Raw genomic sequence first — 57671 nt, forward strand, 5'->3', positions numbered from 1 at the left:
TACGAAAAAATAAATTGGGGCGAGGCAAAATATCTAAAAGATGGTACGAAAGTTGCTGTGCTATCGGCCGGAACAATTGGAAATAATGTTATAGAAGCACTAAAAGAATCAACCAATTCTGAAGAGATTGCGCACTATAACTTTAGCTTTATTAAACCACTAGACTACAGCATATTAAATGCTGTTTTTTCAACTTTTGAAAAGATTATTACTATCGAAGACGGAGTTAAAAACGGCGGTTTTGGAAGCGCAGTTTTAGAGTTTGCAGCATCAAATAATTTCAAGAATTCTATTGAAATATTAGGTGTTCCAGATGAATTTATCGAGCATGGAACAGTTAATCAACTGCAACAATTGTGTAAAATTGACGTTAAAAGTTTAATAAATCTTTTTTCTAACGGTTCAAAATAATTATTTTGCGACACCAAAAAAAAAAATTACCTAATGAAATTATTGCGTTCTACCCTTTTGCTATTATTGCTTTTGTGTACTTCTAATAACTTTGCCCAGATTATACAAACAACTTTAAGCCCGAATCAAGCACTTAAACCGCCTTCTAACTGGTCAGAAAAAAACCAACTTGGTTTTGACCTTTCACAAATTGCTTTTGTCAACTGGAGTGCAGGGGGAACAAGTTCTATCTCAGGATTGTTTAAAGGAGAATTTTCTAGAACTTATATGAAAGGGAATCATAAATGGTTTAATGAACTTATTATGAAATATGGTCTAAATAAACAAGAAGATATTGAAACGAGAAAAACTGATGATGCGATTCAGTTCAACTCTACTTATGGTTTTAGAAAAGACACCGCTTCAAATTGGTACTATTCAGCAAAGTTTAACTTCAATACGCAGTTTACCAACGGTTACAATTATCCTAATCGCGACGTTCCTATTTCTAGACCATTTGCACCTGCATATGTATTTTTAGGAGCTGGAGCCGAGAATTCAAATAAGGAAAAGAACAGAACATTTTATTTCTCACCAATTACATTAAAAACCACATTAGTATTAGATCAAAATTTAGCAAATCAAGGTTCTTTTGGTGTTAAAAAAGCCGTTTATGCGCCAGATCCACTAGATCCTACACAACAGATATTAATTGAAGAAGGTCAAAAGGTAAAAACCGAATTTGGTATACTTTTAACGGCTTACTCGAAAAACGAAATTTATAAAAATGTTTTTTATGAAAACAGACTAAGCTTATACACAGATTATTTAAATCGATTTGGAAATGTGGACATTGATTATGACACACGTTTAGACTTGGTTGTAAATGCTTATGTTAAAGCGAATGTTGGTGTTCATCTAATTTACGATGATGATATTAAAAATAAAGTAGATGTTATAGATCCGACCACAGGAGCAAAAAGCCAAGTTACAGAAGGACCAAAAATGCAACTAAGACAAGTTCTTGGAGTTGGTCTGGTTTACGCTTTCAAATAAAATACAGCAATAAAAAATGCCTCTTTCAATTTGATAAGAGGCATTTTTTTATGTCTTTTATTTCAAACAAAAACTGTTTATCGCTTTTTCTGTCCCTGAATTGTTTCATACAATTCAAGAGCGTTTCCGTCTGTCAAAAGCGAAACGTAGTGGCAGATATGCAATAAACGTTCGTATAAATTAGTTTTGTCTAAATGATGTTTTTCTGGCAACATTTTTAAAATCAATTTATCATAGTTTGAAGCTGTTCCTTCATATTTATTATTGAATGCTGTAATAAACTTATCCAGTAATGTTTGAATGATTTGATAGCCTACAATTTCTTTTTCTATGACTTCTCGGCTTTGGTAGATTTTATCAACACTTAATTTGATAATATCATTCATTTGTGCTTTGTATTTGCTTTTGTCTGTTAAAGCATATGGAAAGTTACCTGCCAAAATTGCTTCTTCATTTTCAACAAAAACATTTACAGCATCATTAATTAATGTGCCAATTGCTAATGCCCTCAAATAACTGATACGATCTTCTTTTGTAGTTAACGACTTGTATTTAGAAACTCCAATATTGTCTTTTACCAGATTAATCAAGTATTCTAAAGCAAAATCTTCAGAAACCAAACCTAAATTGATTCCGTCTTCAAAGTCGATAATTGTGTAGCAAATATCATCTGCAGCTTCAACTAAATACGCTAAAGGGTGTCTTTCGAAACCAATATCATCTCCAGATTTATTGGCAATCATGCCCATATCTTTGGCTACTTCTTCAAAAAATAATTTATCAGATTGAAAGAATCCATATTTTTTATCGGCGATATTATTTGTTGGTTTCTTAGGAAGGCTTTCTTTTGGATATTTCATAAACGCTCCCAAAGTTGCATACGAAATACGAAGCCCGCCTTCAATTCCTGGACGGCTTGCCGTAAGAACTGAAAATCCGTTAGCATTTCCTTCAAAATCAATTAAATCTTGCCATTGTTTATCTGTAAGCTGGTTTCTGTATTTCTGCCCGTTTCCGATAGAAAAATATTCTCCAATTGCTTTTTCACCAGAATGCCCAAAAGGCGGATTTCCGATATCATGAGCTAAAGAAGCGGCAGCTACAATTGCACCGAAATCATTCATATGGTAACCGTGTATTTCTTTCAGATAAGGATATTTCTCTATAATTTTTTTTCCAACCAAACGCCCAAGCGAACGCCCGACAACTGAAACTTCCAAACTATGCGTTAAACGCGTATGTACGAAATCGGTTTTAGAAAGCGGAATAACCTGTGTTTTATCTTGTAAACTTCTAAAAGCAGATGAGAATATAATTCGGTCATAATCTACCTCAAATCCTAAACGAGTATCATCTTGTTCTACACGTAATCTTTTGCTTGTATCTCCCTGACGTTTTAATGATAAAAGTTGCTCCCAGTTCATTGTTGAATTTTAGATTTTAGATTGATGATTTTAGATTAATCATCTGGACTCCAAAAATACGTTTTATTTAGGATTTCATTCAACAAAATATACTATTTAAAAGACAAGACCCAAGGCGTTCAGATTAAGCACAATTTTCTACTTCAGTATTACATTTTTGAAGTATTTTTTGAAAATAGCCAATGCTTCCTGCTTGCTTTCTGGAGTTGGTGGTGCAGTATCTTTTAGCGAATACGGCATTTTCAAGAGTTCCCATTTTTGGGACCCCAGCTGATGAAACGGTATAATTTCTACTCGTTCAACTGTTTTATAATTGGCAAAATACTGTCCCCATTCTTCCAAATACTGTGACTGGTCTGTCCATCCCGGAACTAGCACATATCGCAACCACATAGGTTTTCCTGTAGATTCTCTGTAAGCAGCCACTTCTAGTGTATTCTTATTGGTCAAACCTGTCAGCTGATGATGTATCGAATCATTGATATGCTTTACATCCAGCAATAAAATATCGGTGGCATCAAAAAGTTCATGGGCTTCTCGATTATTCAACCTTCCATTTGTATCGAGACAAGTCGTAATTCCTTCTTCGTGCAAACGTTTAAAAAAATGAAGCAACTTGGTTCGCTGCAATAATGGTTCGCCTCCTGATACAGTGACACCACCTGTTTTTCCGAAATAACTTTTTTGACGAATTGCCCTTTTTACCAACTCTTCTATTTCGACCAAAGAACCTCCCTTGACATCTAACGTATCTGGATTCTGGCAATACAAACATCTAAACTGGCATCCTTGCACAAAAACTACCATTCTGATTCCTGGTCCATCATGAGTACCAAAAGTCTCAAGAGAATGTATTCTTAAATGGTTCGGATCGTCTATGTTTAATTTAACCGCCTCAATATCTTGCAATGGAAAATACATCATATCTGAATAAAATTTGAAAGGCTGGCCTAACTAAAGCCAGCCTTTATTGCTCTTAAAAAATTTAAAATCACATAGCTTCATGGAAGGTACGAGCAATAACTTCCAGTTGATGGGCTCTTGATAATCTTGTAAAGTTTACTGCATATCCTGAGACTCTAATTGTAAGCTGAGGATGTTTTTCTGGATGATTGTATGCATCTTTCAGTGTCTCACGATTCAATACATTTACATTTAAGTGATGCGCCATCTGTGCAAAATATCCATCTAACACATTTACTAAATTGGAAGCCTGTTCTTCTTTATTATCTCCTAATGATTTCGGAATCATAGAAAATGTATTCGAAATTCCGTCTTGAGCATCTTTATATTCCAGTTTTGCAACAGAATTTAAAGAAGCAATTGCCCCACTATTATCACGTCCGTGCATTGGATTTGCACCTGGAGCAAAAGATTCGCCATCTTTACGCCCATCTGGAGTTGCTCCAGTATTTGTTCCATACATTACGTTTGATGTAATTGTTAATAACGAAAGTGTTGGAGTTGCATTTTTATATGCGTTATGTTTTCTAAGTTCTGTAATAAAGAAAGAAGTCACTTCTTTAGCAATTGTGTCTACTCTGTCATCATCGTTTCCAAATTTAGGATAATCACCTTCTATATTAAAATCTACAGTCAGTCCGTTTTCATCTCTTACAGGTTTTACTTTTGCATATTTTATTGCTGATAATGAATCGGCAATAATAGAAATTCCAGCAGCTCCGTAAGCTATATCAACATGAGGATCTGAATCGATTAGTGCCATTTGAGCTCTCTCATAATAATACTTATCATGCATGTAGTGAATAATATACATTGATTTCGCATAAACTCTTGCCAACTCTTTCATTGTATTTTTAAAAGCATCATATACAATATCATAGTCTAATACTTCATCATTAATAAACGGAATATCTTTCATGATTAAGGTACCTCCTTTTTCTTCTCTTCCTCCGTTTAAAGCAATTAATAATGCTTTAGGCAAGTTGGCACGCGCACCAAAATGCTGAATTGATTTACCAATTTCCTGATGAGAAACGCAACAGGCAATTCCGTAATCATCAGAACCGCGGTTTGTTCTCATTAAATCATCATTTTCATATTGAATTGATGATGTGTCAATTGAAACTTCGGCACAGAAATTTTTAAACCCCTCTGGAAGATCTTCTGACCAAAATACTGTCAAATTAGGTTCTGGTGATGCTCCCAAATTATATAATGTCTGAAGAAATCTGAAGGATGTTTTTGTAACTTTTGTTCTTCCATCATTAAACATTCCCCCTATACATTCTGTTACCCAAGTCGGATCTCCTCCAAAGATTTCATCATACGCTCCAGGTCTTAAATGACGAACCATTCGTAGTTTCATTACAAATTGATCTACTAGTTCTTGCGCTTCATCTTCTGTAATCAATCCCAGTTCTAGGTCTCTTTGTATATAAATATCTAGGAACGAAGATACATTACCCAATGACATTGCTGCTCCGTCCTGCTCTTTAACAGCTGCTAAATAGGCAAAATAAACCCATTGCACCGCTTCTTTTGCATTTTGTGCAGGATGAGAAATATCAAAACCATAATCTTCTGCCATTACAAGCATATCTTTTAAAGCACTAATTTGAGCCGAAATTTCTTCACGAAGACGGACTTTGTGCTCTGTCATTTCACCATCAATCTTAGCGTAGTCTTCTCTCTTAAAAGCAATAAGCTGATTTACACCATACAAAGCCATACGACGGAAATCTCCAATGATACGACCACGGGCATAATTATCAGGAAGACCGGTTAAAATATGTTTAGAACGATAATCTCTAATTTCTTTATCGTATGCGTCAAAAACTTTTTCGTTATGGTTTTTAGCATAATTAAAGATATCCAATACACGATCTGACACTTGCAATCCCCTTTCTTTTACCGCAGACTCTACAAGTTTAATACCGCCAAAAGGTTTCATGGCACGTTTTAGCAATTGATCGGTTTGTAACCCTACAATTACTTCATCTTCTTTATTGATATAACCTGGTTGAAATGCATTAATGCTTGAAATGGTTTCTACATCTATTGCCAAACATCCGTTATTAGCTCTTTCTTGCAATAATGTTTTTTTACAGATATCCCATAAATTGGCTGTTTTTGATGAAGGTCCACATAAAAAAGAGGAATCTCCGTCATAAGGAGTAATATTTCTAATTACAAAATCCTGAACATTTACTGATGTTTCCCATTTGCCAGGTACAAATTCAATTTTTTCGACACTTGCTTTCATAACTCAATTGATATTAATAGATTTATCATATCAAATTTCGATATTACTGCAATCAAAAAACATGATAATAATCAACATAACACGTTAATTTACTGAAAATTACGAAAACGTTATCGATAAATAAGCCTGTCTTTTGTCAATAAATAAAAAAAAGATGCTTCAGAAAAATACAAAAGCATTTTATACAAAAATTAAAACTCTAAAGCTGTACTATGTTTGATTTCTCCCATTACAAAAATGCTATTGGTATTTCCGATGTTTTCTATCGTTGATAATTTATTCATTACAAAATCTTGATAACTAGCCATATCCTGCACCAAAATCTTCAGCATAAAATCATAATCTCCTGCTATATTATAACATTCTATAATTTCAGGAAGCGCCACAATATCTTTCACAAAATTGCTTCCGACATTTTTTGCGTGTTCTTTTAAACGGACATTACAAAAAACAGTCATGCCGCGGTTCATTTTTTGTTTGTCTAAAAGCGCTACATATTTGGTAATATAGCCATCTCTCTCTAATCTTTTAATTCTTTCATAAACGGGAGTAACCGTCAAGAATAATTTACTAGCAAGGTCTTTTGTGTTGATATTGCAATCTTCTTGAAGGTATTTCAAGATCAATAAATCGGTTTTATCTAAATTTTCCATAGTTTTTTTTACGGCTAGAAGCTCATTTTAAACAATTTCAAAGTAATTAAATCTTTAAAAATCTATTTTAAAAATACATTTTACTAAAATAAACCTCAAATATAAGTTATAAAAACCAAGAACGTAAATTTGCTCAGTAAAAAATACTGAATCAAAAATGAAAACAAACAACTTAGGTTACCCAAGAATTGGCAGCAACAGAGAACTGAAAAAAGCCAGCGAATTGTATTGGGCGGGAAAAATTTCGGCAGACGAACTTTTAGATGCTGGAAAAGAAATCCGTCTTAAAAACTGGAAATTACAAGCCGAAGCAGGAGTTGATTTAATTCCTTCTAATGATTTTTCTTTTTATGATCAAGTTTTAGATTTGACTTTAACTCTTGGAGCAATTCCAGCACGATATCACGAATTGGCAAAAAGCAATTCGTCTCTAGACCTGTATTTTGCAATGGCAAGAGGGTCTCAAAAAGACGGACAAGATGTTGTGGCAATGGAAATGACAAAGTGGTTCGACACCAATTATCATTACATTGTTCCTGAATTCACAAAGAATCAAAAGTTTGAATTGTTTTCTGAAAAAATAATCAATGAATTTAAAGAAGCAAACGCTGCAGGAATCAAAACAAAACCTGTTTTAATTGGACCTGTTTCTTATCTTTTATTAGGAAAAGAAAAAGAGGAAGGTTTTAACCGAATTGATCTTCTTGATAACTTACTTCCTGTTTATTTCGAAATTCTTGAAAAACTGCAAGCCGAAAATGCCGAATACATTCAACTAGATGAACCTTTCTTGGCTTTAAATTTAACTGATAAAGAAAGAAACGCTTTTACGAAAGTGTACAATGAAATCAACAATCGTTTTCCTAAGCTTAAAATCGTTTTAGCGAATTATTTCGATTGTTTTGGAGAGAATTTAGAAACTGCTTTGGCTTTGCCTGTTGATACTTTCCATTTAGATTTAGTTCGTTGTCCACTTCAATTGAATGATATTTTAGATTCAGGAAAATTAGCCCAAAATGCAAATCTTTCTCTTGGAGTTGTTGACGGAAGAAACATCTGGAAAAATGACTTTAAAAAGTCTTTAGAATTAATCAAAAAAGCTACAGATGCTTTAGGCGAAAATAGAGTTTTAATAGCTCCTTCTTGTTCACTAATTCACAGTCCTTGCGATTTGGATTTAGAAACAAATGATCAAACTTTAACACCAGAAATCAAACAATGGCTGGCTTTTGCTAAACAGAAAATCAGCGAAATTGTTCTTTTAAAACAATTTGCTTCTAATGAAGTGAACACTAAAAACTCTTCCGATTACAAAGAAAATGTTTTGGCAAATGAGAACCGAAAAACTTCAAAATTAATACATAATAACGAAGTTAAAGAGCGTGTAGCTGGAATTACAGTTTCAGACGATAAACGCAAAAGTGTTTTTCCATCAAGAAGAAAAAGCCAGATTGAAGCTTTAAAACTGCCATTATTTCCAACTACAACAATTGGATCTTTTCCTCAAACAGCAGAAGTGAGAAGCTGGAGAGCAAAATTTAAAAAAGGTGAATTAACGGCTCAGGAATACAATGATTTAATCGAAAAAGAAACCGAGGCAACCATTCGTTTTCAGGAAGAAACAGGAATCGATGTTTTAGTTCATGGCGAGTTTGAACGTAACGATATGGTGGAGTATTTTGGAGAACAATTATCAGGATTTACTTTTACAAAAAATGGCTGGGTTCAGAGTTACGGAAGCCGCTGCGTAAAACCTCCAGTTATTTATGGCGATGTTTCTCGCCCAAACCCGATGACTGTAAAATGGTCACAATACGCACAATCTTTAACTCTAAAATGGGTAAAAGGAATGCTTACTGGACCTGTAACAATTCTACAATGGTCTTTTGTACGAAACGATCAGCCTCGTTCTGAAACTTGTACACAAATCGCTTTGGCTATTCGCGATGAAGTGGTTGATTTAGAAAAAGCTGGAATCAAAATCATCCAGATCGATGAGCCGGCCATTCGCGAAGGTCTTCCGTTAAGAAAAGAAGAATGGGCAAAATATTTAGATTGGGCAGTTCGCGCTTTCAGAATTTCTGCAAGCGGCGTAAACGACGATACGCAAATTCATACACACATGTGTTATAGCGAGTTCAACGATATCATTCAGAATATTGCCGATATGGACGCAGACGTTATTACAATTGAATGTTCGCGCTCGCAAATGGAACTTTTAGATGCTTTTGCCAACTTTAAATATCCAAACGAAATTGGACCTGGAGTTTACGATATTCACTCTCCGCGAGTGCCTTCAAGAACAGAAATGGTTCGTTTACTAGAAAAAGCTTCAAATGTAATTCCGGTAGACCAGCTTTGGGTAAATCCAGATTGCGGTTTAAAAACCCGTCATTGGGACGAAACCAAAAAAGCACTGATTGAAATGGTTGCCGCAGCTCAAGAAATGAGAACAGCTGTAGAAAATCCTGTGACTTAATACCTTTAAATAGTTTTTGTTTTTTTATGCCAGCAAATGAGGCCGAATATTAGTTATGATTCGGTTTGGCTTCATTTTGCTGGTATTTATTTTTTTAGGAGCAGATAAATCTTCGCATTCAAAATAACGTTCGGTCCCGCTATCCACTATATCTTTTGTGTTGAACCCCAACACAAAAGGATATCGTTCCTATCGGGGCTAAGCCACAAATTTTAGTTTTCAGAAGAACTTTTACAAACAAAAAAGCGCTCCGATTGGAGCGCTTTCCTATTTTCATAAAGATCTAAAACTAGAAGTTTTTAGAAATTCCGATATTTACTGTTTTTCCAAAATTGACGAAAAATTTGCTATAATCATCATCATTGTAACTTAACGTTTGATATCCTAATCCACCAATACTAAAGTTTAAACCAAAACCTTTTTTCATATTAATAAAAAGCGCTGGAGTTATACCTGTATAAAAACCATCAGCTTTATTATCTGACACAAGCGATCCATTTTCGTAATTTTTGATTTTTTGATTTTGAAATCCTGCCCCTAAATCAGCAAAAACTGAAAAAGTTTCGTTTAATGGCATTGTATAACGTACAAAAGCTCCTGTTTTAAAATTATTAGCTTTACCTTCATCTTCTCCAAGAGTGCTTTTTGAAGAAACTACCGAAAATTCGACTCCAGCTGTCCAGTTATCATGAAATTGATATCCGATCTTTGGAGAAAACTCAAAAGCATTATTTTTTGATAATGCAATTTCTCTGTCGATTTTTTCAGAAGTATAACCAATATTACCTCCAACCAAAATTGTTCCCTTTTGGGCATTTGCAAAACTAATCATAGCCAATGCAAGAATAAGTAGCATTTTTTTCATAAGTGATATTTATTAAGATTTCACATACAACAAACAATTAAAATACCAATATAGAAACCTAATTATTTCCTTAACGATTAATTAAAAACAACTCATTTTAAATAGGTTAAAAATTAAAATAACAATAAGAAAAGGTTATAAAAAAAGCGCTCCTAATTGGAGCGCTTTCTGAAATTGAATATAAAAACTAAAGATTAGAAGTTTTTAGAGATTCCAATGTTAAATGTTTGACCAAAGTTGAAGTAGAATTTACTGTAATCAGCTCCATTGTTGTCAAAGCTTAATGTTTCGTATCCTAAACCACCAATGCTGAAGTTAAGACCAAAACCTTTTTTCATGTTGATGAAAAGAGCTGGAGTTACTCCAACATACATACCGTCTGCTTTGTATTTTGAGAAAGCATTTCCAGGACCGTATACTTTGTCTTTTTGAGTTTGGAAACCTGCACCCATATCAGCAAAAACTGCAAAAGTTTGGCTTAATGGCACAGAATAACGAACAAATGCTCCTAATTTGAAGTTGTTGTTTTTTTCTTCGATTCCAGCAGTTGTTTCGTTGTTAGATGAACTTACTGCAAATTCTCCTCCTACTGTCCAGTTGTCGTTAAATTGGTAACCTACTTTTGGAGAAAAAGTAAATGTACTTGTTTTGTCTTCGCTAAATCTGTATTCTGATTTTTCAGAAGTGTAACCGATGTTTCCACCAACTAAGATTGTACCTTTTTGTGCGTTTGCAAAACTGCAGATAGCTAAAGCAGCCATCACTAGAATTTTTTTCATGATTTGGGTTTTATTTTAATTTTAGCATTCCCTTAACAATAACGATGCCGTGAATACTGGGCTGTTCATTTTTTTTATAATTACTTTAAGAGATAAATTTTTAGCAATCGAAACTATTTCTAGTTACTTTTGTAACAAATAAAAAGTCATGTCGATAGAAGTAAACAGTATATCAAAAAGTTACGGAGAGCAAAAAGCTTTAAATGAAATTTCTTTTAAAATTGAGAAAGGAGAAATCGTAGGATTTCTTGGTCCAAACGGAGCTGGAAAATCTACTTTGATGAAAATTTTGACCACTTATTTACTTGCCGATAGTGGCTCAGCCCTTGTAAATGGTCACGATGTCATGACAAACGCAAAAGAGGTACAACGCTCGATCGGGTACTTACCAGAACATAATCCGTTATATTTAGATTTGTATGTTCGTGAGTATTTGGCTTTTAATGCCGATGTTTACAATGTGCCAAAATCAAGAATTGAAGAGGTAATTCAACTGACAGGACTGACACCAGAAAGCCATAAAAAGATCGGTCAGCTTTCAAAAGGATACCGCCAACGCGTTGGATTGGCAAATGCTTTGCTTCATGATCCAGAGGTTTTAATTTTAGACGAACCAACTACTGGACTGGATCCGAATCAGTTAATGGAAATTCGTAATGTGATTAAAAATGCAGGAAAAAATAAAACAGTTTTTTTATCCACACACATTATGCAAGAAGTCGAAGCAATCTGCGATCGTGTCATAATTATTGACAAAGGTCAAATTGTTGCAGACAATAAATTAGACCATTTGGTTACCACCGATAAAGAACAAGTTATTGAAGTTGAGTTTGATTACAAAGTTGAAGAACAGCTTTTGGCTAGACTAGAAAATATTGCTTCGTACGTAAATACTCATGACATGACATGGGAGCTTACTTTTGTTACCGATAAAGATATGCGTCCTGCAATTTTTGACTTCGCCAACGAAAATGGATTAAAAACTTTACAATTGAATCAGAAAAATAAAAATCTCGAAGCTGTTTTTAGAGAAATCACGAAATAAGTTCTTCAGTTTTTCCATAAAAAAGCGGTTTGTTTTATATAAAACAGACCGCTTTTTTATTTCGCATCATAGTCCTTTTCTCTACAAACCAGCAAATTAAGGCTTTTTTGTAAAAAATAATTACTATTTTTATTTAGACTTGTTATAAATAGTATTATATTTGGCAAATCAAATTTTAAATGCCACGGTATGTTACGTATACTCCTAACCCTCAAAAAACTTATTTCTGCTGTTTCAAATAAAGCAATGCATTATCAAAAAAAGTTTTTAGAACAATTAGAACAAATTGCACTGCAATAAATTCTGATTTTAAAAATTATAAAGATTATGTTCTAAATCTCGGTTTAGAATCTGCCAAATTGAAACAACATGAAAAAAATTATAACCTCTCTTATGCTTGCTTTTTCGGTATATGATGGATATTCTCAAACAGAAAAAGAAACCGATAGTATTGTTGAAACCACTATAAATGCTTTAGATGAAATCGTGATTGCTAGAAAAAAAGTACTATATACTCAAAAATCTGATCGTCTTGTTTTTAATGTAGAAAACAGCATCGTATCTGAAGGCGGGACCGCGCTTGACGTATTATCACGTGCGCCAGGCGTTGTTGTGTCTCAGGACGGCGATTTGTCTATTCGTGGACAGCAGGGCGTTGCGGTAATGATAAACGGTAAATTGACGCAACTTTCGCAAAAAGAATTGGCAAATTATTTAAAAGCAACAACCTCATCCAACATCAAACAAATTGAAGTAATCACAAATCCTTCTTCTAAATACGATGCAGCAGGAAAAGCCGGTATTATCAATATTATCCTCAAAAAACCAAATGCTTCTGGCTTAAAAGGAACTGCTTTTGCCAGTTATGGAAGAGGCAGAAAAAACAGAACCAATTCTGGCTTCAATTTAAATTATAACAAAGATAAATGGGGCGTTTTCGGAAATTATAGTTATACTTTCCGTGGTGAAGAAGAACATAAAAAGTTCAATCAGATTCAGTATACAGACTTTACTCGCAAAGAAATTGCTTCTACAAATCATCAAACCTCTATTACAGATGAGCCTTTAACTTCTAATAATTTTAAAATCGGAACTCAATACGAAGTGTCTCCTAAAACGAATTTAGAGTTTTATGTAGATGCAAAAATCGGACGTTATGAAAACATGGCCGATGGAACAAATACAGTTTTTAATACTTCAAATCAGCCTATTTTTGATGCTTTAACTTACAATGACAGTAAAGAAAAATGGTTTGATTATACGTATGCTTTTTCTGGAGTACATAAGTTTAATACAGAAGGCAAAAACATGTCTTTTGATTTTGAATACGAAACTTCTAAATTTAGATCTAATCAATTTCAGAGTGCAGATAATACCGCAAACGCAACCATTGTAAATGATCGTCGCGGATATATTCCTTCTCAATTAAAAGTTTTTACAGGAAAAGTCGATTTTGTTAATCCATTAAAAGAAAAACAATCTATTGAATGGGGCTTTAAAACAAGCATTAAAAACAATGATAATCCATCTGTTTATGAATATTACGAAAATAACGAATGGAAAATTGATTTTAATTCAACGAACCATTTTGAATATAACGAACAGATTTATGCTGCTTACGCGAATTATAAATATCAGCTAGAAAAATTAAACATTCAGGCTGGTTTAAGAACTGAATATACTGCAATAAATATTGATCAGAAAACGCTCAGCGAACAGCATAAAGATGATTATTTAAAATGGTTTCCGAGCCTTTCCTTAAAGTATGAATTTACCAATAACCATTCTGCTCATGCTTCTTACAGCAAACGAATTAATAGACCTAGTCAGTTTGATTTGAATCCGTTTCGTTTTTATGATGATTCATTTAATTATTCGCAAGGAAATCCAAACTTAATTCCTGAGATTACAAATGCTATGGAAATTGGCTACGCCTGGAAAAGTAATTTTATGGCTTCTGTTTATTTCAACAGTACCAAAGATGTTTTCACGGAAGTGTACAATTATAATCCTGACACGAATACAACCGTGACAACTCAAATAAATGTTGACAAATCATACAATTACGGAATTAACATTACCAATACCGCTGAGCTAAACAAATGGTGGTCTGTAAATACTTTATTTAATGTTTTTGAAAATAAATTTATGGCAGATATTTTAAACAGCAATACGATCGATCCGATTATGACTTTGAATGTTAGTGTGCAAAATTCATTTGCTATAACTGAAACCTTAAAAGCAGAAGGAAATGCTCAATATCAGTCAAAATCCAATCTTGGAATTTACCAGAGAGATGGTTTCTTTGATTTCAGCATTGGGATTTCAAAACAAGTTTTAGCTAAAAAAGGAAACATTAAACTCAATTTTACTGATGTTTTCAACACCAACAATTTTACTATTAAATCTGCAGTTGCACAAACTACTATTGATAAAAGATATGAGTTAGACAATCGTATTGCGACAATTGCATTTACATACCGTATATAAAAGTTTCGTTCTTTAAATACCTTGTTTTTTGTTTTTTTTTTGTGTTAGTCAAGAGCCTGTTCCTTCAAACGGGCTCTTCTACTTTTTTTAAGTTTATAATTCTGAAAGCACTTCTCGCATTTCCTCAATTACAAGTTTGACATCATCTTCTCTAGTTCTCCAATTCACAAAAGAAGCTCTAATTCCTTTTTTACCTTGATAAACCGTTGGTGTCATAAATACTTTTCCAGTATCATTCAAAGCAGATAAAAACTCATTCACCTTTTCCTGATTTTGCTCACCTTTCAGCGTAAAGCAAACATTATTTAAACGAATTGGTGCCAACAACTCAAAATCATTTTCTATTAATGCATTTCCAAAATGCAAAGCCAGTGCTGTGCTATTTTCAATAATATCTCTAAAACCTTCTTTTCCATATGCTTTAAGCGAAAACCAAGCAGGCAGAGCACGCAAACGACGAGAATTTTCAGGAAGTACATTCAAATAATTAAAATTTTCTAGAGGATTACCTAAATAAGGAGCATTAGAATTCTGAAACGTCTCAATCTGGAGATTTATATGCTCTTTTTTAATTAAAACAAAAGCGCTCTCATAAGGTACATTCAGCCATTTATGACAGTCAATGGTAATACTTTCTGCACCTTCCCAGCCTTTTACAAATTGTTTGTATTTCTCTGAAACCGCAGCAAATCCGCCAAATGCGGCATCAATGTGCCACCAGAAATTATATTTTTCTTTTAATGCCTCAATCGCTTCAAAATCATCAAAATCGGCAGTATTGACCGTTCCTGCACTTGAAATCAGAATAAAAGGTTTTCCATTTAATGTTTTGATTTTTTCTTCTAAATCGGCAATATCCAAAGCTTCACGATTTCCTTCAATTGTTTTTACAACCGTGTAATTCTGACTTCCAATTCCTAAAAGTGACAAACATTTTACAGAAGAAGAATGCGGTGTTGCTGTTAAGATATTAATTGGTTCTGAAATTCCGTTTTTAGCAAAATCTTTTCCAAACTGTTTACCAAACCATTGTCTGGCAACACCAAGCGCAGTAAAGTTTGACATCGTAGCACCTGTAACAAATCCGCCTAAAAATGAATCTGGGAGTTCTAACAGTTGCAATAACAAATTAATGGTTTCAAATTCTATTAATGCCGATACTCCACCTTGTGCTTTTACAGCCTGAGTATTTTGATCATACACAGAAGCCAGCCAATCGCCCACAATAGATGCTGGTGTTGAGCCTCCTGTAACAAATCCCCAGTATCTTGGTCCCGGAGAAGAAACCATCAAAGGAGCCAGTCTCTCATTAAATTCCTTTAAAGCTTCGATAGATCCTAAACCTAATTCATTTAAAACGGTTTTAGGATCAATTGAATAGCTATTGGACGTTGGAACGTTATCAATATTATTCAAAAAATCAACGCCTTGCTGTTTTGTTTTTTCTAAGATATTCTCAAAATTATTGAGATCGTGCTGCAGTATTGAATTCATAAGTTTGTTGTATTGGTTATGTCGCGCAGATTGCGCGGATGAGAAAGATTAATAAAAAATTGTATTTTTTTAAAGAAGAGCTACCACTTCGTCTTTTCAGAGAATCTCGAAACCATCATCGAACAGATTACATCTCCGTTGGCATTTAACAAAGTCGCAATTGGATCAACCAAAGTGCCAAGAATCATTGCAACTGGCAATGCCTGCTCCATCGGAAAGCCATAAACTGTTATAGCGAGAATTTCTCCAATATAACCGCCGTTTGGAATTCCTCCCTCTACAATCGAGACGACTACCGTAATTCCGAGAGCCAAAAGAATCGTCATCGGATCTGAAAAATTTTTACCAAACATGGCAAACAAAAAAGTTATTTTTAAGATGGATGACATACTCGACCCATCCTTATGCAAAGGCGCTCCAAGCGGAATTACCAAATTACGCACATGAGCCGGAATTCCCATTTTTTCTGCTGCTGCTAAATTGGCTGGAATAGTCGCAATACTGCTGCAGGTTCCAACCGCTGTTAAAGAAGGCATTATATTATTGCTCCAAAAAACCTTAAAAGCTCTTTTTCCGCCAGCAACAAGCGCATATAAACTAAAGAACACAAAGAAATAAAACACGCAAGCAGCATAATAAACTGCCATTGGTTTTGCATAAACTCCAAGTAATTGTGGTCCAAAAACTCCAACTTGATAAGCAAAATAAGCTCCTAAACCAATTGGGGCAAATTTCATGATGATGTTTAAAAGCTGTTTCATCACCTCGTTTCCTGAATCTAGAAAACTCTTGAAAGCATTTCCTTTTTCTCCTGATTGCAGTGTTGCAAAACCGACTAAAAAAGAAAAAATAATTAACGCCAGCATGCTTTTTCTGGACAATAATTCGAAAAAATCATTGGCTGTAAGCAGTTTTGCAATCTGATCTCCTGCTGATCCTGAGGCTACTTCTTCAAACGGAACTTTGGCAATTGCAATATCTTCATGAATTGGAAAAAGATAAACGGCAAAAATCATTACAATGGCCGAAATCAAAATGGTAGCTAGAAAAACAAGAACCATGATAACAAACAGTTTTCCTAGTTTTTCTGTCCGTTCCAAATTCGCAACCGAAGAGCCGATTGTGAAAAATATAAGCGGAATAATGGCTGTAAAAAGTAAATTCAGGAATATATCGCCGAGTGGTTTTATAATCAAAACATCTTCTCCAAACACCAATCCGAAAATACTTCCGATTATAATTCCGCCAAGAAGCCATAAAATACTGCTGTAACTCTGCAAAAAATTGATTTTCTTCACTTCCATAATGTAGAGAATTATAATTCAGAAGGGTTAATAATAAAGAATGAAAGTACTCAAAAAACTGTGGAAATTTTGTTTGCCACAGATTAAAAAGATTGCAAAGGATTTTTAATCTTTTTAATCCGTATAATCTGTGGCAAAAAACTATTTTTCCAGAACAATAGTAGTAAAAGCTCTGTCAACCAATTCGCCTGTTTTACTTTTTACTTTTTCGGTCTGTGTTTCTGTATAAACAATTTTAAAATCTGTTTTTTTGATTAACACCTGCGCTTTTTGAGTGCTGTACAATTCAAATTCGAATTGAGTAAAAGGCAGAGTTTTCATGAAATCTTCTTCGGCAAATGTCAAACAGAAAGTACCGTTTGGCTTTAAAACTCTGTAGATTTCTGAAAGTAATTCTTCAGGCTTCTGCCAAAAATAAATCGTGTTTACAGTAAATATTTTATCGAATAATCCATCTTCAAACGGAATTGTATTTCCGTCATAAAGCGAAAAGAAAGCCTGTTTTTGAGAAACAAAATTTCGATTGATCTGGCGCGCTTCCTGAAACATCAGTTCCGACATTTCCAGTCCGTAATATTTTAGCTTTTCAACTTGTTCAAACAGAAATTCAACATGTCCAGCGTTACCGTGACCTAATTCCAGAATTCTGTTTTCGTTTGAAATATTTAGATTCTGAATCGAATGTTTGGTCATATTGATGTTCGTTTCGTTCATCATATTGGCCATTTCAATTCCTTTTTCTCCCGATGGACGTTTTAATTGAGAGGCTATGGCTTGTAGTTCTTCTTGTTTCATGGTACTAAAGTTAAATTCCAAAATTTAAATTCCAAATTCCAAACCCTCTTGGTCATTGTGAGGAACGAAGCAATCATACTAACAAAAGTACAAAAGATTAGCAACGTGAGATTGCTTCGTTCCTCGCAATGACATTAAAAAACCTGACTCGCGATCTGGCGGATATTCTCAGATTTACCCATTGAATAATAGTGTAAAAATGGAACTCCTGCGGCTTTTAATTCTAATGACTGCTGAATCGCCCATTCGATTCCGACTTGTTTGATTTCAGCATTATTTTTGCATTTGTCTACAGCATCGATTAAATCTTCTGGTAAATCGATTCTGAAAATCTGAGGTAAAACTTGCAAATGTCTTTGAACAGCAATTGGTTTAATTCCAGGAATAATCGGAATTGTGATTCCCATTTCCCTTGCTTTTTCTACGAAAGCAAAATATTTAGCATTGTCAAAAAACATTTGTGTTACTACATAATCAGCTCCAGCGTCAACTTTCTCTTTTAATCTTTTTAAATCTGATTGTAAAGATGGTGATTCCAAATGTTTTTCAGGATAACCCGCAACTCCAATACAGAAGTCAGCTTTGTTATCAGCATCCATTACTTCATGAAGATATTTTCCGCAGTTCAAATCATTAATTTGTTTCACCAAATCAATTGCATAATGATTACCTCCTGCTTTTGGCACAAAAGATTGTTCGTCTTTCATTGCATCGCCTCGAAGTGCCATTACATTGTTAATTCCTAAATAATGACAGTCAACCAACATGTACTCGGTTTCTTCTTTGGTGAACCCCCCGCAAAGCAAATGCGGAACCGTATCTACATTGTATTTGTGTTTTATAGAAGCGCAAATTCCAAGTGTTCCTGGACGCATACGAGTCAGTTTTTTATCCAAAAGTCCGTTACCTCGATCAATGTAAATGTACTCCTCGCGAGAAGTCGTTACATCAATAAATGGCGGATTAAACTCCATTAACGGATCAATATTATCGTATAATTCCTGAATACTTTTCCCCTTTTGAGGCGGAATAATTTCAAACGAGAATAATGTTTTTCCTTTAGCGTTTTCTATATGTTCTGTTACTTTCATTATTTGAATTATGAGTTATGAGTTATGAATTTTGAGTTTGAATTGTGTAAAAAATCTGAATCAAAAAACGTAAATCAATCTTTTTTATTTGTTTCAAGTTTCAGGTTTAAAGTTTCAAGTTACCCTAAGCAACTTGAAACTTTAAACCTGAAACTTGAAACTATTTCTAGTCTGCTATATTAGGGTTTAACCATTTCATTGCGTAATCAAGCGGTACATTTCGGCGTTTGGCATAATCTGTCACCTGATCTTCTTTTATTTTTCCAAGTCCGAAATAGCGGCTTTTTGGGTTTCCGAAATAATATCCTGAAACCGAAGAGGCTGGCCACATTGCCATGCTTTCTGTCAGCTTTACTCCTATTTGTTTTTCAACATCTAAAAGTTTCCAAATTGTTGGTTTCTCTAAGTGATCTGGACAAGCAGGATAACCTGGAGCCGGACGAATTCCTTTATAATTCTCCTTAATCAATTCTTCGTTGGTTAAAGATTCTTCGCTGTCATAACCCCAGAAATCTTTACGAATTCTCTCGTGAAGATATTCGGCGAAAGCCTCAGCAAAACGATCTGCAAGGGCTTTAACCATAATCGAATTATAATCGTCTAGATTCTTTTCATATTCTGCAGCCCATTCGTCAACACCAAAACCTGTTGTTACACAGAAAGCTCCCATATAATCTTCTATTCCGCTTTCTTTTGGCAGAATAAAATCGGCTAAAGCAATGTTTGGTGCACCTTTCGTTTTTTGTGACTGCTGACGAAGCGTTAAGAATTTCTCTAAAACTTTTCCGTTTTCATCACGCAATTCGATATCGTCGTCATCCACTTGATTCGCTGGGAAGATTCCGTAAATACCTTTTGCTTTTAATTTTTTCTCCTCTAAAATTACTTTTAGCATTGCCTGAGCATCATTAAAAACAGAAGTAGCTTCTTTACCCACAACCTCATCCGTTAAAATTGCTGGATATTTTCCGTACAATTCCCAAGTCTGGAAAAACGGCGTCCAGTCGATATATGGAACCAAAACATCCAATTCAACTTCGATCGTTTGTGCACCAATTACTTTTGGTTTAACTGGAGTATATTCAGACCAATCCAATGGTAATTTGTTTTTACGAGCATCTTCAATTGTCAAGAAATTTTTATCTCTTGAACGATTTAAGAATGTTTCTCTAAACGAGTCGTATTCTGCACGAATATCTGCCGCATATATTTTTCTATTATGATCTAAAAGATTTCCTGCAACGGTAACAGCTCTCGAAGCATCGTTAACGTGAATTACCGTTTCTCTATATTGAGGTGCAATTTTCACGGCCGTATGCGCGCGCGAAGTCGTTGCTCCTCCAATCATAATCGGGATTTTAATATCTTGTTTGTCTAGTTCTTTGGCCAAATATACCATTTCGTCAAGCGAAGGTGTGATCAGTCCACTTAATCCAATAATATCCACTTCATGTTCAATTGCAGCCGAAATAATTTTCTCCGGAGGAACCATTACTCCTAAATCTACAATCTCATAATTATTACATGCCAAAACAACCGAAACGATGTTTTTACCAATATCGTGAACGTCACCTTTTACAGTTGCCATTAGGATTTTTCCGTTTCCTTGTTTGTCTCCAGCTTGTTTACTTGCTTCAATAAATGGCAATAAATAAGCCACGGCTTTTTTCATTACACGAGCCGATTTTACTACCTGTGGCAAGAACATTTTTCCGCTTCCGAATAAATCTCCAACCACATTCATTCCAGCCATTAAGTTGATCTCAATAACTTCGATTGGTTTTGTTGCTGCCAAACGCGCTTCTTCAACATCTTCTTCAATAAAAGCATCGATTCCTTTTACCAACGAATGTGTAATACGTTCCTGAACAGTTCCAAAACGCCATTCCTGAACCGTTTTTTCATCACTTTTTGCTTCACCTTTTACACTGTCAGCAAAATCTAACAATCTTTCGGTTGCGTCGTCACGTCTATCTAGAATTACGTCTTCAACATATTCTAATAAGTCTTTCGGAATATCATCGTAAATCGTCAACATCTCTGGGTTTACGATTCCCATCGTCATTCCGTTTTTAATTGCGTGATATAAAAACACCGAGTGCATCGCTTCACGAACGGTGTCGTTTCCTCTAAAAGAGAATGAAACGTTACTTACTCCACCGCTGATGTGCGCATGAGGAAGATTTTCACGAACCCATTTTGTTCCTCTAAAGAAATCCAATGCGTTCAATCTATGCTCTTCCATTCCCGTTGCAACTGGGAAAATATTTAAATCGAAAATAATATCCTGCGGAGGAAAACCAACTTTGTTCACCAAAATATCATACGAACGCGCACAAATTTCCACACGACGATCGTAATTATCGGCCTGACCAACTTCGTCAAAAGCCATTACAATAGCAGCTGCTCCGTAACGTTTGATTAATTTGGCGTGGTGAATAAAAGCTTCTTCTCCTTCTTTTAACGAAATCGAGTTTACAACGCTTTTTCCTTGTACTACTTTAAGACCTGCTTCGATGATTTCCCATTTCGAACTGTCGATCATAATCGGTACTCTCGAAATGTCTGGTTCTGCAGCAATTAAATTCAAAAATTTAGTCATTGCAGTAACACCATCAAGCATTCCTTCATCCATATTAATATCGATGATTTGTGCTCCACCTTCTACTTGTTGTCTTGCAATATCAAGCGCCTCGTCATATTTCTCTTCCTTGATTAATCTCAAGAATTTTCTTGAACCTGTTACATTAGTACGCTCACCAACATTCACAAAAACACTTTCCGGCGTAATAATCAACGGTTCTAATCCTGATAATACAAGGTCTCTTCTTTTTTCTGTCATTTCTTTCTAAGTTACTAAGATCCTGAGATTCTAAGGTTCTAAGTTTTTTATTCTATATTTTTTAGGTGTTTAAACCTGTAATCTTTTATTATTTTGGGCGTGATTCGCCGCGGCGAACCGGGCTATCCGTTACAAGTCCTCGCTCTTCCTTCGTCAGGCTGTGGGCTTTTCACTTTTATCCCTCATGCGAGTAAGGTTGCATTTTTATAATGTTAAACCGCAATATTTTTATCTCAATTTTTACTATTACTTTCTATAGAGAAATTTCGTTTAATGATCGAAGTAACTCATTTATATTATTTTTTGCCGACACTTCATTCGCTAATCGCAACCTTTTTACTCCTAAAATGGCATCTGACAGAGTAGCACTTCCGGATTGTTTAATATTCTTTCTAAACCTCAATTTATTTTGATAATACAATTTATATTCTATTGTAGTTTTGACCGTAAAGGTCATACCAAAAAAAGGTTGATCAACAGAAATCAAATTAATTTCAAGAACCCAATTCTCATCATTTGCAATCGAATCTATTTTCGAAAATACTTCAGATTCGATAACAGACTTTTTGAATGCTTCTTCAAAATTTTCATTAGAAATCTTAGATGTCCATAGTGGATTTGTCTTTTTTCCACCTGTAACAGATTTAATAAAAATTTTATCTCCAACTTTTTTTTCGGTTTTGTAATCTTTAACCGTCATTCCTTCAATAGTTGCTGACGATGCACATCTCGCAAGTAAAGCTGAAAGAAAGACTAATAAAACTAGATGTTTAATTTTCATTAATTATTTCAAAAAAAATTACGCAATAATCGGTGCCACCCTAGGCTTATAATCTTTCGCAACCTCAGCCATTAATCTAATATGATCTGGAGTTGTTCCGCAACAGCCTCCAATGATATTAATTAAATTATCATCTAAATATTCTTTAATGAAGGCTTGTGTTTGTTCTGGCGTTTCATCATATTGTCCGAATGCATTTGGCAATCCTGCGTTTGGATGTGCCGAAACATTAAAACTTGTATTATGTGCTAATGTTTTTAAATACGGTTTCAACAAATCGGCTCCAAGAGCGCAATTGAATCCTACGCTTAATAACGGAATATGTGAAACTGAAATCAAAAACGCTTCAACTGTTTGTCCTGAAAGTGTTCTTCCTGAAGCATCGGTAATCGTTCCTGAAACCATTATTGGAATATCTAAATTACGTTCTTCTTTTACTTCTTCGATGGCGAAAAGCGCTGCTTTTGCATTTAAAGTATCAAAAATTGTTTCTACTAAAAGCAAATCACACCCACCATCCATTAAAGCTTCTGCTTGCTGTTTGTAAGCGATTCTTAAATCGTCGAACGTTACGGCTCTGTAACCCGGATCGTTTACATCTGGCGACATACTTGCTGTACGGTTTGTCGGTCCGATTGAACCGGCTACGAAACGTGGTTTTTCTGGATTTTTTGCGGTAAACTCATCGGCAACCTCGCGTGCAAGTTTTGCCGATTCGTAGTTTAACTCATAAACCAAATCTTCCATGTGATAATCGGCCATACCGATTGTCGTTCCTGAGAAGGTATTGGTTTCTACAATGTCAGCACCTGCTTCGTAATAAGCGGCATGTACATCGCGGATCGCTTGTGGTTGTGTTAGGGATAGTAAATCGTTGTTTCCTTTTAACGGATGTGGAAAATCTTTGAAACGCTCTCCTCTGAAATCTTCTTCTGAGAAATTATAGCGTTGCAACATTGTTCCCATTGCTCCGTCAAGGATTAGGATATTTTTTTTTATTGCTTCTTGAATTGTAATTGCCATATTCTTTTGCCGCTAAGGCGCTAAGGCACAAAGCTTTTTTAATTATAATTTTTGAAGGTTCTATTTAAACCCGACAGGTTTTGAAAACCTGTCGGGTTTAACCTTCTATATTTTTTTCACATTAATTCCAAAAGTGCACTATTGCCGGCTCATTAGCCCCGATTGAAGTGGAAATCCTTTTGCTTTTTTCTTTAGAAAAGCAAAAGATTGCAACGAAAAGCGGGAACTATTGACTGCAAAAATGCGCCAATGATTCGCTCCTTCTACTGAATTGCTTCGGTAAATATTGTATGTTGTCTGGAAAAGTTTTGAGAAATACTGTATGTATTTGTGTTATCTATCTTTAATACTGGAAAATGTCGTATAAAGTAGAATTTAGCACCTTCTTTATGATAAAGGGTTGCTAAGGTTTCATCGGGTCTATCCCTCCGCCTTTCGTGATAACGAACAATAATTTTAAGAACAGTGCAAAGGTATGAAATAGGCTTTCTATTTGCAAATGTTTTTTTTGAAGTTGCTGAGAGGCTAAGATACTGAGATTCTAAGTTTAGAAATCTAATTATGTTTTATTTGGTTTAAGAATATATTGCTAAATCCTTGAAACTATCATTGTTTCTTTTTACTTGCTTTTGCAATAGGATTAAAATCTAAACAAAGTTGAAGCCAATACTCCATATCCTGATTTCTTGTCCAACCAATTTCGGTAATAAAAGCATAGTTTTTCATTGGCTTTTCTGCATTAGGCATTGGTAACACATCATCTCTTTCTATTGCCTTTAAATAAGCGGAATCATTTATTCTGCATAACAAAAGATTTTCTCCAACTTTTTTATCTAAACGAGTTCCACAGCATAATTTGTTATCTACCATAAAAACAATACCACCAAACATTTTCTTTTCGAAAAAATCGGCGCCTTTATACTGGAGAAAAGTTCTAATTCTCTTCGCATTATCTTCGTCGAAAGCCATATATTTAGATTCTAAGATTCTGAGTTACTAAGATACTGAGTTTAAAATTCTGTTCAATAAAAAAGCCCAAACTAAAAGTTTGAGCTTTGTATATAAAAACCTTAGCGTCTTAGTCCCTTAGAACCTCAGCACCTCCAGATTAAACAATCGCTTTCACAACTGCTTTTGGAGCTTCTTTACGAGTTCCGTCGAAACCATCTACTCCAGAAACCGTTGTATATTTCAATACGTATTTTTTACCTGGGTTGATGATTGAATAAGCAGCTTGGCACATTAAAGTTGCTTCGTGGAATCCGCAAAGGATTAACTTTAATTTTCCTGGGTATGTATTTACGTCTCCAATAGCGAAGATTCCTGGAATATTTGTCTGGTAATCTAATGCATTGTTTACTTTAATGGCATTTTTCTCGATTTCTAATCCCCAGTCGCCAATTGGACCTAATTTTGGTGTTAATCCGAAAAGCGGAATGAAATAGTCACATTCGATTTTACGGTGTGCTCCGTTTTCTTCGATATCTAATGATTCTACGTGTTCAGCACCGTTGATTCCAACTACTTCTGCTGGAGTGATTAATTTGATTTTTCCAGCTGATTTTAGTTCCTGTACTTTTTCAACAGAATCTAAAGCTCCTCTAAATTCGTTTCTTCTGTGAATTAAAGTTACTTCTGAAGCTACGTTTGCTAAGAAAATCGACCAGTCTAATGCTGAATCTCCTCCTCCTGCAATAACAACTCTTTTATCTCTAAATTTCTCAGGATTTTTGATGAAGTATTTTACTCCTTTATCTTCATAAAACTCGATATCTTCGATAAGTGGTTTACGAGGCTCGAAACTTCCTAATCCTCCAGCGATTGCAATAACCGGCGCGTGGAATTTAGTTCCTTTGTTTGATGTTACAATGAATGTTCCGTCTTCTTGCTTTTCAACTGTTTCAGCACGTTCTCCTAAAGTAAATCCTGGCTCAAATTGTTTAATTTGCTCCATTAATCCGTCAACTAAATCTCCGGCTAATACTTCTGGGAATCCAGGAATATCATAAATTGGTTTTTTTGGATATAACTCTGATAGTTGTCCTCCTGGTTGTGGAAGCGCATCTAAAATGTGGCATTTTAATTTTAACAATCCTGCCTCAAATACGGCAAATAAACCTGTTGGGCCTGCTCCAATTATAAGTATATCTGTTTTAATCATTATGTTGTTGTTTATAATCATTCTTAATAACGCAAAGAAACGAATAAATCCTTGTACTTTCAATGATTTTTATCATTAATTTCTTTCCGAAACTTTTTTACTCTCTATTTTTTAATGAAGAGGTAATCTCATTCATTCTTTTTACCTTTTCTTCAAAATTGCCTTTAAGTGTTTTTCGGTATTCATTCAAGTTCTCAACCATTTGATTGATATCTTCCGGAATTACTTCCTCAAAAAACTCCCTTAGTCTTTTTGCTGTTGTTGGCGATTTCCCATTTGTTGAAATGGCAATTTTCACATTCCCTTTTGTTACGATTCCGCCCAAATAATAATCGCATAAATCTGGTGTATCGGCGATATTACAAATCAGATAACGTTTTCTTGCTAAATCGTAAACCTTTTTATTTACTTTCAAATCGTCTGTACAGGCAATTACCATGTGACGTTTTTTAAGCATTTTCTTTTTAAACTTTTTTTCCGTCAATTTAATTGAAGGATGTTTTTCTGCTAAAACCTTAATTTCTAAATGAAAATCCGGTGCAACTACCTCAACATTTGCATTCGGACTTGACTTAAGCAAGAAAGAAAGCTTTTCCAGACCTACATTTCCTCCGCCTACAATCAGAACATTTAGATTGTGAAGCTTTAGAAATATTGGATATAATTCGTTTTGTTCCATTTTAATTTAATTTCATCTAAACAAAATTAGATGATTTTATTGAACATTAGGAAAATCTAATATTTCAATGTTAATCGTTGTCCCCGGATTAAAATCGGGCGCTACAATATGGATCGTTCCTTCGGAACTTTATTGCCGGATGATACCCTTTGACAACATCGAGTTGAAACCCGACGCTACAATATGAATTGTTCCTTCGGAACGCTATCATCGGAACTTTATCTTGCGATTTCTTTTGATAGAAATTCTTCGTAAAATCCTTTTAGTTTGTTGCTTTCGCGGACAACTTCGCCTAGAACAATGATTGCCGGTGAAACTAATTCTTTTTGTTTTACAACTTCTAAAATCGAATCAACTGTTCCAACTCCAACTTTTTCTTCCGAAGTTGTTCCGTTTTGGATGATTGCAACAGGTAAATTTCCTTTATCTTCTTTTTGAAACAAATCGATGATTTGAGGCAATTTGTGCATTCCCATCAAGATTACAACTGTTGCTGATGATTGTGCTGCCAAAGCTACATCTGAAGATAATTTTCTATCTGATGTTGTTCCAGTAATCGCCCAAAAGCTTTCTGAAACTCCACGTTTTGTAATCGAAATTCCCTGACTTGCCGGAACCGCAACTACTGATGAAATTCCTGGAACTACGATCGTTTCAATTCCGAAACTTTCTGCAAAATCAATTTCTTCTCCACCTCTTCCGAAAATGAATGGATCTCCGCCTTTTAATCTTACAACGTTTCCGTACGTCAGTGCATTATCCACAATCAACTGATTGATTTGATCCTGCGTGTAAGCATGATTTCCGATTCTTTTTCCAACAAAAATTCGGATGGCATTTTTAGGCGCATAATCCAGAATTTCTTCACTGGCTAAAGCGTCGTATAAAACCACATTTGCTTCAGCCAATGCTTTTACAGCTTTCAGCGTCAGTAAATCGGGATCGCCCGGACCTGCACCGACTAAAGTTATTTTGGGTTTTATATTATGCATTTGCTAATTCCTGTGCTCTGAAAGTTTCGATTTTATCAAAGAAAACAGTTGCTTGTGCAATGTAATCTTTAGCGAAAGCTTCAGATGGTTCATTTTTATTAATCTGGTAAACCAAATCTTTAAAAGTTGAATTCAATTCAATTTTACTAGTTTCGATGAAAACAGTATCGAACAAATCTACAATTCCTGCGTGGTGATTTGTTTTTTGGTTTTCTGACAATAACAATGCTTTTGCTCCATTTACAAATCCGGCGTAAGCGTGGTAAATAGCATCTGACCATTTTTTCTCGTCAAAAGATTCCTGAGCCAAAATCAATTTCTCTTTAGCTTCAAACAACAATGTCGCTACTAAATCGATCACTACTCCAGCACATTCTCCAACTCCAACTGCTTTTACGTAATTGTCTGCATTACCCCAATCTACAAAATCAGCTTCTGTTAAATTGGTTACATCTGCGTAAGGTTTTAAGATTTCGTAGAAATATTTTTCTCCTTTTGTATCATAATAATCAAGGAATTTTTGTCCGCTTCCGTTAGCATCAAAATCATTTAAAATGGTACGCAACGCATCAGGACCTCTACGACTAGGTACTTTAATTACTTTATCAGCAAAACGTCCTGCTCCATTTCCTAATCTTCCTCCACCCAATAAAACCTGTAAAGCCGGAGCCACCAGTTTTCCTGAGTTGATAGACATTCCCTGGAATCCAATTGCAGACATATTGTGTTGTCCGCACGCATTCATACAGCCTGAAATTTTAATTTCGATTTCGCGGTTGTTTAAATACTGAGGATATTCTGCACTTAAAACTCTTTCTAATTCTTCTGCAATACCGGTACTACTTGCAATCCCCAAGTTGCAAGTATCAGTACCCGGACATGCCGTAATATCTCCAACTGAATTATATCCTAACTGAACAAAATCCAATTTGGCTAATTCTTGGTAAAAGAATGGTAAATTCTCTTCTTTTACGTGACGTATTACAATATTTTGACGCAATGAAAAACGTAATTCATTTGCTGCGTAATTTTTAATTAAAGCGGCTAATAATCGTGCTTTATCAGTGTAAAAATCTCCTAATAAAACTTTGATTCCAATTGCATAATAACCGTCTTGTTTCTGCTTTATTACATTCGATTTTTTCCAAGCTTCATACGCTTTTGTATCTTCGATTGTAACTTGCGGAACTTCTAATACTGGTTCTGGAATTGGACCATCAAAAGCGGTTGTATCAATTTCGTATGTTTCAAAAGCGATGGCTTTTTTCTCTTTTTCAACCAAATCAAGGAAAGCGTCTTTCCCCATTTCTTTGATTAAGAATTTCATACGTGCTTTCATTCTTTTAGCACGTTCACCGTATCTATCAAAAATACGGATGATTCCTTCTGCAGTTGGAATAATTTCGTTAACTGGAACGAATTCTGAAAGCAATTCCGCATGTGCTGGCTGAGATCCTAAACCTCCTCCAAACATGATTTTGAAACCTTTTTGCCCGTCTTTAATTTTCGGAATAAATCCTAAATCGTGTAAATAACTCAAAGCGGTATCTTCATCAGAAGATGAGAACGAAATTTTGAATTTACGTCCCATTTCCTGACAAATTGGGTTTCTTAACAAATATTGAAAAAGTCCGTGTGCATAAGGCGAAACATCGAATGGTTCGTTTACGTCAACTCCAGCCAATTCGCTTCCTGTAATATTTCTAACGGTGTTTCCACAAGCTTCACGAAGTGTGATATCGTCTTTAGCTAAATCTGCCCAAAGCTCAGGAGTTCTGTCTAAACTCACGTAGTGAATTTGGATATCCTGACGCGTTGTAATGTGCAAACGTCCTGTAGAATATTTGTCTGAAACTTGTGTGATACGCACCAATTGCTCGCTGGTCACTTTTCCATATGGCAATTTGATACGAATCATCTGAACGCCTTCCTGACGCTGCCCGTAGATTCCACGCGCTAAACGAAGGCTACGAAAACGCTCATCATCAATTTTTCCTCCACGGAATAAGTGAATCTTTTTTTCTAATTCGATAATCTCCTTCTGAACTACCGGATTTTCTATTTCTGTTCTAAAACTTTCCATTTTGTTTTTTGGCTTTAGGCTTTAAGCTTTAGGCTCTAAGCTTTTTAAACTTTGTGTCTTTCCTTATTTAAGCTTAAGGCTTATTGCTTAAAGCTTATAGCAGGTTTACCTAATAAATCCTACTCCTGCTGTTGTGTTTGTTGCTGTATCAATTAAGATAAAAGCTCCGTTTGATTTGTTTTCGTTGTATGAATCAAAATATAACGGTTTGCTTAATTTGATCGTAACTTCTCCAATTTCGTTGATTGCCAATTGTGAAGCTTCTGTCGTTCCTGAGTAATCTGTAGCAATAGTATTTTTAATGCTTTCTACTTTTGCTAAAACTCTGTTGGTATTATGTTGTACCAAATATTTAGTTCCTGCAACCAGTTTTTTACTGTCCATCCAGCAAACTGTTGTGGTAATGTCTTTTTCAATTTTTGGAAGCTCGCTTGATTTTACAATCATATCGCCTCTTGTTACATTGATATCATTTTCTAATTCGATTGTTATTGAAGAACCTGCAGTAGCTTCATCAAATGTTTTATCGAAAAAGTGAATTTTAGTAACTGTTGATTCTGTTAAAGAAGGAAGAACTGTTACAGCATCTCCCACTTTAATTGAGTTTCCATATAATTTTCCTGCGTAGCCTCTAAAATCGTGGTATTCTTCTGTTTTTGGACGAATAACCGTCTGAACTGGGAAACGCGCTTTTCCTGCTTCATAAACATCATGAGAATGCAATCCTTCTAAATGTTCTAAAACAGTTTGTCCTTCGTACCAAGACATATTCTCTGATTTGTCCACAACATTTCCACCGTTGATAGCACTTAATGGAATGTAACTTACGTTCTGTTCTTTGAAAGTACTTTTTGCATTTAAAGCCTCAAAATCAGCTTTGATTTTATTGAAAACTTCTTCTGAATAATCTACCAAATCCATTTTATTGATGGCAACGATTACTTCTTTTACTCTCAATAAGTTATTAATGAAAAAGTGACGGTATGTTTGCTCGATAACTCCTTTTCTGGCATCAATCAAAATGATAGAAACCTGAGAAGTCGAAGCTCCTGTAACCATGTTTCTTGTATATTCTACGTGACCCGGAGTATCGGCAATAATGTAACTTTTCTTTGCAGTCGAAAAATAAATATGCGCAACGTCAATCGTGATTCCTTGCTCTCTTTCTGCTACCAATCCGTCAGTTGCCAAAGAAAAATCAAGATAATCGTATCCTTTTTGTTTACTGCTTTTTTCGATTGCTTCTATTTTATCAGTCGTCAACGATTTTGTATCGTACAATAATCTCCCGATCAAAGTACTTTTTCCGTCATCTACACTTCCTGCTGTTGCTATTTTTAAAACGTCCATTCTGTAATATTTTGTTTCAGGTTTAAAGTTTCAGGTTTCATGTTCTCTCGAAACTTTTAAATCTGTATGTTTTTGTTTTTTTGATTCTTCTTACTTCTAACTTTTAACTTCTTACCAAAAATTAAAAGTACCCCTGTTGTTTTCTTTTTTCCATTGCAGCTTCAGAACGTTTGTCATCAATTCTGGCTCCTCTTTCTGAAATTGTTGATGATCTGATTTCTCCAACTACTTCTTCGATTGTTGCTGCATAAGATTCAACAGCTGCTGTACAGCTCATATCTCCAACGGTTCTGAAGCGAACAATTCTTTCTTCGATTTGTTCGTCTTCTTCTTGGTACACAAAAGGAGAATGCGACCAGATTAAACCGTCTCTCAAAAAAACTTTTCTTTTATGTGAGAAATAGATTGACGGAATCTCGATTTTTTCTTTCTCGATATAACTCCAAACATCTAATTCTGTCCAGTTTGAAATTGGGAAAACACGAACGTTTTGTCCATTTTCAATTTTTCCATTTAATATATCAAACAACTCAGGTCTCTGATTTTTTTCGTCCCATTGTCCGAAGTCATCACGAACAGAGAAAATACGTTCTTTCGCTCTTGCTTTTTCTTCATCACGACGCGCTCCGCCAATACAAGCATCAAACTTAAATTCTTCAATTGCATCTAAAAGTGTTGTTGTTTGCAAACTATTTCTACTTGAGTATTTTCCAGTTTCTTCAACTACTTTTCCTTCATCAATAGCATCCTGAACATTACGAACGATAAGCTCTAAACCTAATTCTTCTACCAATTTATCTCTGAAAGCAATCGTTTCAGGAAAATTGTGTCCCGTATCAACGTGCAAAAGAGGAAACGGAATCTTAGCAGGGAAAAATGCTTTTTGTGCCAAACGCACTAATGTAATAGAATCTTTTCCTCCTGAGAAAAGTAAAACCGGTTTGTCAAACTGTGAAATTACTTCTCTGAAAATGTATATCGCTTCACTCTCTAAAGCGTTTGTTTTTAATACTGAACTCATTGTTTTTTTGTTTGATATTTTGTGAGTTTCAAGTTTTAGATTTCAAGTTGTATCATCTAAAAATCTCCACTCTTTATTCTATAATCTATATTCTATTCTCTGCAGAAGTCTTGCTTCTTTCTTCTTGTCTCTAAAAAGTCTTTATCTACTCTTTTTTCGCACTATGAAGCCCACACTCTTTATGGCTCGATTCCCACCACCATCTTCCAGCTCTGATGTCTTCACCTGGAAAAATTGCTCTGGTACAAGGCGCGCAGCCAATGCTTACAAAACCTTGTTTGTGTAAAGCATTTTGAGGAACATTGTTTTCAGATAAATACGTTTCAACTTCTTCTAAAGTCCATTTTAATAACGGATTGAATTTTATGATTTCGAAGTTTCCGTCGTATTCAAACAAGTTTAAATCTTGTCTGTTTTCTGATTGTTCCGCTCTTAAACCCGTAATCCAAACTGAATTTCCTGCTAAAGCTTTTCTCAACGGAACTACTTTTCGAATAAAACAGCATTCTTTTCTGTTTTCAACTGAATCGTAAAAGCTATTTGGCCCTTTTGTTTTCAGAAGATTTTCTACTGAAGCTGCTTCTGGAAAATAAACTTCAATAGGTCTTTTATACTTTTTTAATGTTTTGTGAAAAACATCATACGTTTCCTGAAATAATCTTCCTGTATCTAAAGTAAAAACGGTAATATCAGTATTGCTTTTTGCAATGAAATCTGTAATTACCTGATCTTCCTGACCAAAAGAAGTTGAGAAAATTACTTTTCCCGGAAATTCTTTTGCTAAAAAAACTAAGGTTTCGTCAAGCGAAAGAGCTGCAGTTTTTTCTAATAATTCTTGTACAATACTCGCACTCATAAATCTCTCCTTTCTAAAATTATCTTTTACAATAATTTAGATAATGTTTTTAAACTCAATATTATAATTAGAATCCCAACAGCAATCATCATTGGTTTTCTTTTAATTCTTGTTACTAAAAATGCTGCAATTGGTGCCGCAATAACTCCTCCGGCAATTAATCCGATAATAACCTGCCAGCCGTGAATACCTCCAAAAAGCATGAATGTGATTCCGCTTGCAAATGAAATTGCAAACTCAGCAGCGTTAACAGAACCAATTGTATATTTAGGATTTCTTCCTCTTCCTAATAATGTTGAAGTTACGATTGGCCCCCAGCCTCCACCACCAACTGAATCCATAAAACCTCCAAATACAGCTAAAACACCCAATTTTTTAGTTTTCTTTTTTTCAACATTTTTCTTCAATGCTTTTTTGATGATAATCGCAGCCAAAACAATCATGTAAACTGCAATAAAAGGCTTAATAACATCACCGTCAATTACATCAGACAATAAATAAGCACCAGTTATAGAACCTAAAACGCCTGGAATCAATAAATGCTTTACCAATTTTTTATTGATGTTCCCAAAACGATGATGAGACAGTGCCGACGCCCCCGTTGTAAACATTTCTGAAACGTGAACTGCTGTACTGCTCACAACTGGCGGAACTCCATAGGCTAATAAAAAAGACGTTGAAGTGGCTCCGTACCCCATCCCTAAAGCACCATCTACTAATTGAGCAAAAACGCCAATTAAAAAGAATGCTAAAAGATTTTCATCAAAACCTTGTATTAAACCATCCCAAGAAAATTCAGCGTGATGATTATATATTAGTGTAGCTACCAAACCTAACAACAAAACTACAGGTATCACAACCCATAAATTTTCCTTTGATAAAGCATTAGACTTTACCGCTGTGTTGTTTAACTTAAGTTCATTTTCCATGTTTTAAGAATTTGTTTTTGTTCTTAAAAATCTATTACCCTATCGGCTTAGTAGATTACTTTGCAAATGTACTACATATTTCGAAATATCAAAACAATATATTTACTTTTTTACAACAGCTATTCTGCTCTAAACCAATATAGAAGATATTTTAAAGAACGATTAGTAAATTAATTTAACAAATTATGTACTGCTCCTTAAAATCTTAACAGCACACCCTAATTTTGTGATTTGTAAAAATACACATTTAATCTCTACCAAATCTATAGGATAATTGTAAAAATGTTACTATTTTAGCGCCAAATTTTTTTTATGGATTTTCAGATTGGTCTTGTCATTGCGGGTTTAGTAGTTGGGTTTATTGTTGGATTAACTGGTGTAGGAGGCGGTTCTTTGATGACGCCTATTTTATTATACTTTAATATTCCGCCTACAACAGCAGTTGGAACCGATTTACTTTATGCCGCATTTACTAAAGCCGGAGGAATTTTTGTACATAACAAAAAAGGCAATATCAACTGGAAAATTACAGGTTGGCTTACTTTAGGAAGTGTTCCTGCCGCTTTGATAACTTTATGGATACTTCACAGTATTAAAACAGATATCGAAACTATAAATCGTGTTATCAAACAAAGCTTAGGCTGGGCATTATTATTTACTTCTGTCGCTATTATCTTCAAACAGAAATTAATGAAGTTTTCACAGAAACACGCCGGCGATAAATTTCATAGCGAAAGCACTACTCAAAATGCTTTAACCATTGGGATCGGTATATTGCTCGGCGCAACAGTAACTTTGACATCTATTGGAGCTGGAGCATTAGGAACTGTAACTTTATTTTTTCTATACCCATTACTGCCAACACCTCGTTTGGTTGGAACTGAAATTGCACATGCTGTCCCTTTGACTTTAGTTGCTGGAATCGGTCATGCTTCTATGGGAAATTTAGATTTAGGATTATTAGGCCAATTACTAATGGGATCGCTTCCAGGAATCTACATGGGAAGCATGTTAAGCGGAAAAGTGCCGGATCAGCTTCTTAGAAATGCTATTGCAGTAATGCTTTTCCTTGCTGGATATAAATTGATATTTTAGCATTCAAACAAAACATATATAAACAGAAAGACCAATTCAAAAATAATGAATTGGTCTTTTTTATTTGGTTTAAAGCATTTCTAAAAAGCAATATCTGCCAAAGAATTACTTTCTAATATTTTAAGTGTATTATCTCTAACCTCTGTCATTAAACGTCTTGCTGCACAGGTTGATTCATCGTCGCAATCATCACATCTTTCGTAGAAATTATGACTTGCACAAGGCAATAAGGCAATAGGTCCTTCAAGAATTCGATATACTTTAGCCATACTAATATCTTTTGGATCTTTGATTAAATAATAACCGCCACCTTTTCCTTTTTTTGCACCAAGAAAACCCGAGTTTCTTAACAGCAGTAAAATACTTTCTAAAAATTTTATCGAAATATGTTCGCTTTTCGCAATTTCGGCAATCTGAACTGGTTCGTTATTTTCGCGTCTTGCTAAATAAGTCAAAGCTTTGATTCCGTATTTTGTCTTTTTTGAAAGCATCTTTATGTTTTAGATTTCAGCTTTTCAAGAGTTAACTGATTGCTGTAAATTATTAAACAACAAAAATATGCTTTTTGTTCGAACTATCACAAAGAATAAAGTTAAATTCTACTAAATCTATCAAATTACTTCCTTTGGCTCATTTCAAACACACAAAAATAGGCTTTTTATATAAACCAAAAAAAAGACGATTTTCAATAGCAAAACGTACTATCAAAAATCGTCTTTATATATTAGAAATTGAAAATCTAAAATCTTAAGTCTAAAATCTAAAATTAAGAAAGTGCTTGTTTCAAATCTGCAATTACATCTTCAACCGTTTCCAAACCAACAGAAACACGAACTAAACCTTGCGTGATTCCAACTGCTAATTGATCTTCTTCAGATAATTTACTGTGTGTTGTTGAAGCCGGATGCGTAACAATTGTTCTTGTATCTCCAATATTAGCAGATAATGAGCAAAGTTGAATTGAGTTCAAGAATTTTCTTCCTGCTTCGATACCACCTTTAATTTCAAATGCAATAATGTTTCCACCTGCTTTCATTTGCTTTTTAGCAATTTCATACTGTGGATGCGATTTCAAGAACGGATATTTTACGCTGTTTACATTCGGATGACTTTCTAAAAACTCAGCTACTTTTAAAGCATTTTCGCAATGTCTGTCTACACGAACCGCTAAAGTTTCTAAACTTTTTGAAAGAACCCAAGCGTTAAACGGCGATAAAGCTGGACCTGTGTTTCTAGAAAACAAATAAATCTGTCTGATTAATTCTGCATCTCCAACTGTTACTCCACCTAAAACACGACCTTGTCCATCAATTAATTTAGTTGCTGAATGGATTACCAAATGCGCTCCAAATTTAATTGGTTGCTGTAAATAAGGCGTTGCAAAACAGTTGTCAATTATTAAAATCAAGTTGTGCTTTTTAGCAATATTCCCTAACAATTCTAAGTCAATTACATCAACTCCAGGGTTTGTTGGAGATTCGGCGTATAAAATTTTTGTGTTTGGTTTAATGAAACTTTCGATTGTTTCTGGTTTATTGATTTCGAAATAAGAAGTTTCGATATTCCATTTCGGAAAATAAGTCATAAACAAGGCGTGAGTCGAACCAAAAACACTGCTCGCAGAAACAATATGATCTCCAGAATTCAATAACGCAGCAAAAGTAGAATATACTGCTGCCATTCCTGTTGCGAAAGCATAACCTGAATCGGCACCTTCCATTTTGCAGATCTTGTCTACAAACTCCGAAGTGTTTGGATTGCTGAAACGGCTGTAAATATTTCTTTCTTTTTCTTCTGTGAAAGAAGCTCTCATATCTTCAGCATCTTCAAAAACGAAGCTTGATGAAAGGTACAAAGGCACCGAATGTTCTAAATATTGAGATCTTTCTAATTGTGTTCTGATGGCTTGTGTTTCAAAACCAAATTCTTCTGTATTCATTGTGTGTTGTTTTTTTGTTTTTTTGTTTGCTTCGCCAGTTCGGCTTCCAGCCTCGTGTCAAGTCTCAGGTTTCAAGTTTTAAAAACTGAAATCTAAACCAAAAACAAGTCAATTATTTATGCGCAATCTGAGCATTTTCTAATTATCTAATTGATTAATTATCTAATTGATTAATTATCTAATTTATAAAGCTTCGTTGTTCAAGACAACTTTGTATCTAATTGTCGCTGTTGGCTCAACTGTTTTGGCAACTGAACAATATTTCTCAAAAGAAAGCTGTGCTGCTTTTTTTGCTTTATCAGGATTGATTTCTCCTTCTAAATAAAAAACCACATCGATTTCCTTGAAAGGTTTTGCTTCTTCTATTTGAACTCTAGTTCCTTCAACCTCAGCATTGAAAGAAGTGATTTCCTGACGCTGTTTCTTTAAAATTGAAATCATATCAATAGCGCTGCATCCTGCAACTCCCATTAATACTAATTCCATTGGACTTGCACCTAAATCACTTCCGCCAAATTCGGCTCTGCTATCAACGTCAACTACGTGTCCGCGTTCATTTTTTACTTTAAAATGAAATGCGTCATTTACTCTGTTTAAAGTTACTTTCATTGTGTTGTTATTTTTTTTGTTTTTTAATTCAAATCTAAAATCTACAGTCTAAAATCTGCAATCTAAAATCAATTACCCTTTGTCAGATAATCTCAAAATATCTCCAAAAACTCCTCTTGCCGTTACCGCAGAACCTGCACCAGCTCCCTGAATAACGATTGGACGATCTCCGTAAGATTCTGTATAAATTTCGAAGAAAGAATCAGAACCTTTTAATCCACCTAATGCAGTATCTTTTGGCACTGAAACTAATTTAACTTCTAAATTTCCTTTATCATTCTGCAAATCTCCAGACAATTCACCAATATATCTCAATACGTGATTTGGCTGTTGCTCAGCTTTTATTTTAGCATAAATTGGGTCGAATTCTTTTAATTTCGTCAAGAAATCGACAGCGCTTCCTTCACGTAAGTGCTCTGGAATTAGGTTTTGAATTGAAATCTCTTCAAACTCATTTTGTAAATCTAATTCTCTAGCTAAAATTAATAATTTTCTGCCAACGTCATTTCCACATAAATCTTCACGTGGATCTGGTTCTGTATATCCATTATCAATCGCTTCTTGCAAGATTTCGCTGAACGGCGCATCTTTCGCAGAGAAATTATTAAATAAATAACTCAATGTTCCAGAGAAAACTCCTTTAATTTTAGTGATATTTTCTCCTGAAAGATGCAATAATTTAATGGTATCAATTAACGGTAAACCTGCACCAACATTGGTTTCGTATAAATAGTTCTTTTGGTTTTCTGCCAAAGCTTTTCTCAATTCTTTATAGAAACCATAAGTCAATGTATTGGCCACTTTGTTAGAAGAAATCAAATCAAAACTGCTTTCTACAAGCGGAATATAATTCTCAACGAAAGTCGCACTTGCAGTATTATCAATTGCAATTAAGTTTTCTAAATGGTGTTCGTTTGCGTAAGCAATAATATCTTTAATCGTGTAAGTTTCTCCTTTTGTCTGAATATCGTTTTTCCAGTCATTTGTAACTCCATATTTGTTCAAAAGCAATTTTTTAGAATTCGCTATAGCGAAAACATTCAGTTTAATGTCTTTACGCTTCTCAATTGCTGCAGCCGATTCTAAAATCTGATTGATTAAAGTTCCACCAACTAATCCGTGACCAAAAATCGCAATATTGATTTTCTTCGAAACTCCAAAAATTTCTCCGTGAATTACGTTAAGCGCTTTGTTTAATTCCTCTTTTTTAACAACCAAACTCACGTTTTTACCTGTTACAGTGTTGTTAAACAAAATCGGAACAATTTTATTTTTGATTAAAGCAGTATATGGTTTATGGAAAGTGCTCAAATCCTGTCCGATAATCGAAATTACAGATACATTGTCTGTAACCGTAATCTGATTTACGTCTTTAGAATAAAAATCATTTTCAAATTCTTTCTCTAATTCAACCATTGCAAGAGTTGCTTTATCAGTTGCTACAACAAGACCAATTCCTCTTTCTGAAGAACCTTGAGAAATGATACTCACACTAATATTGTGATCTCCCATTACTTTAAAAATTCGAGCATCAACTCCTGCTTTTCCAAGTAATCCGCGTCCTTCAAGATTTACAAGAGAAACATTTTCTAAAACAGAAAGCGTTTTAATTCCTTCTTTAGAAGAATCAGATGTAATTAAAGTTCCGCGGTTTTCGTGGTTGAAAGTATTTAAAATACGTAAAGGAATATTCTTTTCTAACAAAGGAATAATTGTCTTAGCATGAAGAATTGTAGCTCCAAAATTTGCAAGCTCATTTGCTTCATTAAACGATAAATATTCGATTTTTTTAGCATCTGCAACCAAATCTGGGTTTGCTGTGTAGATTCCGTCTACGTGCGTGAAGTTTTGTAATTCTTCTGCATTTAAGTAATTTGCGATTAACGAAGCGGTATAGTTACTGCCATTTCTACCTAAAGTAGTTGTGTCGTTGTTGTTATTAGATCCAATGAAACCTGTAACTATATTAACCGTTTCTCCGTTATGTTCTTTAAAATAATTTACTACGTTTTTCTTTGAAAGCTGTTCTAATGGCTGTGCATCGCCAAATTTTGAATCGGTTTTCAACAAATCTCTCGTATCTACAAAATTGGCAGGAATTCCTTTTTCCAATAAAATAGCCGTCAATAATTTAGCCGAAAGCAATTCTCCTTTTGACAAAATCTGATCTTTGATTTTTTTGCTGTAATCACCAATTAAGCTTACACCTTCAAAAAGTTTGTCTAAGACATTAAACTCTTCAGACAAATCAACTTGTGGGTAATCTGATATTTGATATTTTTTAAAATTCTCTAATAATTCTTTGTAACTGCCGTTTTTAGCAGCAATGCTTAAGATAAATTCCAATTCGTCTGTAGCATTTCCTCGTGCAGAAACTACAACGGCAATTTTTTCACCTTGATTTACTTTATCTGAAATGATTGAAACAACTTTGTTAAGTCCTTCTCCGTTTGCTAACGATTTACCTCCAAATTTTAATACTTTCATTTTATTTCTTTATTGTTTCTGCCTTAAAAATGTCGGCAAGTAAATGATCTAATTGTTTGTACTCGATTAAAAAAGCGTCATGTCCGTGAACCGAATCAATTTCGCTATAGAAAACATTGTCTTTAAACTTCTTCAATTCTTCGTAGGTTTCTACATTTTCTTTTGCTGTAAAAAACAAATCTGAATTGATTCCGACAATATGAATTGAAGCTTTTGTTTTAGCCATTAAGTTTTCAAAACTTTCACTATTTCTAGTAATATCAATTGTTTTAAGCAACTGATTCATTAATTTATAAGAAGACAACTGAAATCTTTTCTGCAATTTTTTCCCGTGATGTGCCAGCCAGCTTTCGATATTAAAAATCAAAAGATCTTGATTGATCGTACGCTGGAATTTCTCTTTGAATGATTCTGGCGAACGGTAACAAAGCATGGCATGAATTCTAGCATCTTCGATTGGTTTCGAAGAATTATTGAGAATTTGCTCTTGTAAAAAGCAATTTGCAATAAGCCAATCCGTCGATTTCCAATCGCTTGCAATCGGAATAAGGTTTTCTGTAATGTTTGGTGCTAATGCCAAGATTTCCCACGCAATTCCGCCTCCGACAGAACCTCCAATAACAGCAAAAAGCTTTTCAATTTGTAAGGCTTTAATTCCTTCAATAAAGATTCTTGCAATGTCTCTTGCTGTAAAATCTAAATAGTTATCGATTAAGAAAGAGTTGCTTCCGTTTCCAGGAATATCGAAGGCTAAAACGGTATAAACAGCAGTATCAATGGTTTTACCTTCGCCAATTAAGTCATTCCACCAGCCGTTTTCGCCAGTCACCTGCGAATTTCCAGTTAAAGCATGATTAACCAAAACAATAGGGGCGCTGTGCAAAGGCTGTCCTGCAAGCGTAAAACTTAATGGTATAGAATGATAAGTTGCACCACTTTCTGTGATGAAATCTTGAATTATAATGGGATTTGGTATATTTTCCAATTTCAAATCTATTGTATTATTGACTTGTATATGGAAATATTAGAAAGAAAAACTAGGTTTAACTAGAAAAAATCTTGTTGTTATCTTTCCACGTTTGGCGTGGTAGAATGTAGCACCTTCTTCGTTTTACCGAAGGGTTGCTAAGGCTTCATCGGGTCTAATCCCTCGTCCTTTCTTTATAACATTTCAATATTTGTTTGAACTTAACGAGTGCAAATTAACTACTATTTTCTCTAACAAACAAATTTTATCTAAAAGTGTTTGTTAAATTTCTGAGACTTACTCTAGCAAAAACTATTATACGCAAAAATTTACCGAACAAAAATGCCCAGTAAAATTAAGCAGGTTTTACCCTAGTTTATGATGCTTTTTCTGTTTAGATAAAAAGCGTATCATTTTCTTTTGAATACATCAAAAACAATAAAGAGTTCGGTGCTTTTTTCTCAGCTCCTTTAGCTTCTTCTGTGATTCCAGCCTCAGCTATTCCGAATCTTGGGTGAGCTAATTCGTTTGTTGGTGGCGGATTATTTTTTCTAGTCCTTCTGTTTTTCAAATTTGAAATTTTTTCTGCTAAGTAGTTCAATGTGCTCATGATATTAAGTTTTAGTTAAGTTGCGTTTTATAATCTTTATTTCTCGTTTATCTTTTTGTTAAATCGTTTTCTGGAATAAAAAAACCCTTTTGGATTTTTCAGATACCAAAAGGGTTTAAGTTTTTACACTCACGTATACTTTTAGTATCAACAGACGTATGCGCAAATAAGCGCGACAGTAAACATCTTGTTCATCTGTAAGGATTTATTCATCTGTGATTTATATTGTTTATTTAAATTCTGCATTTGTTGTAAATTAAAAAGCCTCCTAGATATTTCTTAGGAGGCTCTTACTATATTATTATTGTATTCTTACAATTTTTTAAGCAATAGACACCCCAGCCTCGGTCTTAACCGAAATGGCACAAAACATTTTGTTGACTTTTAAGTTCATTTGATTTCTAGTAGTTTTTGGGTATAACAAATATGCAAATATTTTTTTTATTACACAAATTAAATTCAAGAATTTAATTACAAAAATCGTTGAAAATGTGTTTTTTAACGTCAAAAAACATCTTACAAAAACGAAAACGAAATAATAAAGGTAAAAAACTTACAAATTAGACTCGTTTTTCTTAATAATTCCATTTGACAAATCAGTTTATCAAAGAACCTTTTTCTTTTTTTTCTAAAAAATTACAGCCAGACCGCTTCTTTAGTCCTAATTCGCTCCACAATTTTTAGGATATCGGTTATAATTCCTCTCGAAATTGCCTGTTTGCATGGCGGAGCACTCTGAATTACAATTGGAATATCAGCGTAAGATTTGGTATAAATTTCAAAAATAGCATCAGAACCTTTTAATTGTCCAATTGGAGAATCGACTGGCTCCGAAATCAATTTAGCTTCTAAAGTGCCTTTTTCCACATCAAACTCTCCCACATATCGAAGCACATGATTTTCGGCCTGAGTAATTTTGGCAATCTTAAAAGATTTATCAACTGCGTCTTTATTCAGCACTCCATTTTTTTCCAGATGTTCTTCAGTTATAAAGGATTTGATTTTAATGTCTGAAAACTCAAAATCTTTTCCGATTTCTCTGGCTAATATCAAAAGTTTTCTTGCAGTATCATTTCCCGATAAATCTTCTTTAAAATTTGATTTCATTAAACCTAAAAGACTCGCATCTTTTAAAACAGATGAAAATGAAACGTCTTCTGCTGAAAATCTATTAAAGACGTAACTCAGATTATCTGAGAAAACCCCTCGAATCTTTGTGATTTTTTCTCCCGAATAGTACAAATCTCTTAATGTTTGCAAAACAGGAATTCCAGTTTCAACCGATGTTTCATACAAAAACTCCTTGTCATACTTTTTAAGATCTGCTCGTAGTTCTTTATATAAGTCTATCGGAAGCGTGTTGGCTTTTTTGTTTACTGCTACAATATTAAATCCGTTTTTGATTAGCGTATTATAGTGTTTCACCAATTCATCACTCGCTGTTGCATCTACGGCAATTAAGTTTTCAAATTCGTTTTCTTGTGCAAATTCGACAATATCTTCTACTTTAAAAGGAACTGCCAATTGTCTAAAATTGGTTTCCCAAGAATAGCCGACGCCTTCTTTCTCAAAAAAAGCAACCGTCGAATTGGTTATAATAGGAAAATGAAAATCGACATTTTTGCTTTCGAGAAAAAAATCCTGACTTTCAATAATCTGATTAATCAAAGTGCTTCCGATATTTCCAATCCCAAAAAGGATAATGTTTATTTTAAGCTTTGACATAATTTCTAACATTTTAATTTTTTAAAACCATATAAGTGATGTAAGTTCATTTAATCTTTTTTGCATCACAAAGCTAGACACACTACAGTGCTGCGTCTTTACATTACGCTTCTTCTAAAATCCACTTATATTTCTTATATGATTTAATTTATAAAGATGCTTTTCATAAAAAATTACCTTTAGCAAAACCACTCGCTAAAGGCAATTTTTCAAACAAAAAACAAAAAAACCTAATTTTTATTGATGCTGAATTGTGAAAGCGATACGCTCTCAAAAACAGTTTGCAGATCTGCAATTAAATCTTCAATATCTTCAATTCCCACAGATAGACGAATTAAATCTTTAGAAACTCCTGTTTCTATTTGTTCCGCTTCTGTTAATTGCTGATGTGTTGTACTTGCAGGGTGAATAATTAATGATTTTGTGTCACCAATATTTGCAAGTAAAGAGAATAATTTTGTATCATCTACCACTTTTTTGGCTGCATCAAAACCTCCTTTTAATCCGAAAGTGATAATGCCGCTTTGCCCTTCTGGAAGATATTCTTTAGCCAAAGCATTATATTTATTCGTTTTTAAACCTGGATAATTTACCCAAACTACCTCATCTTGTTTTTCTAACCATTCAGCTAGAGCCAAAGCATTTTCACTGTGTTTCTTGATTCGAATTGGAAGCGTTTCTAATCCCTGAATAATCTGAAAAGCATTAAATGGACTCAAAGCAGCACCAAAATCACGCAGTCCTTCAATTCGTGCTTTTGCTATAAAAGCCGCATTTCCTAAAGCTTCATGATATACTAATCCGTGGTATCCTGCAGATGGTTCGGTAAATTCTGGGAATTTTCCGTTTGCCCAATCAAAGTTTCCTGCATCAATGATTACACCTCCTAATGAAGTTCCGTTTCCTGCGATATATTTTGTTAAGGAGTGAATTACAATATCGGCACCATATTTAATTGGGTTTAATAAATAAGGTGTCGCAACTGTATTATCTACTATAAATGGCACTTTGAATGCTTTGGCTTCGGCCGAAATTGCTTTTAAGTCTAGTACGTCTAATTTTGGGTTTCCAAGAGACTCAACAAAGAAAGCCCTTGTGTTTTCTTTTGCCGCTTTGGTAAAGTTTTCAGGCTTTGAAGGATCTACAAATGTGGTTTTAATTCCTAATCTTGGCAAGGTAACTTTTAAAAGATTATAAGTTCCTCCGTATAAACTATTTGATGCAACGATATGATCTCCTGCTTTTAGCAAAGTCAATAAAGTTGTTGAAATTGCAGATGCTCCAGAAGCGGTTACTACAGCTCCAATTCCGCCTTCGAGTGCAGCAAGACGCTGTTCTAAAATGTCATTTGTTGGGTTGTTTAATCTCGTGTAGATAAATCCAGCTTCGGCAAGACCAAATAAATTGGCAGCATGATCTGCGCTATTAAACACATATGATGATGTCTGATAAATTGGCACCGCTCTTGTTCCTGCGTTTTTAGTTACGTCGTGTCCTGCGTGTAATGCGTTTGTTGCAAATTTTTGTGTACTCATGATTTCTTAGTTTTTTAATATTGTTAATGCGTTTATATATTGTAATTGATTTTAATTTTTGAAATTGATTTAAGCTAAAATATCTTCAGCTTCTTCTTCAAGATCATATAAATGAAATAGTAATGATTTTTGTGTTTTTGTCTGCTGCGCAGGATCATATTTCAGCGTTTCAGTCGATGTCTCTTCCGAATTATTATTTCTTAATAAGTATTGAAATGCGATTGTATTTATATCTAGTGTATTCATGATTTAAAATTTAAAATGTTGAAAATAAAAAAGCCCTTTCGGATGGCGACCAAAAGGGCTTATAGTTTAACTATAACAAAGATTGTCTCTTTCACTTTTGGCAACAGCAAATTGGGATGCACATTTGCATCATCTTACAACACATCATATTTCTTTTTGCTATTGTTTTCATTTTGATTTAAAAATTGAATTTGACTATTTTTTTAAATTCTACTAATTCGATAGAGTAAATGTAATAAGTATTTTTATAACGACCAAATTAAAATTGAAATTTTGTATTATTTTTTTAAAGATTTCTTTCAAGCCTTTTGTTTAAAAGACTTGAAAGAAATTATTTTAATTAGAATTTAAAGCTCAAACGGGCAAAACCAAATCTTCCGTTCAGTCCGAATTGAGAAACTGCTCTTGAATAAGCAAACTGATTCGCATTTGTCAAATCCGTACTTGGCGCTGGCGACAAAGTTGGAGTTGTATTTGTAAAAGCTGGAGTTGCAGGGTTATTTCTATCTGGATAAACATCTCCTATATTATTAACTCCAATTGTTGCTCTCAAATGCTCGTTGATCTGATATCCTAAAGACAAATCGGTAACCAATTTTGCGCTGTATTCTGGATGTTCGTACACAGAAGAAAATCCGTCCAGATTAACATCTGTTGCTCCTGGATCTGTAACTTTTCCGAAATAACTGTTTCTTAAATAAATATCTAGTTTTTTAATACTGAAAGTAGTCATCAAATTGGCTTTCAATTTTGGAATCGCTTCTTCTAAATACACTCGACTTGATTCTGGGAAGAAAGAATAAATATAAGGTTCTCCTCCTTCATTTACTATAGATTGCGGAATATGCAAATCTCCTACTCTTTTGGTTTCGTTGAAACTAAATGCAAAATCATTTTTAATGACAAAATCCTGAATTACATCGTATTTCTGAGAAATTACCAAATCAATTCCTTTTGTTTCAGAATCGATTCCGTTTGTCCAGAAAGAAGCTCTTTCTACACCCTTCAAATCAAATGCTTGCTGAAACAAAGTCAACGCCTCTGCCTGTTCTGGCGAAGTTGCAGCACCGATTTGTGCATCTGTAGGTCTAGAATATTGTCCAGACAATACAATTCTGTCGTTGATTCTTGTAAAATAAGCATCAGTTGCAATGGTTATGTTAGCTTCAGGAATTTTGAATGTAAATCCTGTACTGATGCTTTTTGATTTTTCTGGTTTTAAGCTTTCAATTCCAATACTTTTTGCTGCTTGTGAATCGTTGGTAAAATAACCCACTTGGTATGGAGAGCCGTTGATAAACTGGGTAGAGCTTGACTCAAAATATCTTTGCTGCAAAGAAGGCGCTCTAAAACCCGTTTGTCCAGAAATTCTCCAATTGATATTATCATTTAATTTTAAAAGAGAAGCTAGTTTGAAAGTCACTGTATTTCCAAAATCTGAATAATTTTCATAACGCGCAGCTCCATTTATAAGCCATTTTTCAGTGGCATTCAATTCTAAATCAACATAAGTGGCACCACTTTTTCTGTCTTTTTCTTTAGCATCCGAAGGCTGAAATCCTGAAAATCCTTGCGCTCCTGCTCCACGTTTGTTTCCGAAGAAGTCAGTTACAATTAATGGTGAATTGCTTGGCAAGATTCCTGAAACTAAATTTCCGTTGACATCATATAATCCGTAAGAAGCTTCTTCTCCTGCTTTAATTTGGTAATTTTCATATCTGAATTCACCTCCAAAAGCAACGTTCAACCCAGAAAGAACATCCAATTTTTTGCTAAAGTCTAAATTGGTAGTGCTCTGTAAAAACGAAACTTTTCCGGCATCAAAACTAAAAGGAGAATTGGTTCCTAAAGTCGCGTTGATGGAATTATTCACATCATAGTTAAAAGAGTTTGTTCCTAAGTTGGTGCTTAAATCGGTATCAAAGCCAAATAATTGCGTATTTACACCAACTGCTGCAGAAGCATCTAAAATTTTCGATTCAATTTCAGGCAAGAATCCGTTTTGATACACTTGCGTGAAAGTACCAGAACCATTTGGCAATCTATTGAACGCATACGATTTACCTCCTCTATAAGAAACCCCTCCAAATGAATATAAAGAAGTAGTTTCGCTCAAAGGATATTTTGCATTAAAATACAATTGTCCTGTAGCCAATTCAGACTGTCCAACACTCATATTATAATCACTTCTCTGCTGATTTCTGTAAGCTAACTCATTATTAGTCACATCAAAATTTAAAGCCGTTTGCATTTGTGCAATTGTCGATGCTGATGCAATAGCGTTTTGCTGTGCCGTTGTAAAATAACTTACTTGTGGTGCATATTGTTTTAAAGAAGACAAAATCTGAGCTGAATTTGTAGTCGTATTAATATTACTAAATAAAGAGTTGATTTCTACTCCATCTTGCGCAGCTCTATTTTCGACTGCATTGTAGGCATTAAAAATAGCATTGCTTCTAATTCCTGCTCTGCTTGTTGCTTGTCTTGTTACCGCAGTTCCCGTAACATTCAAGAAACTGCCAGGTTTGCCTAATGAAGTTCCGTAGTTTAAATCGATTTGAGCAGTTTGTCCGTCTGCGCCTCCTTCAAAATTGTTTGATCCCGAAGATAGATTCGCTCCATATTGAATTCCTCCTGTCAGATAATTGGCGTTTTTCTTTAAAACAATATTGATAACTCCAGCAATCGCATCAGAACCATATTGTGCGGCAGCTCCATCTCTTAAAACTTCAATTCTTTCGATAGCAAAAGACGGAATCGCATTTAAGTCTGTTCCCACAGATCCTCTTCCTGGCGATCCGTTTATGTTTACTAAAGCACTTGTATGTCTTCTTTTTCCGTTTACTAAAATTAAAACCTGATCTGGCCCTAATCCTCTTAATTGTGCTGGATCAACGTGGTCTGTTGCATCTGCTGTAGATGTTGGATTACTCGTAAATGACGGAGCAACATAATTTAAAATTTGAGTTACGCTGGTTTGCGGTGCTCCTTTTGTTATTTCTGATACGTTAAAAACATCTACCGGAACTGGCACATCTGTTTTAACTCTGTTCTTACTTCTTGATCCAATAATAGTAACTTCAGACAGTTCGTTGTTTTTTAAACTATCCTGCTCTTTTTTGTTGTCTTGAGCATAAAGTCCTGAAAATGTCACAAGACCCAAAACGATTAGTACATTTTTCTTCATTTCTTCTTTACTGATTAATTAGTTTTTTTGGCTTAAAAAAAATCTTACAGGTTTCATTTTTGCAATAAAAAAACCTCTGCGGTTCGGCAGAGGTTCTATTTATATTTTATTGAAAAATAACTACAATAGCGTCTCTGCGGATAACTCCGGCATCTTACAAGACATCATATTGCAAACTGTAAATTTCATTTGTTTCTTTTGTTTTAACGGGGCAAAGTTGCGAACTATTTTTTAATCGACCAAACAAAAAGCAAAATATTTTCTATTACCCTATCAAAATAGTATGCTACTGTTAAATTTCTGTCATAAAAAATAAAAAAAGTTGAACTTTAATTTGCAAATCAAAATGGTTTCATACCTTTGCACCCGAAATAGAGGAAAAATTTGAACTGATTGCAACCTCTTCATAATGAAATGATTTCGTTATGAATGCTGAGAAATTAATTTCAGCAGTAAAAAATGCTAAAGCAGATACTCTCCTTTAGCCCTTTTTAGCAATCATTTCCTCGCTTAAATTTAAAATTAATACATTTTTATTACATTATTATGGCTTATTTATTTACGTCAGAATCTGTTAGTGAAGGGCATCCAGACAAAGTTGCAGATCAAATTTCGGACGCTTTAATTGACAACTTTTTGGCATTTGACGCTGACTCAAAAGTAGCTTGTGAAACATTAGTTACAACTGGTCAGGTTATTTTAGCAGGTGAAGTAAAATCGAATACTTATCTTGATGTTCAGCAAATTGCACGTGAGGTAATCCGTAAAATTGGATATACTAAAAGTGAATATATGTTTGAAGCGAATTCTTGTGGAATTCTTTCAGCTATTCATGAGCAATCTGCAGACATTAACCAAGGTGTTGACAGAGCTAAGCCAGAAGAGCAAGGTGCAGGTGACCAAGGAATGATGTTTGGTTACGCTACAAACGAAACTGAAAACTACATGCCATTGGCATTAGATTTATCTCATAAATTATTACAAGAGTTAGCTATTTTAAGACGTGAAAACAAAGAAATCACGTATTTACGTCCAGATGCTAAATCTCAAGTAACTTTAGAATATAGCGACGATAACAAACCAACTCGTATTGATGCGATTGTTATCTCAACTCAGCATGATGATTTTGATGAAGAAGCTGCAATGTTAGCTAAAATCAAAAAAGATATTATCGAAATCTTGATTCCAAGAATTATCGCTAAAAACCCAGAGCACGCTCATTTATTCAACGATAAAATCAACTACCATATTAACCCAACAGGAAAATTCGTTATTGGAGGTCCTCACGGAGACACTGGTTTAACTGGAAGAAAAATCATTGTTGATACTTACGGTGGAAAAGGTGCTCACGGTGGTGGTGCATTCTCTGGAAAAGATCCAAGTAAAGTAGATAGAAGTGCTGCTTATGCAACTCGTCATATCGCTAAAAACTTAGTTGCTGCTGGTGTTGCTGACGAAATCTTAGTTCAGGTTTCTTACGCAATTGGAGTTGCTGAGCCAATGGGTATCTTCATTGAAACTTACGGAACTTCTAAAGTAAACTTAACTAATGGTGAAATCGCTAAAAAAGTAGAAGCTATCTTCGATATGCGTCCTTACTTTATTGAGCAAAGATTAAAATTAAGAAACCCAATCTATAGCGAAACTGCTGCTTACGGACACATGGGGCGTAAACCAGAAACTGTAACTAAAACTTTCTCTGCTCCAGGCGGAAACGAAAAAACAGTTACTGTTGAGTTGTTTACATGGGAAAAACTTGATTTTGTTGACCAAGTAAAAGCTGCATTTGGATTGTAATTCAGATCTATAGACTAACTTTGATTGTTAGACATTTTAGATTAGCTAAACATAAAAAAGCCGGTTTCTAATTCTAGAAATCGGCTTTTATTTTATACTGATAATTCTTTATTAATACGTTCCGTTACTCATTTTAGTTAAAACTTCTTTCATTTGATTTGCAGTTTCTACATCAATATCACTAGTAATAAATTTTACTGCTAAAACCTGTGTTTCGATAGCTTTTTGTGCCTGCCCATCTTTATAATACAATTGTGCTAAAGTATCTAAATAGTACGGATTATTTTTAGATATCACCAAACTATATTCAGACCATTTAATTGCCTCTTTAATAAAGTTTGAATTCTGTGGTTTTAATACCACTGTCCATGCTGCATTGTTGCAAATATCCGAATGGTAAAGCTTAAACGAACTCCATCCATCATAAGAATAACTTGAGCTAGAATCTAAACCTCCAAAAATAGCGTCTAATTTTTCAATCGGACTTGGTCCTGCTAATGTATTATCAAAATACATATTGAACTCTCTTAAATAAGTTATGTTAGAACCATCTTTTTCTTCAATTTGGCTTAAATAGTAGAAGTAATTTCTATAAACATCAAAATTCCCTTTTCCAGAAGCAATGATTTTCTTATAAATTGAATTGATTTTTTCTTTATTCATTTCTCCAGAAACTCCATCTTGAGAAAGATAAAGATTTTGCTGCAATGCATCTGAAATTTCAGAAACTACATTTCCAATGGCATGAAGTTCTCCTTGTTTACTATTAAAATTAGTACGATTACTTTCAATATCTTCTGAGTGATTTAGTAAATAATCGATAGCCAAGAAATCTGTATCATTTAGAATTCTGTCTGTATTGAAAAGCTGTTTTGTAAATCCTTGATTTTTGATTTCTTTAATAATTGTCTCAGCCAAATACATGTTTATGGCTTTATCTTTTTGATGTGCCTCAATCAATTTTTTCCAAGTTTGAGCTACTTCTTTCTGATCTAGAGCCGTTTTTGTAATTACAAAATCAGTAGAATTAGGATCGTTTACAGAATAATCTGAATCATAATCATAAGATGCTTCTAACAAAGCCGCTTTATTAAAAGCACTAATTAAATCTGCATCTGAAGCTTTTTTGTTCTTTAAAACTTTATCTATAGAAAGGAACGCATTTGCTTTTTGAAGCCTCTTATAAAAATCACCATAGTAGCTAAACTGATATTGCTGCGTTGTTAAATCTGATTTTGCAACAGCAAGCAAATCACCGTTTCCACTTAAAACCAATAGGCTTGGATCATTAGTGATTTTATTATTTTTCAGCCATTTTTTATCATCGGCTCCAGCCAAATAATAATTATAGATGTCATAAAGAGCATTATAAGAATCATACATATTATATCCTGTCTGCGTTTCCTGCTCTTTTACAAAAGCATCAAAACTTTCTTTTGCAGTTTTATTCTTGTTGTCAACTACAACAACTAGAAACTTATTGCTCGCAGTTTTAGTAGATTCTATTGCTTTTTTTAAACTATTTTCGATTTTCAATTTAAAATCATAAGTCGTATACGCTGGTGGCGCAATTGTAGCATCAAGCGGCGCAGCTTCCACTACTGCAGCAGCACTATCTATTACAACTTCAGAACCAAAATCATCATTGATTAAAGTATTTTCTTTTCCTGGATAAGTCCACTTTGGGATAATTTGTGTTTCTACAGGAACTATTGCAGCAACTTTAATTGGTTGCTCCTGTTTTTCGTTGATAAATACCAAAGGATCTTTTCCATATTGATCAGAAATTTTCAATTCTTTCGTTTTTTGATCAAAAGATCCAATAAGATTTAAATCATTTAAAACCGCTAAATCATAATTGATTGTTACTTCTGAAACATCTTTTGGCAATGCATATTTATTTACATCACTTTTTCCGTCATAATCTTCATAAACCAAATAAAGAAAATCGGTTTTATCTATTTCAAACTCTAAATCGGTATTTGTCCATTCAGGATCAACTTTCGATTTTATGTCTGAAAGTTTCTGGTATTGAACAGATTCTGAACCTTTTTGGGTTCCTATATAAAATGAGTAATAAGACGGATTCAAGAATTTAATCTTAACTTTTTTTGCCTTTTTATCTTTAACAAAAGAAAGATCAAATATGTTTACTTTATTATTAGTGCTTTTTAAGAAAACTAGCGAATCGCCTTTAATCTCATAACCTCCCGAGTAAAAAACCAATTCGTATTTATTATCCTCTAATAAATTTAACTTAATCTTCCCCCCTTTGTTTGTAGATAAATAGGTTCCTTTTTCAATGCCATTTGTTTGAGAGAAAGAAACAAACATTCCAGCAAACAAGAGTAAAAAACTCCATGTAAAATTGCGCATGATTACGTTTTTAGTTGTTAATAATATAGCGCAAAGATATTTGATTCTTCATTAAACAAATCACAAAAACCACAATATTAGCAACAAAAATACTACAAATTGTATTTCATTGAAAATATGATGTAGCGTGGTTGAACCGTATATTGAGAAACTCGTGTTGAGAACTGCGAAAAGCTGTCATCATTAAGATAAGTGGTGTTCAGCAGATTGGTTGCCGAGATTTTATATTCCCATTTGCTATTCTTTTTTTGATAAATTAAACTGGCGCTTAAAAAATCATATTCGTTATCAACGGTTTTATCTCCATTATAATAATGGTAGAATTCGTATTCTGAAACAAAAGAAAAACTATCCAAGAAATAATAATCTAACCTTGCAAATGGTTTATCAGTGTAAAAAGTTGAACCGCTGTATTTATTAACCAAAAGGTTATATCCAAATTCGATATTTGGAAGATTTTTATAATTTGTTGAAGCTCGTACAGTATAACTCTGACTGAAACTCTCTGTTGTTGACAATTGATTGTTCTGAATATTATTGAATTTTGACCAATTAAAAGTTGCATTTGCAGAGGCTTTATAATTCTTTAAAAACGAACGCCCATAATTTCCCATTCCTGTAAAAGTCTCATCAGCTAAATTGGAATTGTACGGAACAGAAGACTGATTAATTCCGTCAAAATTGGCTTTTGTTTTAATGGCATCTACTTTTCTTGTATAAGTTGCATTGGCAAAAATGTTCTCGAAATTGAACATATTATACTTAAAATAACGAAGCGAATGCACTTGTGAAGTAGCATTTTCTAAGAAACGATTTCCGCGGAACAAACTGCTGTAATCAGATAAAACGTAACCAGCTGCCAATTGATTAATATCGGTAAAATCATTTGTAAGAGAGAAATTATAAGTAAGTGTTTCAGACTTTTTGATTTGATATAGAGCAAAGAAATCGGGAAGCACTTTCACAAAATTCTGAGAATAATCAGTTCCCAATTGTCCATTTATCATTTGATATGTATGCAGACTTACTCCAGGCGTCAAAGTAAATTTTCCAGTCAAGATTTTATAATGAAAGCCTACAAAAGCATCATTAAATCTGTAATCTACATCGTTATTATTCTCTGAATTATTTAAATCATTTCTGTCTCCATTATCTAACATTTGAAAAATATGAGAATCGAAGTTCTGATAAGAATAGGTATTTCCTAATGTAATATTGATATTACTTTTTGGCGTTACCATATAATGGTAATCCAGTTTGGCATCTAGCTTATTAGTTTTTACAAAACGATTCTGGTTGTAATCATTTCTAGATTGTGTAACATCATATCCTGACAAAGCAAAAGGAAGCGTTTGTAAATTGGCATTATAAAATGGATTTTCGTCCTGATATAAATGCTGCATTTCAAAAGCAAAAATATTTTTAGCACTTTGTGTATAATACAAACTCAAATTTTGGTTAACAGAAGTAGGATCTTGCTTTTTAGTTGTAAAAATATCTTCTGAAGTCGCGACATTCTGAACAATCTGTTCTCTAAACAAATCTGAATATTCTTCTTGTTTTGTCAGCTTTGTTAAGATGTCATAATCAAACTGAAATTTGTCGCTTGGCTTGTATGTTGAACTTAATTTAAAAAGACCCAAATTATTCTTTTGACTTGTATTTTCATCACGTCTCTGCTGATCTCCAGAATCTAAAATTGTTGTCTGAGATTTTGTTTCTAATTGCGTTTTTGAAGTCGAGAGAATCCCAAAACCACTTAAATTCCAAGCTTTATTAACTGAATAAGCAAAGTTTGTTGCTCCAAATTTGGTTTCAATTTCTTTAGCGCGATTGTTTCGAAGCAATGAAATTCCTAAATCATTAGAAGAAACATTAAAATTGCTGCCTCCTTTTTTCATCACATTTTTAAAACCTCCTGTAAACTTAAAGTAATCCTGTGCTGTAAGAGGCAATTCGCCAATATTATTAAAATTGGTAATTAAATTAATACTGTATTTTGGACTGTAATAGAACAGTTTCGGATTAATGATATATCTACTGTCCAATTCTGCAACACCAATTCCTGCAGTAACGTCTCCAAACCAAAAGTTCTTTTTGCCTTCTTTCAGTTTAATATTCATCGCTACATTATCCTGATCGTTTTCTAGACCTTTTAACTGGCTTATTTCGTTATAATTTCTTAAAACCTGGACTTTATCAATAGCATCAGCAGGAATATTTTTAACACCTAGTTTTGTGTCTCCGTCAAAAAAGTCTTTTCCTTCCACCATTAATTTACTGACTTTTTTCCCTTCAACTTCGATTTCTCCATCGGCATTTACCTCAACTCCTGGAAGTTTTTTTAAGACATCTTCAAGCTTTTTTTCGGTTCCAGATTTAAAAGAATCAGCATTATAAACAATTGTGTCACCTTTTATAGAAACAGGCATTTCACGAACAATTTCAACACCTTCCAATTCTATTCCTGCGCCATCCAAAACAATATTCTGATTCATATTTTCAGACTTTGTTGACACTGAAATTTCTTTAGACTTCATTCCCAAATAACTCACTTTAATAGTATAAGCAGTATTAGGTTTTAAAGTCAGCTGAAATTTTCCTTTGTCATTCGTAATTCCATAAGAATCCATTGCTTTTGTACCATTATTAATAGCCATAATATTGGCCATTTCTAACGGATTTTTCTGTTCGTCCTGAATCAAACCGTCAAAACGGACACTTTGCGAAAAGGAAATAGAAGTAAAAAGTATGGCAAATAAAAAAAGTATCTTATTCATTATAAGAATATTGAAATTTTGGATTTTGAAAATTGGAATTTTAAATACATTATCTTCCCATTGGAGGAGGCCCGCCTGCACGGCCGCGATTCATCTCCCTGAATCCTTCCATTTTTTTAATTACCGTTTCATCGTATTCTTTCTGAGAAATTACTTTTCCTTTCTTAGAAGGTTTTATTTCCACTTTATCTTTGGCATTCAAAACAATTTTCGAACACAAGATTGTAGTTGTTCCATCGTTAATTTCTAAAATTAATCCTGGAAGTCCCCAGTAATTTTCTGGTCCTTGATTAATCGGAATTTCTGGTGTATACCAAGCTGTTACAACTATCTCTTTTGGAATTTCAAAATTGTCTGCGAAATTGGTTTTTGTCTCGCCCGAGGTCTTTTTAACTTCGTCTTTTTTGTCGTCATTGTTTTTAGGTCTAAAGTTTCTGAAATCAGTTTTGCTAGCCTGTTTTACTGCTGTCGCTTTGAAGCAATTGTAACCACCTATTTGTTTGGTTTCCTGTTCTAATTTCCATTCTAATTTTGGAAGAGAATCTACAACAAGAAATTCCTTGCCCATAAATTCTTTATCGACCGTATACGTTTTTGCCTTTACATCTTTATAAAAAGTACCGCCACCGCCAGTAAGTGAGCCAAACATAACTCTAAAACCTCCTTGCTGTTGACCAGGCGCTTCTAGCTTTTCCTCTTCTTTATAAATTGATGCAGCTTTATCGAAATTTAAAATGAATGTTTTTTCGAGCATTTTTTTCATGCGCTCTTCCATGTTTTTCTGCATTTCTGGCGTAATATCTCTATTTCCGCGCATTCCCTCAAATTTTGGCGCCTGTGTTTTTGACTCGTAAACGGCCATTCCTTGAAAATCTTTTTGAGCTTGAATTTGCATAGAAACAAGCAGTAAAGTCATATAAAAAAATATCTTTTTCATTTCATTTTCTTTAAGTGAGTAAATCCGACAAAACTTACATTCAAATGTATTATTAATTTTAAAATTCAAAAAACTAAATATATAAACGGCATTAAGGTATAGATAGAACCGCTTATTTTTTAGACTATTAGATTTTAAAAAGGTTTAAGGCTCAAAATTGAAATTTTAAAGAGAGTTTTTTGTAATTTGGTACTCTTGTAAAATAATTTTCAATTTGTAAAATGGTGCAAAAAATTATATTTTCTTTATTTCTTTTCTGCACTTTTCATGCGCTTTCAGCTCAGGATTTGAGTATAAATCCAACTTTAATTTCCCAATATAAAAATACTTCTGATACGTTTTTAGGATATGATGCTTTTGGATATTCTTATCAGATAACAAATAATGTTTTTAGTAAAATTAAAGGAAAAGAAATCTTCGAATACAAGAATGTTTCTTTGGGAAAAATCACGAAAGTTGACCTTCAAAATCCGTTAAAAATTGTTTTGTTTTATGAAGATTTCAATAGTGTTGTTTTGTTGGACAATCAATTAAATAAAATGACCGAAATTAATTTTTCGCAGAATGCAAATCCAATTGTAGTAAGTGCCATCGGAATGTCTACGCAAAATCAATTATGGATTTATAACACTTTAAACCAGCAGATTGGTCTTTTTGATTATTTAAAAAATGAATACAAAACGGTTTCAATTCCGCTGACTGAACCTATTCAGTATTATCAAACCGATTTTAATACTTTCTATTGGATTGACAAGAAAAATAATTGGTACTCTTGTGACATTTTTGGAAAGATAACTTCGTTAGGGAAAATTGCTAATTTTGATAAAATTTCTATCGTTAACTCTTCTCAATATCTTTTCGCTAAGGGTAATTTATTGTATTTTAAAGGATTTAATAAATCAAATCCTGAGGTAATTTCTGAAATTAAAGTTTTAGAAAAAACCTTTGACAATTTTTATTACAAAGACCAAATTTTATCTATTTTTACAGCTACAGATATATCAAATTATAAAATCGTAACACCGTAATGCACATAGCAATAGCAGGAAATATAGGCGCAGGAAAAACTACTCTGACCAAATTATTGGCGAAACATTTCAAATGGGAACCTCATTATGAAGATGTAGTTGACAATCCGTACTTGGATGATTTCTATCATCAGATGGAGCGTTGGTCGTTCAATCTTCAGATTTATTTCCTAAACAGCCGTTTCCGTCAAGTGCAGCAAATTCGCGAAAGCGGAAAAAAAATCATTCAGGACAGAACGATTTACGAAGATGCACATATTTTCGCTCCCAACTTATATGCAATGGGATTAATGACAAGTCGTGATTTTGAAAATTACACGTCTTTGTTCGAATTGATGGAATCATTGGTTAAAGCTCCAGATTTATTGATTTATTTAAGAAGTTCGATTCCGAATTTAGTTGGACAAATTCACAAACGTGGACGCGAATACGAAAACTCTATTTCTATCGATTATTTAAGCCGTTTGAATGAAAGATACGAAGCTTGGATTCAGACTTATAGCAAAGGAAAATTACTAATAATTGACGTTGACAACATTAATTTT

General features: G+C 34.0%; 44 protein-coding genes and 2 riboswitches (2 of these 46 cut by a window edge). Of the genes, 9 read left to right on the forward strand and 35 right to left on the reverse strand.

Translation table 11 applies throughout. The features are described from left to right. Both JI750_RS02535 and JI750_RS02540 read left to right on the forward strand, forming a co-directional pair. Window positions 1–411: the final stretch of a 1-deoxy-D-xylulose-5-phosphate synthase gene (locus JI750_RS02535; RefSeq protein WP_201998758.1), read on the forward strand. 1377 nt of this gene lie to the left of the window's left edge; the window shows 411 of its 1788 coding nt (coding positions 1378–1788); its start codon lies beyond the left edge, outside the window; its stop codon occupies window positions 409–411. Window positions 412–444: 33 nt separating this feature from the next. After that, a complete protein-coding gene (locus tag JI750_RS02540; RefSeq protein WP_201998759.1) occupies window positions 445–1446 on the forward strand; it encodes a DUF3078 domain-containing protein in 1002 nt (333 codons plus the stop codon). Between the two features lie 77 nt (window positions 1447–1523). On the opposite strand, the gene JI750_RS02545 is transcribed toward JI750_RS02540, so the two are convergent. From JI750_RS02545 to JI750_RS02560, 4 genes are all read right to left on the reverse strand, one after another. Next, window positions 1524–2870 carry a deoxyguanosinetriphosphate triphosphohydrolase gene (locus tag JI750_RS02545; protein ID WP_201998760.1) on the reverse strand — a complete coding sequence of 449 codons (1347 nt, stop codon included), beginning with the start codon at window positions 2868–2870 and terminating at the stop codon, window positions 1524–1526. Window positions 2871–3008: 138 nt separating this feature from the next. After that, the gene (gene pflA, locus JI750_RS02550; RefSeq protein ID WP_201998761.1) at window positions 3009–3794 is read right to left on the reverse strand and encodes a pyruvate formate-lyase-activating protein; all 786 of its coding nucleotides are present in this window, start codon (window positions 3792–3794) and stop codon (window positions 3009–3011) included. Window positions 3795–3861: 67 nt separating this feature from the next. Then, a complete protein-coding gene (gene pflB, locus JI750_RS02555; protein ID WP_201998762.1) occupies window positions 3862–6096 on the reverse strand; it encodes a formate C-acetyltransferase in 2235 nt (744 codons plus the stop codon). Between the two features lie 191 nt (window positions 6097–6287). Beyond that, window positions 6288–6749: an Lrp/AsnC family transcriptional regulator gene (locus JI750_RS02560; RefSeq protein ID WP_201998764.1), complete on the reverse strand. Its 462-nt coding sequence runs from the start codon at window positions 6747–6749 to the stop codon at window positions 6288–6290. A gap of 157 nt (window positions 6750–6906) precedes the next feature. On the opposite strand from JI750_RS02560, the gene metE reads away from it, so the two are divergent. Then, on the forward strand, window positions 6907–9228 hold the full coding sequence (gene metE, locus JI750_RS02565) for a 5-methyltetrahydropteroyltriglutamate--homocysteine S-methyltransferase (RefSeq protein WP_201998766.1): 2322 nt from the start codon (window positions 6907–6909) through the stop codon (window positions 9226–9228). A 289-nt stretch (window positions 9229–9517) separates the two neighbouring features. On the opposite strand, the gene JI750_RS02570 is transcribed toward metE, so the two are convergent. Together JI750_RS02570 and JI750_RS02575 are read right to left on the reverse strand one after the other, a co-directional pair. Continuing rightward, window positions 9518–10093: an outer membrane beta-barrel protein gene (locus tag JI750_RS02570; protein ID WP_201998768.1), complete on the reverse strand. Its 576-nt coding sequence runs from the start codon at window positions 10091–10093 to the stop codon at window positions 9518–9520. 194 nt (window positions 10094–10287) lie between these two features. Then, window positions 10288–10872: an outer membrane beta-barrel protein gene (locus JI750_RS02575; RefSeq protein ID WP_201998770.1), complete on the reverse strand. Its 585-nt coding sequence runs from the start codon at window positions 10870–10872 to the stop codon at window positions 10288–10290. A gap of 148 nt (window positions 10873–11020) precedes the next feature. On the opposite strand from JI750_RS02575, the gene gldA reads away from it, so the two are divergent. Then, entirely contained in the window at window positions 11021–11917 is an 897-nt protein-coding gene (gene gldA / locus JI750_RS02580) for a gliding motility-associated ABC transporter ATP-binding subunit GldA (protein WP_201998772.1), read from the forward strand. A 369-nt stretch (window positions 11918–12286) separates the two neighbouring features. Beyond that, window positions 12287–14407, forward strand: a complete 2121-nt coding sequence (locus JI750_RS02585) for an outer membrane beta-barrel family protein (RefSeq protein WP_201998773.1) — start codon at window positions 12287–12289, stop codon at window positions 14405–14407. Between the two features lie 93 nt (window positions 14408–14500). Here the strand turns inward: JI750_RS02585 and JI750_RS02590 are convergent, their stop codons facing one another. The 16 genes from JI750_RS02590 to JI750_RS02665 all read right to left on the reverse strand — a co-directional run bounded on the left by JI750_RS02590 (window position 14501) and on the right by JI750_RS02665 (window position 33808). Beyond that, window positions 14501–15901, reverse strand: a complete 1401-nt coding sequence (locus tag JI750_RS02590; protein ID WP_201998774.1) for a pyridoxal phosphate-dependent decarboxylase family protein — start codon at window positions 15899–15901, stop codon at window positions 14501–14503. 80 nt (window positions 15902–15981) lie between these two features. Further along, window positions 15982–17205, reverse strand: coding sequence for a dicarboxylate/amino acid:cation symporter (locus tag JI750_RS02595; protein WP_201998776.1), 1224 nt, complete (start codon window positions 17203–17205; stop codon window positions 15982–15984). A 141-nt stretch (window positions 17206–17346) separates the two neighbouring features. Continuing rightward, entirely contained in the window at window positions 17347–18000 is a 654-nt protein-coding gene (locus JI750_RS02600) for a class I SAM-dependent methyltransferase (protein WP_201998779.1), read from the reverse strand. Between the two features lie 134 nt (window positions 18001–18134). Beyond that, complete coding sequence (metF, locus tag JI750_RS02605) at window positions 18135–19091, reverse strand: methylenetetrahydrofolate reductase [NAD(P)H] (RefSeq protein ID WP_129746183.1); 957 nt, start codon at window positions 19089–19091, stop codon at window positions 18135–18137. Window positions 19092–19257: 166 nt separating this feature from the next. After that, entirely contained in the window at window positions 19258–21933 is a 2676-nt protein-coding gene (gene metH, locus JI750_RS02610) for a methionine synthase (RefSeq protein WP_201998785.1), read from the reverse strand. Window positions 21934–22186: 253 nt separating this feature from the next. Further along, window positions 22187–22714: a hypothetical protein gene (locus JI750_RS02615; RefSeq protein ID WP_201998786.1), complete on the reverse strand. Its 528-nt coding sequence runs from the start codon at window positions 22712–22714 to the stop codon at window positions 22187–22189. 18 nt (window positions 22715–22732) lie between these two features. Next, window positions 22733–23737 (reverse strand): homocysteine S-methyltransferase family protein, encoded by a 1005-nt coding sequence (locus JI750_RS02620; protein ID WP_201998787.1) that lies wholly within the window; start codon window positions 23735–23737, stop codon window positions 22733–22735. Between the two features lie 330 nt (window positions 23738–24067). After that, window positions 24068–24184: riboswitch (SAM riboswitch) on the reverse strand. 159 nt (window positions 24185–24343) lie between these two features. Next, window positions 24344–24706: an RNA methyltransferase gene (locus JI750_RS02625; protein WP_201998788.1), complete on the reverse strand. Its 363-nt coding sequence runs from the start codon at window positions 24704–24706 to the stop codon at window positions 24344–24346. Window positions 24707–24845: 139 nt separating this feature from the next. Continuing rightward, entirely contained in the window at window positions 24846–25898 is a 1053-nt protein-coding gene (locus JI750_RS02630; RefSeq protein ID WP_201998789.1) for an NAD(P)/FAD-dependent oxidoreductase, read from the reverse strand. A 97-nt stretch (window positions 25899–25995) separates the two neighbouring features. Further along, the gene (locus tag JI750_RS02635; protein ID WP_201998790.1) at window positions 25996–26577 is read right to left on the reverse strand and encodes a precorrin-2 dehydrogenase/sirohydrochlorin ferrochelatase family protein; all 582 of its coding nucleotides are present in this window, start codon (window positions 26575–26577) and stop codon (window positions 25996–25998) included. Window positions 26578–26795: 218 nt separating this feature from the next. Further along, complete coding sequence (cobA, locus tag JI750_RS02640) at window positions 26796–27569, reverse strand: uroporphyrinogen-III C-methyltransferase (protein ID WP_201998792.1); 774 nt, start codon at window positions 27567–27569, stop codon at window positions 26796–26798. Further along, complete coding sequence (locus JI750_RS02645; RefSeq protein ID WP_201998794.1) at window positions 27562–29652, reverse strand: ferredoxin-like domain-containing protein; 2091 nt, start codon at window positions 29650–29652, stop codon at window positions 27562–27564. The genes cobA and JI750_RS02645 overlap by 8 nt, the downstream gene beginning before the upstream one ends. A 105-nt stretch (window positions 29653–29757) precedes the next feature. Continuing rightward, window positions 29758–31002 carry a sulfate adenylyltransferase subunit 1 gene (locus JI750_RS02650; RefSeq protein ID WP_201998796.1) on the reverse strand — a complete coding sequence of 415 codons (1245 nt, stop codon included), beginning with the start codon at window positions 31000–31002 and terminating at the stop codon, window positions 29758–29760. A 121-nt stretch (window positions 31003–31123) separates the two neighbouring features. Further along, the gene (gene cysD, locus JI750_RS02655) at window positions 31124–32023 is read right to left on the reverse strand and encodes a sulfate adenylyltransferase subunit CysD (protein WP_008466601.1); all 900 of its coding nucleotides are present in this window, start codon (window positions 32021–32023) and stop codon (window positions 31124–31126) included. A 145-nt stretch (window positions 32024–32168) separates the two neighbouring features. Continuing rightward, window positions 32169–32879: a phosphoadenylyl-sulfate reductase gene (locus JI750_RS02660; RefSeq protein ID WP_201998798.1), complete on the reverse strand. Its 711-nt coding sequence runs from the start codon at window positions 32877–32879 to the stop codon at window positions 32169–32171. Window positions 32880–32905: 26 nt separating this feature from the next. Continuing rightward, window positions 32906–33808, reverse strand: a complete 903-nt coding sequence (locus JI750_RS02665; RefSeq protein WP_201998800.1) for a TSUP family transporter — start codon at window positions 33806–33808, stop codon at window positions 32906–32908. Between the two features lie 312 nt (window positions 33809–34120). Here JI750_RS02665 and JI750_RS02670 point away from each other — a divergent pair, with 312 nt between their 5' ends. After that, window positions 34121–34903, forward strand: coding sequence for a sulfite exporter TauE/SafE family protein (locus tag JI750_RS02670; RefSeq protein WP_201998802.1), 783 nt, complete (start codon window positions 34121–34123; stop codon window positions 34901–34903). Between the two features lie 80 nt (window positions 34904–34983). Here the strand turns inward: JI750_RS02670 and JI750_RS02675 are convergent, their stop codons facing one another. The 10 genes from JI750_RS02675 to JI750_RS02720 all read right to left on the reverse strand — a co-directional run bounded on the left by JI750_RS02675 (window position 34984) and on the right by JI750_RS02720 (window position 48208). Next, window positions 34984–35394: an RrF2 family transcriptional regulator gene (locus JI750_RS02675; RefSeq protein ID WP_008466594.1), complete on the reverse strand. Its 411-nt coding sequence runs from the start codon at window positions 35392–35394 to the stop codon at window positions 34984–34986. A gap of 275 nt (window positions 35395–35669) precedes the next feature. Continuing rightward, window positions 35670–36842, reverse strand: coding sequence for a trans-sulfuration enzyme family protein (locus JI750_RS02680; RefSeq protein ID WP_177211087.1), 1173 nt, complete (start codon window positions 36840–36842; stop codon window positions 35670–35672). Between the two features lie 183 nt (window positions 36843–37025). After that, window positions 37026–37451: an OsmC family protein gene (locus JI750_RS02685; RefSeq protein ID WP_201998804.1), complete on the reverse strand. Its 426-nt coding sequence runs from the start codon at window positions 37449–37451 to the stop codon at window positions 37026–37028. A gap of 72 nt (window positions 37452–37523) precedes the next feature. Then, window positions 37524–39938 (reverse strand): bifunctional aspartate kinase/homoserine dehydrogenase I, encoded by a 2415-nt coding sequence (gene thrA / locus JI750_RS02690; RefSeq protein ID WP_201998806.1) that lies wholly within the window; start codon window positions 39936–39938, stop codon window positions 37524–37526. Window position 39939: 1 nt separating this feature from the next. Then, a complete protein-coding gene (locus JI750_RS02695) occupies window positions 39940–40923 on the reverse strand; it encodes an alpha/beta fold hydrolase (protein ID WP_236672959.1) in 984 nt (327 codons plus the stop codon). 77 nt (window positions 40924–41000) lie between these two features. Then, window positions 41001–41108, reverse strand: a riboswitch (SAM riboswitch). Between the two features lie 191 nt (window positions 41109–41299). Beyond that, complete coding sequence (locus tag JI750_RS02700) at window positions 41300–41515, reverse strand: hypothetical protein (protein WP_201998809.1); 216 nt, start codon at window positions 41513–41515, stop codon at window positions 41300–41302. 636 nt (window positions 41516–42151) lie between these two features. Further along, complete coding sequence (locus JI750_RS02705) at window positions 42152–43240, reverse strand: homoserine dehydrogenase family protein (protein ID WP_201998810.1); 1089 nt, start codon at window positions 43238–43240, stop codon at window positions 42152–42154. A gap of 230 nt (window positions 43241–43470) precedes the next feature. Beyond that, window positions 43471–44775 carry an O-acetylhomoserine aminocarboxypropyltransferase/cysteine synthase family protein gene (locus JI750_RS02710; protein ID WP_201998811.1) on the reverse strand — a complete coding sequence of 435 codons (1305 nt, stop codon included), beginning with the start codon at window positions 44773–44775 and terminating at the stop codon, window positions 43471–43473. Between the two features lie 69 nt (window positions 44776–44844). After that, the gene (locus tag JI750_RS02715) at window positions 44845–45021 is read right to left on the reverse strand and encodes a hypothetical protein (protein WP_177211093.1); all 177 of its coding nucleotides are present in this window, start codon (window positions 45019–45021) and stop codon (window positions 44845–44847) included. Between the two features lie 340 nt (window positions 45022–45361). Continuing rightward, window positions 45362–48208 carry a TonB-dependent receptor plug domain-containing protein gene (locus JI750_RS02720; RefSeq protein ID WP_201998812.1) on the reverse strand — a complete coding sequence of 949 codons (2847 nt, stop codon included), beginning with the start codon at window positions 48206–48208 and terminating at the stop codon, window positions 45362–45364. A 546-nt stretch (window positions 48209–48754) separates the two neighbouring features. Here JI750_RS02720 and metK point away from each other — a divergent pair. Further along, window positions 48755–50005: a methionine adenosyltransferase gene (gene metK / locus JI750_RS02725; protein WP_111367782.1), complete on the forward strand. Its 1251-nt coding sequence runs from the start codon at window positions 48755–48757 to the stop codon at window positions 50003–50005. A gap of 111 nt (window positions 50006–50116) precedes the next feature. On the opposite strand, the gene JI750_RS02730 is transcribed toward metK, so the two are convergent. The 3 genes from JI750_RS02730 to JI750_RS02740 all read right to left on the reverse strand — a co-directional run bounded on the left by JI750_RS02730 (window position 50117) and on the right by JI750_RS02740 (window position 56098). Continuing rightward, window positions 50117–52381 (reverse strand): hypothetical protein, encoded by a 2265-nt coding sequence (locus tag JI750_RS02730; protein ID WP_201998814.1) that lies wholly within the window; start codon window positions 52379–52381, stop codon window positions 50117–50119. 92 nt (window positions 52382–52473) lie between these two features. Continuing rightward, entirely contained in the window at window positions 52474–55161 is a 2688-nt protein-coding gene (locus JI750_RS02735) for a carboxypeptidase-like regulatory domain-containing protein (protein WP_201998816.1), read from the reverse strand. A gap of 49 nt (window positions 55162–55210) precedes the next feature. Further along, window positions 55211–56098, reverse strand: coding sequence for a GLPGLI family protein (locus tag JI750_RS02740; RefSeq protein WP_201998818.1), 888 nt, complete (start codon window positions 56096–56098; stop codon window positions 55211–55213). Between the two features lie 212 nt (window positions 56099–56310). Between JI750_RS02740 and JI750_RS02745 the strand changes: the two genes are divergently transcribed. Together JI750_RS02745 and JI750_RS02750 are read left to right on the forward strand one after the other, a co-directional pair. Further along, window positions 56311–57126, forward strand: a complete 816-nt coding sequence (locus JI750_RS02745) for a hypothetical protein (RefSeq protein ID WP_201999763.1) — start codon at window positions 56311–56313, stop codon at window positions 57124–57126. After that, window positions 57126–57671 carry the 5' portion of a deoxynucleoside kinase gene (locus tag JI750_RS02750; protein ID WP_111367772.1) on the forward strand. 69 nt of this gene lie beyond the right edge of the window, so the window shows 546 of its 615 coding nt (coding positions 1–546); its start codon is at window positions 57126–57128; the stop codon falls past the right edge of the window. Before JI750_RS02745 ends, JI750_RS02750 begins: the two co-directional genes overlap by 1 nt.

Source organism: Flavobacterium tagetis (assembly GCF_016735615.1).
Classification (GTDB): Bacteria; Bacteroidota; Bacteroidia; order Flavobacteriales; family Flavobacteriaceae; genus Flavobacterium; species Flavobacterium tagetis.

Coding starts and splice junctions, on each gene's coding strand:
- JI750_RS02540 (WP_201998759.1), top strand. CDS start 445: ATGAAATTATTGCGTTCTACCCTTTTGCTATTATTGCTTTTGTGTACT.
- JI750_RS02545 (WP_201998760.1), bottom strand. CDS start 2,870: ATGAACTGGGAGCAACTTTTATCATTAAAACGTCAGGGAGATACAAGC.
- pflA (WP_201998761.1), bottom strand. CDS start 3,794: ATGATGTATTTTCCATTGCAAGATATTGAGGCGGTTAAATTAAACATA.
- pflB (WP_201998762.1), bottom strand. CDS start 6,096: ATGAAAGCAAGTGTCGAAAAAATTGAATTTGTACCTGGCAAATGGGAA.
- JI750_RS02560 (WP_201998764.1), bottom strand. CDS start 6,749: ATGGAAAATTTAGATAAAACCGATTTATTGATCTTGAAATACCTTCAA.
- metE (WP_201998766.1), top strand. CDS start 6,907: ATGAAAACAAACAACTTAGGTTACCCAAGAATTGGCAGCAACAGAGAA.
- JI750_RS02570 (WP_201998768.1), bottom strand. CDS start 10,093: ATGAAAAAAATGCTACTTATTCTTGCATTGGCTATGATTAGTTTTGCA.
- JI750_RS02575 (WP_201998770.1), bottom strand. CDS start 10,872: ATGAAAAAAATTCTAGTGATGGCTGCTTTAGCTATCTGCAGTTTTGCA.
- gldA (WP_201998772.1), top strand. CDS start 11,021: ATGTCGATAGAAGTAAACAGTATATCAAAAAGTTACGGAGAGCAAAAA.
- JI750_RS02585 (WP_201998773.1), top strand. CDS start 12,287: ATGAAAAAAATTATAACCTCTCTTATGCTTGCTTTTTCGGTATATGAT.
- JI750_RS02590 (WP_201998774.1), bottom strand. CDS start 15,901: ATGAATTCAATACTGCAGCACGATCTCAATAATTTTGAGAATATCTTA.
- JI750_RS02595 (WP_201998776.1), bottom strand. CDS start 17,205: ATGGAAGTGAAGAAAATCAATTTTTTGCAGAGTTACAGCAGTATTTTA.
- JI750_RS02600 (WP_201998779.1), bottom strand. CDS start 18,000: ATGAAACAAGAAGAACTACAAGCCATAGCCTCTCAATTAAAACGTCCA.
- metF (WP_129746183.1), bottom strand. CDS start 19,091: ATGAAAGTAACAGAACATATAGAAAACGCTAAAGGAAAAACATTATTC.
- metH (WP_201998785.1), bottom strand. CDS start 21,933: ATGACAGAAAAAAGAAGAGACCTTGTATTATCAGGATTAGAACCGTTG.
- JI750_RS02615 (WP_201998786.1), bottom strand. CDS start 22,714: ATGAAAATTAAACATCTAGTTTTATTAGTCTTTCTTTCAGCTTTACTT.
- JI750_RS02620 (WP_201998787.1), bottom strand. CDS start 23,737: ATGGCAATTACAATTCAAGAAGCAATAAAAAAAAATATCCTAATCCTT.
- JI750_RS02625 (WP_201998788.1), bottom strand. CDS start 24,706: ATGGCTTTCGACGAAGATAATGCGAAGAGAATTAGAACTTTTCTCCAG.
- JI750_RS02630 (WP_201998789.1), bottom strand. CDS start 25,898: ATGATTAAAACAGATATACTTATAATTGGAGCAGGCCCAACAGGTTTA.
- JI750_RS02635 (WP_201998790.1), bottom strand. CDS start 26,577: ATGGAACAAAACGAATTATATCCAATATTTCTAAAGCTTCACAATCTA.
- cobA (WP_201998792.1), bottom strand. CDS start 27,569: ATGCATAATATAAAACCCAAAATAACTTTAGTCGGTGCAGGTCCGGGC.
- JI750_RS02645 (WP_201998794.1), bottom strand. CDS start 29,652: ATGGAAAGTTTTAGAACAGAAATAGAAAATCCGGTAGTTCAGAAGGAG.
- JI750_RS02650 (WP_201998796.1), bottom strand. CDS start 31,002: ATGGACGTTTTAAAAATAGCAACAGCAGGAAGTGTAGATGACGGAAAA.
- cysD (WP_008466601.1), bottom strand. CDS start 32,023: ATGAGTTCAGTATTAAAAACAAACGCTTTAGAGAGTGAAGCGATATAC.
- JI750_RS02660 (WP_201998798.1), bottom strand. CDS start 32,879: ATGAGTGCGAGTATTGTACAAGAATTATTAGAAAAAACTGCAGCTCTT.
- JI750_RS02665 (WP_201998800.1), bottom strand. CDS start 33,808: ATGGAAAATGAACTTAAGTTAAACAACACAGCGGTAAAGTCTAATGCT.
- JI750_RS02670 (WP_201998802.1), top strand. CDS start 34,121: ATGGATTTTCAGATTGGTCTTGTCATTGCGGGTTTAGTAGTTGGGTTT.
- JI750_RS02675 (WP_008466594.1), bottom strand. CDS start 35,394: ATGCTTTCAAAAAAGACAAAATACGGAATCAAAGCTTTGACTTATTTA.
- JI750_RS02680 (WP_177211087.1), bottom strand. CDS start 36,842: ATGAATACAGAAGAATTTGGTTTTGAAACACAAGCCATCAGAACACAA.
- JI750_RS02685 (WP_201998804.1), bottom strand. CDS start 37,451: ATGAAAGTAACTTTAAACAGAGTAAATGACGCATTTCATTTTAAAGTA.
- thrA (WP_201998806.1), bottom strand. CDS start 39,938: ATGAAAGTATTAAAATTTGGAGGTAAATCGTTAGCAAACGGAGAAGGA.
- JI750_RS02700 (WP_201998809.1), bottom strand. CDS start 41,515: ATGAGCACATTGAACTACTTAGCAGAAAAAATTTCAAATTTGAAAAAC.
- JI750_RS02705 (WP_201998810.1), bottom strand. CDS start 43,240: ATGTCAAAGCTTAAAATAAACATTATCCTTTTTGGGATTGGAAATATC.
- JI750_RS02710 (WP_201998811.1), bottom strand. CDS start 44,775: ATGAGTACACAAAAATTTGCAACAAACGCATTACACGCAGGACACGAC.
- JI750_RS02715 (WP_177211093.1), bottom strand. CDS start 45,021: ATGAATACACTAGATATAAATACAATCGCATTTCAATACTTATTAAGA.
- JI750_RS02720 (WP_201998812.1), bottom strand. CDS start 48,208: ATGAAGAAAAATGTACTAATCGTTTTGGGTCTTGTGACATTTTCAGGA.
- metK (WP_111367782.1), top strand. CDS start 48,755: ATGGCTTATTTATTTACGTCAGAATCTGTTAGTGAAGGGCATCCAGAC.
- JI750_RS02730 (WP_201998814.1), bottom strand. CDS start 52,381: ATGCGCAATTTTACATGGAGTTTTTTACTCTTGTTTGCTGGAATGTTT.
- JI750_RS02735 (WP_201998816.1), bottom strand. CDS start 55,161: ATGAATAAGATACTTTTTTTATTTGCCATACTTTTTACTTCTATTTCC.
- JI750_RS02740 (WP_201998818.1), bottom strand. CDS start 56,098: ATGAAAAAGATATTTTTTTATATGACTTTACTGCTTGTTTCTATGCAA.